This window comes from Marinobacter sp., assembly GCF_040904845.1.
Taxonomy (GTDB): domain Bacteria; phylum Pseudomonadota; class Gammaproteobacteria; order Pseudomonadales; family Oleiphilaceae; genus Marinobacter.
In genome coordinates, this window is the sequence record NZ_JBBDSR010000068.1 from 56,454 (window position 1) to 109,373 (window position 52,920).

General features: G+C 58.9%; 56 protein-coding genes and 1 tRNA gene (1 of these 57 cut by a window edge). 23 read left to right on the plus strand and 34 right to left on the minus strand.

The features are described from left to right. Together WD429_RS08855 and WD429_RS08860 are read right to left on the minus strand one after the other, a co-directional pair. On the minus strand, positions 1-571 hold the 5' portion of the coding sequence (locus WD429_RS08855; RefSeq protein WP_368421812.1) for a DUF3306 domain-containing protein. The gene continues 53 nt to the left of window position 1, outside the view; 571 of the gene's 624 nt are visible here — the first part of the coding sequence; it begins with the start codon at positions 569-571; its stop codon lies off the left edge, out of view. Then, complete coding sequence (locus tag WD429_RS08860) at positions 571-1,149, minus strand: DUF3305 domain-containing protein (RefSeq protein WP_368421813.1); 579 nt, start codon at positions 1,147-1,149, stop codon at positions 571-573. Before WD429_RS08860 ends, WD429_RS08855 begins: the two co-directional genes overlap by 1 nt. A gap of 151 nt (positions 1,150-1,300) precedes the next feature. Here WD429_RS08860 and WD429_RS08865 point away from each other — a divergent pair, with 151 nt between their 5' ends. Genes WD429_RS08865 through WD429_RS08880 form a run of 4 tightly spaced genes read left to right on the plus strand, consistent with a single transcriptional unit; the run spans position 1,301 to position 5,333 of the window. Beyond that, a complete protein-coding gene (locus WD429_RS08865) occupies positions 1,301-3,280 on the plus strand; it encodes a 4Fe-4S binding protein (RefSeq protein WP_368421814.1) in 1,980 nt (659 codons plus the stop codon). Between the two features lie 19 nt (positions 3,281-3,299). Continuing rightward, on the plus strand, positions 3,300-4,145 hold the full coding sequence (locus tag WD429_RS08870) for an Mrp/NBP35 family ATP-binding protein (RefSeq protein WP_368421815.1): 846 nt from the start codon (positions 3,300-3,302) through the stop codon (positions 4,143-4,145). Continuing rightward, positions 4,142-4,846, plus strand: coding sequence for a biotin/lipoate--protein ligase family protein (locus WD429_RS08875; protein ID WP_368421816.1), 705 nt, complete (start codon positions 4,142-4,144; stop codon positions 4,844-4,846). The genes WD429_RS08870 and WD429_RS08875 overlap by 4 nt, the downstream gene beginning before the upstream one ends. Before the next feature lie 10 nt (positions 4,847-4,856). Further along, on the plus strand, positions 4,857-5,333 hold the full coding sequence (locus tag WD429_RS08880; protein WP_368421817.1) for a DUF6505 family protein: 477 nt from the start codon (positions 4,857-4,859) through the stop codon (positions 5,331-5,333). A 15-nt stretch (positions 5,334-5,348) separates the two neighbouring features. On the opposite strand, the gene WD429_RS08885 is transcribed toward WD429_RS08880, so the two are convergent. The 7 genes from WD429_RS08885 to WD429_RS08915 form a co-directional block, all read right to left on the minus strand. Then, complete coding sequence (locus WD429_RS08885) at positions 5,349-6,596, minus strand: molybdopterin-binding protein (protein ID WP_368421818.1); 1,248 nt, start codon at positions 6,594-6,596, stop codon at positions 5,349-5,351. Continuing rightward, entirely contained in the window at positions 6,593-7,099 is a 507-nt protein-coding gene (gene mobB, locus WD429_RS08890) for a molybdopterin-guanine dinucleotide biosynthesis protein B (RefSeq protein WP_368421819.1), read from the minus strand. The genes WD429_RS08885 and mobB overlap by 4 nt, the downstream gene beginning before the upstream one ends. Further along, positions 7,096-7,683 (minus strand): molybdenum cofactor guanylyltransferase MobA, encoded by a 588-nt coding sequence (mobA, locus tag WD429_RS08895; RefSeq protein WP_368421820.1) that lies wholly within the window; start codon positions 7,681-7,683, stop codon positions 7,096-7,098. The genes mobB and mobA overlap by 4 nt, the downstream gene beginning before the upstream one ends. Next, positions 7,676-8,542: a formate dehydrogenase accessory sulfurtransferase FdhD gene (gene fdhD / locus WD429_RS08900; RefSeq protein ID WP_368421821.1), complete on the minus strand. Its 867-nt coding sequence runs from the start codon at positions 8,540-8,542 to the stop codon at positions 7,676-7,678. Before fdhD ends, mobA begins: the two co-directional genes overlap by 8 nt. Further along, the gene (locus tag WD429_RS08905) at positions 8,535-9,368 is read right to left on the minus strand and encodes a substrate-binding domain-containing protein (protein WP_368421822.1); all 834 of its coding nucleotides are present in this window, start codon (positions 9,366-9,368) and stop codon (positions 8,535-8,537) included. The genes fdhD and WD429_RS08905 overlap by 8 nt, the downstream gene beginning before the upstream one ends. Positions 9,369-9,467: 99 nt before the next feature. Next, on the minus strand, positions 9,468-10,178 hold the full coding sequence (locus tag WD429_RS08910) for an ATP-binding cassette domain-containing protein (RefSeq protein ID WP_368421823.1): 711 nt from the start codon (positions 10,176-10,178) through the stop codon (positions 9,468-9,470). Continuing rightward, entirely contained in the window at positions 10,171-10,866 is a 696-nt protein-coding gene (locus WD429_RS08915; RefSeq protein ID WP_368421824.1) for an ABC transporter permease, read from the minus strand. The genes WD429_RS08910 and WD429_RS08915 overlap by 8 nt, the downstream gene beginning before the upstream one ends. Positions 10,867-11,068: 202 nt before the next feature. Here WD429_RS08915 and WD429_RS08920 point away from each other — a divergent pair, with 202 nt between their 5' ends. Then, positions 11,069-11,461 (plus strand): glutathione S-transferase N-terminal domain-containing protein, encoded by a 393-nt coding sequence (locus WD429_RS08920; RefSeq protein ID WP_368421825.1) that lies wholly within the window; start codon positions 11,069-11,071, stop codon positions 11,459-11,461. A gap of 42 nt (positions 11,462-11,503) precedes the next feature. Further along, on the plus strand, positions 11,504-12,286 hold the full coding sequence (locus WD429_RS08925; RefSeq protein WP_368421826.1) for a crotonase/enoyl-CoA hydratase family protein: 783 nt from the start codon (positions 11,504-11,506) through the stop codon (positions 12,284-12,286). A gap of 192 nt (positions 12,287-12,478) precedes the next feature. On the opposite strand, the gene WD429_RS08930 is transcribed toward WD429_RS08925, so the two are convergent. Both WD429_RS08930 and WD429_RS08935 read right to left on the minus strand, forming a co-directional pair. Then, positions 12,479-12,555: transfer RNA gene (locus tag WD429_RS08930), tRNA-Arg, on the minus strand. Between the two features lie 89 nt (positions 12,556-12,644). Continuing rightward, complete coding sequence (locus WD429_RS08935; RefSeq protein ID WP_368421827.1) at positions 12,645-13,187, minus strand: YaeQ family protein; 543 nt, start codon at positions 13,185-13,187, stop codon at positions 12,645-12,647. 92 nt (positions 13,188-13,279) lie between these two features. On the opposite strand from WD429_RS08935, the gene WD429_RS08940 reads away from it, so the two are divergent. The 5 genes from WD429_RS08940 to WD429_RS08960 all read left to right on the plus strand — a co-directional run bounded on the left by WD429_RS08940 (position 13,280) and on the right by WD429_RS08960 (position 16,615). Further along, on the plus strand, positions 13,280-13,645 hold the full coding sequence (locus tag WD429_RS08940) for a CidA/LrgA family protein (RefSeq protein WP_368421828.1): 366 nt from the start codon (positions 13,280-13,282) through the stop codon (positions 13,643-13,645). Beyond that, on the plus strand, positions 13,638-14,366 hold the full coding sequence (locus WD429_RS08945; RefSeq protein ID WP_368421829.1) for an LrgB family protein: 729 nt from the start codon (positions 13,638-13,640) through the stop codon (positions 14,364-14,366). The genes WD429_RS08940 and WD429_RS08945 overlap by 8 nt, the downstream gene beginning before the upstream one ends. Positions 14,367-14,472: 106 nt before the next feature. Next, positions 14,473-14,679 (plus strand): bacterioferritin-associated ferredoxin, encoded by a 207-nt coding sequence (locus WD429_RS08950; protein ID WP_317238060.1) that lies wholly within the window; start codon positions 14,473-14,475, stop codon positions 14,677-14,679. 97 nt (positions 14,680-14,776) lie between these two features. Further along, positions 14,777-15,253 (plus strand): bacterioferritin, encoded by a 477-nt coding sequence (gene bfr, locus WD429_RS08955; RefSeq protein ID WP_368421830.1) that lies wholly within the window; start codon positions 14,777-14,779, stop codon positions 15,251-15,253. Between the two features lie 9 nt (positions 15,254-15,262). Next, positions 15,263-16,615, plus strand: a complete 1,353-nt coding sequence (locus WD429_RS08960; protein WP_368421831.1) for a phosphomannomutase — start codon at positions 15,263-15,265, stop codon at positions 16,613-16,615. 147 nt (positions 16,616-16,762) lie between these two features. On the opposite strand, the gene WD429_RS08965 is transcribed toward WD429_RS08960, so the two are convergent. Continuing rightward, the gene (locus WD429_RS08965) at positions 16,763-17,929 is read right to left on the minus strand and encodes a phospholipase A (protein ID WP_368421832.1); all 1,167 of its coding nucleotides are present in this window, start codon (positions 17,927-17,929) and stop codon (positions 16,763-16,765) included. A gap of 15 nt (positions 17,930-17,944) precedes the next feature. After that, complete coding sequence (locus WD429_RS08970; RefSeq protein WP_368421833.1) at positions 17,945-18,277, minus strand: hypothetical protein; 333 nt, start codon at positions 18,275-18,277, stop codon at positions 17,945-17,947. 194 nt (positions 18,278-18,471) lie between these two features. Between WD429_RS08970 and WD429_RS08975 the strand changes: the two genes are divergently transcribed. After that, entirely contained in the window at positions 18,472-18,885 is a 414-nt protein-coding gene (locus WD429_RS08975; protein WP_368421834.1) for a cytochrome c5 family protein, read from the plus strand. 71 nt (positions 18,886-18,956) lie between these two features. Here WD429_RS08975 and WD429_RS08980 read toward each other — a convergent pair whose 3' ends face one another. The 3 genes from WD429_RS08980 to rep all read right to left on the minus strand — a co-directional run bounded on the left by WD429_RS08980 (position 18,957) and on the right by rep (position 23,926). Next, positions 18,957-19,508: a hypothetical protein gene (locus WD429_RS08980; RefSeq protein ID WP_368421835.1), complete on the minus strand. Its 552-nt coding sequence runs from the start codon at positions 19,506-19,508 to the stop codon at positions 18,957-18,959. Beyond that, complete coding sequence (locus tag WD429_RS08985; protein ID WP_368421836.1) at positions 19,505-21,766, minus strand: galactose oxidase-like domain-containing protein; 2,262 nt, start codon at positions 21,764-21,766, stop codon at positions 19,505-19,507. Before WD429_RS08985 ends, WD429_RS08980 begins: the two co-directional genes overlap by 4 nt. A 141-nt stretch (positions 21,767-21,907) precedes the next feature. Then, positions 21,908-23,926: a DNA helicase Rep gene (rep, locus tag WD429_RS08990; protein ID WP_368421837.1), complete on the minus strand. Its 2,019-nt coding sequence runs from the start codon at positions 23,924-23,926 to the stop codon at positions 21,908-21,910. A 100-nt stretch (positions 23,927-24,026) separates the two neighbouring features. Here rep and WD429_RS08995 point away from each other — a divergent pair, with 100 nt between their 5' ends. The 3 genes from WD429_RS08995 (at position 24,027) to gshA (ending at position 29,780) form a co-directional block, all read left to right on the plus strand. Then, complete coding sequence (locus WD429_RS08995) at positions 24,027-25,763, plus strand: putative bifunctional diguanylate cyclase/phosphodiesterase (RefSeq protein WP_368421869.1); 1,737 nt, start codon at positions 24,027-24,029, stop codon at positions 25,761-25,763. A gap of 47 nt (positions 25,764-25,810) precedes the next feature. Next, positions 25,811-28,156: a Tex family protein gene (locus WD429_RS09000; RefSeq protein ID WP_368421838.1), complete on the plus strand. Its 2,346-nt coding sequence runs from the start codon at positions 25,811-25,813 to the stop codon at positions 28,154-28,156. A 70-nt stretch (positions 28,157-28,226) separates the two neighbouring features. Beyond that, positions 28,227-29,780: a glutamate--cysteine ligase gene (gshA, locus tag WD429_RS09005; protein ID WP_368421839.1), complete on the plus strand. Its 1,554-nt coding sequence runs from the start codon at positions 28,227-28,229 to the stop codon at positions 29,778-29,780. Positions 29,781-29,806: 26 nt separating this feature from the next. On the opposite strand, the gene fliL is transcribed toward gshA, so the two are convergent. Next, positions 29,807-30,253: a flagellar basal body-associated protein FliL gene (gene fliL, locus WD429_RS09010; protein WP_368421840.1), complete on the minus strand. Its 447-nt coding sequence runs from the start codon at positions 30,251-30,253 to the stop codon at positions 29,807-29,809. A 162-nt stretch (positions 30,254-30,415) separates the two neighbouring features. On the opposite strand from fliL, the gene WD429_RS09015 reads away from it, so the two are divergent. Next, complete coding sequence (locus WD429_RS09015) at positions 30,416-30,922, plus strand: disulfide bond formation protein B (protein WP_368421841.1); 507 nt, start codon at positions 30,416-30,418, stop codon at positions 30,920-30,922. Positions 30,923-31,021: 99 nt separating this feature from the next. After that, positions 31,022-31,504 (plus strand): sigma D regulator, encoded by a 483-nt coding sequence (rsd, locus tag WD429_RS09020; RefSeq protein WP_368421842.1) that lies wholly within the window; start codon positions 31,022-31,024, stop codon positions 31,502-31,504. 70 nt (positions 31,505-31,574) lie between these two features. On the opposite strand, the gene WD429_RS09025 is transcribed toward rsd, so the two are convergent. The 3 genes from WD429_RS09025 to WD429_RS09035 form a co-directional block, all read right to left on the minus strand. After that, positions 31,575-32,282, minus strand: a complete 708-nt coding sequence (locus tag WD429_RS09025) for an FKBP-type peptidyl-prolyl cis-trans isomerase (RefSeq protein ID WP_368421843.1) — start codon at positions 32,280-32,282, stop codon at positions 31,575-31,577. A gap of 130 nt (positions 32,283-32,412) precedes the next feature. After that, positions 32,413-32,823: a DUF4124 domain-containing protein gene (locus tag WD429_RS09030; protein WP_368421844.1), complete on the minus strand. Its 411-nt coding sequence runs from the start codon at positions 32,821-32,823 to the stop codon at positions 32,413-32,415. Further along, positions 32,820-33,347 (minus strand): DUF2390 domain-containing protein, encoded by a 528-nt coding sequence (locus WD429_RS09035; RefSeq protein ID WP_368421845.1) that lies wholly within the window; start codon positions 33,345-33,347, stop codon positions 32,820-32,822. Before WD429_RS09035 ends, WD429_RS09030 begins: the two co-directional genes overlap by 4 nt. A 64-nt stretch (positions 33,348-33,411) precedes the next feature. Between WD429_RS09035 and WD429_RS09040 the strand changes: the two genes are divergently transcribed. After that, a complete protein-coding gene (locus WD429_RS09040; RefSeq protein WP_368421846.1) occupies positions 33,412-35,349 on the plus strand; it encodes an ATP-binding cassette domain-containing protein in 1,938 nt (645 codons plus the stop codon). On the opposite strand, the gene ppx is transcribed toward WD429_RS09040, so the two are convergent. Then, on the minus strand, positions 35,346-36,869 hold the full coding sequence (gene ppx, locus WD429_RS09045; RefSeq protein WP_368421847.1) for an exopolyphosphatase: 1,524 nt from the start codon (positions 36,867-36,869) through the stop codon (positions 35,346-35,348). The two genes, WD429_RS09040 and ppx, sit on opposite strands and share 4 nt — an antisense overlap. 287 nt (positions 36,870-37,156) lie before the next feature. Between ppx and trxA the strand changes: the two genes are divergently transcribed. Further along, positions 37,157-37,483: a thioredoxin TrxA gene (trxA, locus tag WD429_RS09050; protein WP_368421848.1), complete on the plus strand. Its 327-nt coding sequence runs from the start codon at positions 37,157-37,159 to the stop codon at positions 37,481-37,483. Between the two features lie 84 nt (positions 37,484-37,567). Here the strand turns inward: trxA and WD429_RS09055 are convergent, their stop codons facing one another. The 5 genes from WD429_RS09055 to WD429_RS09075 form a co-directional block, all read right to left on the minus strand. Continuing rightward, positions 37,568-38,023 carry a molybdenum cofactor biosynthesis protein MoaE gene (locus WD429_RS09055; RefSeq protein ID WP_368421849.1) on the minus strand — a complete coding sequence of 152 codons (456 nt, stop codon included), beginning with the start codon at positions 38,021-38,023 and terminating at the stop codon, positions 37,568-37,570. Between the two features lies 1 nt (position 38,024). Next, a complete protein-coding gene (moaD, locus tag WD429_RS09060; RefSeq protein ID WP_368421850.1) occupies positions 38,025-38,294 on the minus strand; it encodes a molybdopterin converting factor subunit 1 in 270 nt (89 codons plus the stop codon). Between the two features lie 2 nt (positions 38,295-38,296). Continuing rightward, positions 38,297-39,511, minus strand: a complete 1,215-nt coding sequence (gene glp, locus WD429_RS09065; protein WP_368421851.1) for a gephyrin-like molybdotransferase Glp — start codon at positions 39,509-39,511, stop codon at positions 38,297-38,299. 2 nt (positions 39,512-39,513) lie between these two features. After that, positions 39,514-40,086 carry a molybdenum cofactor biosynthesis protein B gene (gene moaB / locus WD429_RS09070; protein WP_368421852.1) on the minus strand — a complete coding sequence of 191 codons (573 nt, stop codon included), beginning with the start codon at positions 40,084-40,086 and terminating at the stop codon, positions 39,514-39,516. Between the two features lie 106 nt (positions 40,087-40,192). Then, entirely contained in the window at positions 40,193-40,378 is a 186-nt protein-coding gene (locus tag WD429_RS09075; protein WP_368421853.1) for a hypothetical protein, read from the minus strand. Between the two features lie 20 nt (positions 40,379-40,398). Between WD429_RS09075 and rho the strand changes: the two genes are divergently transcribed. The 3 genes from rho (at position 40,399) to WD429_RS09090 (ending at position 44,104) form a co-directional block, all read left to right on the plus strand. Beyond that, on the plus strand, positions 40,399-41,661 hold the full coding sequence (rho, locus tag WD429_RS09080; protein WP_368421854.1) for a transcription termination factor Rho: 1,263 nt from the start codon (positions 40,399-40,401) through the stop codon (positions 41,659-41,661). Between the two features lie 176 nt (positions 41,662-41,837). Beyond that, complete coding sequence (gene ubiD / locus WD429_RS09085; protein WP_368421855.1) at positions 41,838-43,325, plus strand: 4-hydroxy-3-polyprenylbenzoate decarboxylase; 1,488 nt, start codon at positions 41,838-41,840, stop codon at positions 43,323-43,325. 44 nt (positions 43,326-43,369) lie between these two features. After that, positions 43,370-44,104, plus strand: a complete 735-nt coding sequence (locus tag WD429_RS09090; RefSeq protein ID WP_368421856.1) for an FAD-binding oxidoreductase — start codon at positions 43,370-43,372, stop codon at positions 44,102-44,104. 50 nt (positions 44,105-44,154) lie between these two features. On the opposite strand, the gene WD429_RS09095 is transcribed toward WD429_RS09090, so the two are convergent. The 7 genes from WD429_RS09095 to WD429_RS09125 form a co-directional block, all read right to left on the minus strand. Beyond that, the gene (locus WD429_RS09095) at positions 44,155-45,393 is read right to left on the minus strand and encodes a heme biosynthesis HemY N-terminal domain-containing protein (protein ID WP_368421857.1); all 1,239 of its coding nucleotides are present in this window, start codon (positions 45,391-45,393) and stop codon (positions 44,155-44,157) included. Further along, a complete protein-coding gene (locus tag WD429_RS09100) occupies positions 45,390-46,523 on the minus strand; it encodes a uroporphyrinogen-III C-methyltransferase (RefSeq protein WP_368421858.1) in 1,134 nt (377 codons plus the stop codon). Before WD429_RS09100 ends, WD429_RS09095 begins: the two co-directional genes overlap by 4 nt. A 2-nt stretch (positions 46,524-46,525) precedes the next feature. After that, positions 46,526-47,338 (minus strand): uroporphyrinogen-III synthase, encoded by an 813-nt coding sequence (locus tag WD429_RS09105; RefSeq protein WP_368421859.1) that lies wholly within the window; start codon positions 47,336-47,338, stop codon positions 46,526-46,528. Beyond that, entirely contained in the window at positions 47,319-48,260 is a 942-nt protein-coding gene (gene hemC, locus WD429_RS09110) for a hydroxymethylbilane synthase (RefSeq protein WP_368421860.1), read from the minus strand. The genes WD429_RS09105 and hemC overlap by 20 nt, the downstream gene beginning before the upstream one ends. Positions 48,261-48,329: 69 nt before the next feature. Further along, positions 48,330-49,088 (minus strand): LytR/AlgR family response regulator transcription factor, encoded by a 759-nt coding sequence (locus WD429_RS09115; RefSeq protein WP_368421861.1) that lies wholly within the window; start codon positions 49,086-49,088, stop codon positions 48,330-48,332. Further along, complete coding sequence (locus WD429_RS09120; RefSeq protein WP_368421862.1) at positions 49,085-50,158, minus strand: sensor histidine kinase; 1,074 nt, start codon at positions 50,156-50,158, stop codon at positions 49,085-49,087. Before WD429_RS09120 ends, WD429_RS09115 begins: the two co-directional genes overlap by 4 nt. Positions 50,159-50,548: 390 nt before the next feature. After that, a complete protein-coding gene (locus WD429_RS09125; RefSeq protein ID WP_368421863.1) occupies positions 50,549-50,836 on the minus strand; it encodes a LysR substrate-binding domain-containing protein in 288 nt (95 codons plus the stop codon). A 140-nt stretch (positions 50,837-50,976) separates the two neighbouring features. Between WD429_RS09125 and WD429_RS09130 the strand changes: the two genes are divergently transcribed. Continuing rightward, complete coding sequence (locus WD429_RS09130; protein ID WP_368421864.1) at positions 50,977-52,035, plus strand: SDR family oxidoreductase; 1,059 nt, start codon at positions 50,977-50,979, stop codon at positions 52,033-52,035. 83 nt (positions 52,036-52,118) lie between these two features. Here the strand turns inward: WD429_RS09130 and WD429_RS09135 are convergent. After that, positions 52,119-52,920 (minus strand): NADH oxidase (locus WD429_RS09135; RefSeq protein WP_368421865.1); only part of this gene is annotated, 802 nt, incomplete at its 5' end.

Genomic DNA, 52,920 nt, shown 5'->3' on the forward strand with positions numbered 1-52,920 from the left:
TGGGCTCCGCGCCGGTCTCGATTGGTTCCGGGGCCTGGGTTCTGTTCAAAAACTCAGGAGCATTGTCAGGCCCGGGCTTTTCTGTAGCTTCGGTCTGTTCCACCGGTTGTGCTTCAGTCGGCTCTGCGTCGGCCGGCTCTTTCTCGGCTTTTGCCGATCTGTCGATCAGACCCTGGCCCACCTTGTACAGAGTCTTGACTCCCGTGGTAGCCGTGGCCGCGCTGGTAAAATCTTCATCGTAATCATTCAGGCCGTCCAGTACGGCGAGAACAGGGTTGGACCTCCACAGGGCCCGCAGAGCTTTCCGGCGCAGGAATTCAGGAATCTCTTTACGCATGAACCCAGTAATGTCGGTGCCCAGTTCGATGCTTTCGGGGGCGGGTAAGTGGTATTTTTCAAGCAGCGCTTCTTCGGGTAGGGCTTCATTGACGGTGAGCTCTTGCTCCTCAATGGCGAGTTGCGGCTCCTCGGGATTTTTCTCGGCTTCGACAGGCGAAGAAACAGCCGGATCGGTTTCCTGACGGACTTCGGTTTTTTTGCGCGCCCAGCGCTGTAAGCGGGATTCAGCCATCAGTGCACCCTCGGTTTTTTGATGCTGGACGGCGAACGGAATACGTCCGCCTGCTGGCGAATGCGGGCATCGCCTTTGCCGTCCTCGACGGCATCGACATGGACGTTGTCACGGCGGCGTTTCTTGAAGGGCTCTGCGATGTAGTGCATGTCGATGAATTCTTTTATCCAGGCGGCCAGAGACTCCGGAATTGGTACGGGTTCGACAATGCTCTCGCCACTGTCCAGAGAGTCCAGCGCTTCGTGGGCATTGGCGGTAATGGCGCTGACGATCCAGCCTGATGGCGATTGGCCCGCCTGGTCCCTGTCCATGATCACCCATACCGAGGGGACTTCCATGTTCAGGGATACCAGATAGCCTTCGACATCGGCGCGAAATAGCTCCATGGTGACCGTACCGGCGTGGTATTCGACCACCTCGCCATTGCGGACCATCTCTTTCCAGAAGGTATCCGGTGCGCCGGGTATCACCGCCACCGGCTTCCAGATATCCCGTGCCCACCGGGTCACGCCGGGGGAACGCTGGACGACGGCACCGATTTGTAATTCGCGTTTCCAACTCTCTGTACGACGGCTCATAGCGTTTCTCTTTTTCTTGTCATTTGACGCTAGCAGGGTTTGGGCTCTTAGCCAATTATCCAATTGTCGAACCGCAAACGGCTGTGGCATGCTCCGTGAGTAATATTGGAAATTCGTACGTATAAATACAATTAAACGAGTAATTTTCCTGATGAGTGCACCCAAGACCCTACTGATATGTTCCTGCGACAGAACCCAGTCGCTCAGCCCCGAAGCTCTGCAGGCTGCGGCGGCAGCGGAGCAGGTGGTCGCGGTTGACCAGCTGTGCGGCAAGGAAATGAAAACCGCCGTGGAGCACCTGAGTGGCAGCGATGATGTGCTGATTGCCTGCGGCCAGCAGGCGGCTTTGTTTGAGCGCCTGGGTGAGGACCTGGTTGCTGAAACCGGGCATGCTGCGCCCCTGAATACCATTGATATTCGCGATCGCGCGGGCTGGAGTGCACCGGATGCCAGGCCCGATGGCCTGCACGCCAAACAGGCCGCTCTGCTTGCTGCATCGCAATTGCCGGGACCCATTACGCCGGCCAAAGTCATTCAGTCCAGCGGTGTGTGTTGCATCGTCGGCCCCACCGATCAAGCCGTCCGGATGGCCGAACTGGTGCAGGACGAACTGGGCGTCACTTGTATTGTCAACGATGCGGGGCCCATACAGCTTCCCTCTGCCAGCTACGATGTGGCGCGGGGACGTTTGACCTCGGCTTACGGCGCGTTGGGCAACTTCAAGCTGGAATTTGCCCAGTTGCAGGCGCTGAATCCCACTGGTCGTGGTGCCCTTGGTTATGGCGAGGTCAAACCCACGGTCAGCAGCGAGTGCGACGTGTTTATCGACCTGCGTGGCGGCGAACCGGCGTTTCCCAGCCACCAGAAACGCAACGGCTATTTCTGGGCCGATCTGTCCAAGCCCGGGGAGTTGGAGCGTATCGCCCTGACCGCCCGGGAACGGGTGGGGGAGTTTGAGAAAACGGTTTATTTTAACCTTGAACCTTCTCTTTGCGCCCACTCCCGGGCCAACAAACCCGGCTGTACCCGTTGCCTGGATGTTTGCCCCACCGAGGCGATTTTCTCGTTCGGGGAACATGTGCAGATCGATTCCGACATCTGCGCCGGCTGCGGTTCCTGCGCGGCGGTTTGCCCGACCTCCGCGGTAACCATGAACGAGAGCCCGTACGAGTCCCTGACCCAGGCGGTAGACGTCATGGCGAAAACCTATCGCGAGCACACCAGCGAATCGCCGCGCCTGGTTTTTCACACCCTGGGAGAGGGTTACGATGCGATCTCCCATTTGGCGCGATACGGCAACGGCCTGGCAGACGACCTGATCCCGATGGGGCTGGATCACGTTGACCGTGTCGGCCACGCCGAGATCATGGCCGCGTTTGGAGCGGGTTACGCCGAAGTATTGATTCTGGCCGATAGCGAGACTGACCGGGAAGCCCTCACCGCCGAAGTAGAGCTGGCGCGGGCCATGCTCGTGGGCACCCACAACGCACCTGACCGGGTGCGGGTGATTTCGGTCGACCAGCTCAGTGCCGCGGGCGACAACACCGGCCGGGTGAGCGAGCCAGTTCTGCTGGTTGGCGGCCGCCGGGACATCACCCGGGTTACGGCCACGGCGATGGCGGACAACGTCGACGCGCCGATTCCCTTACCAGCAGGCGCGCCCTACGGTGCCATTGAGATTGATTCCGACAAATGCACGCTCTGCCTGGCTTGCGTGTCACTGTGCCCCACCGGTGCCCTGGGCGATCACCCGGACCGGCCGGAAGTTCAGTTCACCGAGAACGCCTGTGTGCAGTGTGGCATCTGCGAAAGCACCTGTCCGGAGACCGCCATTACCCTCAAACCCCAGTTGGATCTGTCCAAGGACGCACTGAGTGCACGGGCCCTGCACGGCGAGGAACCGTTCGAATGTGTCCAGTGTGGTACCCCCTTCGGTGTTGCCAGCACCATCAACCGGATCGTTGAAAAGCTGGAAAACCAGCACTGGATGTACACCAACTCTGATAACGTGCAGCTTATCAAGATGTGTGACAACTGCCGGGTCAAAGCCCAGTTTCACGGGGATAACGCGCCCATGGCAGGCGGGCAGCGGCCTCGGGTGCGCACCAGTGACGATTACCTGGACAGCTGAAATCTAAACAGGATAAATCATGGTTGAATATGTAAACGCCGATAAAAGCAATCTGATCGGCACGGATGCGCCCCGGCCGCAGGATAAAAATCCCAAGGGCATTGATCGTATTATTGCCATTGCCTCCGGCAAGGGCGGGGTTGGCAAGTCCACGGTGTCGTCGAACCTGGCGGTCGCGCTGGCCTCGAAAGGCCTCAAGGTGGGTCTGCTGGATGCCGACGTCTACGGCCCCAGCCAGCCCCGTATGATGGGGGTTTCCGGGCGACCGTCCAGCCCCGACGGACACACCATCCTGCCCCTGCGCAATCACGGCGTCACCCTGATGTCGCTGGGGCTGATGGCCCCGGATGGTGAAGCCATTGTCTGGCGCGGGCCCATGCTGATGGGGGCGCTTGAGCAGATGATGAATCAGGTCGACTGGGGCCGGCTGGATGTGTTGCTGGTGGATTTGCCCCCGGGCACCGGTGACGTTCAGATGACCTTGAGCCAGAAGTTTTTTGTGGCCGGTGCCATTGTGGTGTCCACACCCCAGGATATTGCGCTGATGGACGCCCGCAAGGGCATTGATATGTTCAACCGGATGGACGTTCCGTTGATGGGGATTATTGAAAACATGGCGTCGTTTGTTTGCGACGGCTGCGGCAAGCAACACCACCCGTTCGGTTCCGGCGGTGCCAAAGCCGAGGCCGAAAAACTGGGTGCCCCCTTCCTGGGTGAGATTCCACTGGACCTGGATATCCGTGTCGGTTCCGACGGTGGTGTTCCGATTGTGGTGTCAAAGCCGGACAGCCCCCAGTCCCGGTCTTTCCAGCGCATTGCTGATGAAATCGTTGCCTCTGACGCCTACGCCCGGGCCATCCTATGATGCAGTCACCGCAATTTCCGCCGCTGCTGACGGGCGAAGTGGTGCCTAGAAACACGGACCCGTTCAGCAAGGCCGTCAGCCAGGCCATTGCCGGGGTTGATTCCGGTACCATTTTCTACTCTGAGGCTGGAGACACCTTGCGGGCGGCCCTGGTGCTGGCACCGGAAACGCCCTTGGAAGAGGCGATTCTGGCGGTTTATGTGGCGCAGATTGGGCTGGCCGAGAGTCTCGGTGCACTGGCACCACCCGAGGTGCCCGTGCATTTCCAATGGCCTGATCGTATCAAGGTGAATGGCGCAGTCTGCGGCGGCGTTCGTTATGCTGCAGATGTGTCAGACCCCAAGGCGACGCCCAACTGGCTGGTTATTGGTATTGATATTCCCTTTATACCGGAGAGCGACGAGCCGGGAACCAACCCGAATCAGACCTGCCTGCTCGATGAAGGTTGCGGCGAGATAGAACCCATGGCGCTTCTGGAAAGCTGGTCCAAGCACACGCTGCTGTGGCTGACTTATTTTCTGGACAGCGGATTCCAGCGCGTGCACAACGAATGGCGGCCACGCTGTGACACCTTGGGCAAAATGCTCGACTACCCCAGGCCGGGCGTGTTTGTGGGGCTGGACGAAAAAGGCAGAATGCTGTTGCGCCAGGATGTGATGACCGAAACCGTTAGCCTGATCGAATTCGCAGAGCACCTATGAAGGAGCACCTATGAAACTGGCTCGTACCCTGCGACTGGATATATCCGACGAGAACGTATACAACCTGCCGGCACCCAGCGGCGAGTGGGCCATTTCCGGGGGTTTCGAGTTTTCCAACTGGACCGAAGCAAGCCTGAAAGGCAAGGCCCGCCAAGCCTTCACCAACGGTTGGTACAGCATAGAATCCGGCGGCCGCGCCAGTTTTGTGGGCGTCTGCCAGATCACCGACGCCGAACTGGAACAGCTGCGCAAGACACTGGCGCAGACCTTTGTCGAGCATTACGGCGCGCCGGATATGGACGCCGCCTACCCCGTCGCCAGCGAAGAAATCGACCAGATGCGCACCATGTGCGAAGACTTTGACGAGAACACGCTGCTGATGGTCAGCCGCACGCTGAGTGATCTTGGGGTCGAGGAAACCTACCGCTCCCGGGCCCCGCAGGATGCCTCGCTGGAAGCGTTTGCCGTCCATGGCCACGTTGAATAACGTTGCCCGCAGGAATCAGAGGCCGAAACTGGCGTAGGGAATAAACCGCACCGGAGTGCCCGGCTCAATCTGCCGGGCACTTTCATCCAGCTCCACCAGACCCTCGGACCAGGCCAGACCGGTCACCCGCCCCGAGCCTTCGGAGCCGAAGACGTCCACCTTTCCATCACGAACCCGCGCCCGCAACATTTCGCTGCGCCCGGGTTTCTTGTTCTTGGTGAAGTTGGCGGGCACATCATAGCTCTGGGGTTCGAACCATTTGGCCCCGGCTAACAGCGCCATGGCCGGCGCGCCAAAACGCAGGGCGCAGACCCAGGCGGCTACGGGGTTGCCCGGCAGGCCCACGACAGGGGTTCCATGAAACATGGCCAGCGCCAGAGGGCGGCCCGGTTTGATGGCGATACGCCAGTTGCTGATGTCCCCATGGGCTTTCAGGGTTTTCGAGACATGATCTTCGTCGCCGGCAGACACACCGCCGCTGGTCAGGACCAGGTCGCATTGTTCCGCACCGCGCTCCAGCGCTGCCTTGACGTCTTCTGCCCGGTCCAGCGCATGGCCGAGGTCCACCAGTTCATAGTCAAGCTGTGTCACCAGGGCACTGAGCATCGGGCGGTTGGCGTCGTAGATCTGCCAGTCGGTGACGGCAGAGCCGACGGGTTTCACTTCATCGCCGGTTGATAGCACGCCAACTCGTAGCCGCTGGTAAACATCCACCGATGCCACACCCACACTGGCGAGAACCGAAATCTGGGTGGGGGTCAGGCGAGTGGACGCTGTCAGGATTCGATCCTGCGCCTGAATATCCTCACCGGCTTGCCGCGCGTTGGCCCCCGCTTTCAGGGTGCCGTTCAGGTGCAGTTGACCGTCGATGAGGTCACAGTCTTCTTCCAGGACCACTGTATCCGTTCCTGCGGGAATCACCGCGCCGGTCAGAATGCGGATGGCATGGCCGGCTGGCACCTGCCCGACGTAAGGCTCCCCGGCGGCACTGCGGCCATCAACCAGCGGCAGGGTGCAGGGTACGTCAGTCACCGGCCCGGCGAACGCGTAGCCGTCCACTGCCGAATTGCTGCTTGGAGGATGGGCGCGGGGGGCGTAGACATCACGCGCCAGTATCCGGCCATTGGCCTGTGATAAGGGCACGCCCTGGTCCACGCCCACCACCGGATGCAATCGTGACCGCAACCGTTCCAGGGCTTCGTCCACCGGCGTCCAGTTCACGCCGGGGGGCAGGGCAAAGCAGTCGTTGCGAAGCGCCTTCATGATTCGCCTACCAGGAATTCTTCCGGGCTGAGCACAAAGTCAGCTATCCCGGAGACATCGTTCAGGGTAAAAACAGGGCCCGGGAAATCCGCATCGTAGTCAGCCACTACCGCAACGATGCTGGCGTCGTTGGGAAATAACGGTGCTCGCTCGCAAGCCTGCCGGTGCACTTCGATCTTGGGGTGTGAGTGGGCTTTGAAGCCCTCGACCACTACCCAGTCGCAGGGACCCAGCCGGGCCAGTAACTCATCGAGCGCTGGCTCTTCTTCGCTGCGCAGTTCGTGCATGATGGCGAACCGTTGCCCACCCGCCAGAATAACCTCGCGGGCACCGGCTTCACGGTGTTTGAAACTGTCCGTATCAGGCTGGTCGACATCCACCCCATGATGGGCGTGTTTGACGGAATTGACGGTCAGGCCACGGCCGGACAGTTCGCGAATCAGGGCGCTGGCCAGGGTGGTTTTGCCACAGTTTTTCCAGCCGACTATTCCGATTACGTTCATCGTAAATGCTGCTCCGCCCAGGCCAGGTCTTCCGGGGTGTTGATGTTGAAAAAGTCGTCCGGGCCGAATACCACCAGTGACTCGCCTTTGGCCTGGGTCCATTGGCGAATCTTGCGCACGCCGTCGTTCAGGGCGGCTCTCAAATCGTCCCGCAAAGCGACCTGCCAGCGGCCAAAGGTCGGCTGCGGCAGTCGGCCCCGTTCCGGATCGGGTGTGGCCGCCAGCACGACCGGGGTATCGCCCTCGGCCAGTCGCGCGGCCAGATCCAGGGGAAAGGACGGGGTATCGGCTGCCACACTGATCAGCCATTCATGCCCCTGTTCCGCCGCCCAGTCCATGCCCGCGAGCACGCCTGCCAGCGGGCCGGGAAAACCGGCGACCGAATCTGCGACTACGGGCAGACCCAGATCGTCAAAACGGCTCAGGTCGCCGTTGGCGTTCAGTACGATAGAGTCAACCTGCGGCGAAATCCGCTCGATCACCCGATGAATCAACGACTGATCACCCAGCATCAACCGGCCTTTGTCACCACCGCCCATCCGGTTCGCCTGGCCGCCGGCCAGAATCACGGCGCATTCAGTCATGCTGGGCTCCTTTGCGACGCATTTTCTTGTCGTCATCCGGAATCTGCGACAGGTCCTGATCGTACACCAGGCGGTGCTGGCCGCTCAGGCAGGTGAATTTCTTGCCCCGCATCCGCCCGATGAGAGTCAGCCCCACCTGTTGTGCGATATCGACCCCCCAGGCGGTGAAGCCGGACCGGCTGATCAGGGTGGGAATGCCCATCAGCGCGGTTTTGATGACCATTTCGGAAGTCAGGCGGCCGGTGGTGTAAAGCACTTTGTCGGCCGCCGAAACCTCGTTCAGGCGCATCCAGCCCGCGATTTTGTCCACCGCATTGTGGCGCCCGACGTCCTCCATATAGGCCAGAACCTCAAGCCCCTGGCACAGGGCCGTGCCGTGAATGGCACCGGTTTCCATGTACAGGCTGGGGGTGTGGTTAATCTGGTACGACAGATCATAAAAAGTGCTGGTGTGCACCGGGGTGTCTGGCAGCTGCAGCCCATCCAGCCCGGCCATCATGTCGCCGAACACGGTTCCCACGGCGCAGCCGGAGGTGCGGGTTTTTTTCTCCAGTTTGTCCTCGACGTTGGTTGTTCCGGCCGTGCGGACCACCACCACTTCCAGCTCTTCGTCGAAATCAATGCCGGTGACCTGGTCGGCCTTGCCCAGCATGCCCTGGTTCAGCAGGAAGCCGAGCGCCAGGTATTCCGGGTGGTCGCCGATGGTCATGGCGGTGACAATCTCCTGACTGTTCAGGTAGATGGTCAGGGGGCGCTCTTCGATGACGCTGATCGCCTTCGATTGGCCGTTTTCATCCACGCCCTCGACCGTGCGTGACAGCCTGGGGTCGGTCGGGTTGGGTAGCAGAGTGTTAATCATTATTCTGACTCAGCCGTGCCTGTTCCGCCTGGTTGGCGTTGGGAAAAAACAGCTGCTGGCCTTTTACCCGGTAGGCGGCAATCGCAGCCTGCCCGGTTTCAGACAACAACCATTGCGTAAAGGTTTCTGCGGCTTTGTGATTGGTGCTGGGGCACTTGTCCGCATTTACGGGAATGATGCCGTATTGGTTGAAGAGTGCGGGCTTGCCCTCGAATAAAATAGCACTGTCCTGTTTGTTGGCAAAGGCAATCCAGGTGGCCCTGTCGGTCAGCACGTAGGCACCAAGGCCCACGCCGGTGTTAAGGGTTGATCCCATGCCGCTGCCAGTTTCAAGATACCATTGACCGGATCCGGGTTCAGGGTCGATATCTGCCGCCTGCCACAATGAGCGTTCTGTTTTGTGGGTGCCGGAATCATCGCCCCGTGAGGCAAATTTCGCGCCCGCTTGCCGGATGCGCTGCAGGGCTTCAATGGCATCAGGGGCGTCTGCAATCTTTGCCGGATCGGCTTTCGGCCCGATAATAATAAAGTCGTTGTACATCAGGTCCTGACGGTATTTACCATAGCCTTCGGCCACAAAGATTTCTTCGTCCGATTTGGCATGAACCAGTAGCACATCACCATCGCAGCGCATGGTATTTTTAATGGCTTGCCCGGTGCCCACCGCGACGACGTTGACCTGAACACCGGTTTCTTTCTTCAGGATCGGAAACAGGTAGTCATACAGGCCACTGTTCTGGGTGGATGTGGTCGACTGAACAATAATGGTGTCGGCAATCAGGTGAGTACTGAATGTAAGCGTAACCAGAACGATGAGGTACTTCATAGCCGTACTCTTTTTTATAGGTTCTTAGTTTTTATAGATTTTTAGATCGATTCGGCCACCTTGCCTGCAGGAAATCCCTTAATTGCCCCTACTCAAACCTTACAACAGGATTTCGCCGGCCAGATAGGCCTTGGCGGCCGGGGTTCCGGGAGCAGAAAAAAACCGGTTCGCCGGACTCTGCTCGGCGACCTGCCCACCTGACATAAATACGACATCGTCGGCCAGCCGTCGAGCCTGACTTTGGTCGTGGCTGACCAGAATGATTTTGGTGCCGCTGGCGCTCTGGGATTTGACCAGGGATTCAATCAACAGTACCGATGCCGGGTCAAGACTGGCGGTTGCCTCGTCCAATAGCAGAAGATCGGGCTTGGTTAGCAAGGCACGCGCCAGTGCAAGTCTTTGTTGTTCTCCCCCTGATAACATACGCGCCGGTTGGTCCGCCCGATCAGCCAGGTGCACGGACGCCAGCGCGTCAATTAATTGTTGTGGCCTTGATTTGGCAAGCTCAGGGGCTGCAAAAGCCAGATTTTGGAGGGCCGTCCGGCGCAGCAATACCGGATGCTGGAACACCATGGCTTGCCGGTCGCGGCTGCCAGTTACCCCCTGATCAGCCAATGTGATTTGCCCCCGATCCGGTTTGATCAGCCCGTGCAAACAGCGAAGCAGCAAGGTTTTGCCCGCGCCATTGGGACCCATGATCACGGTGATTCCGGGGTCGTCAATGATCAGGCTGACACTCGCCAGCACGGCTCGATCACCTTTGGTCAGGTGCAGGTTGCTGATTTTTATGGGCAGAAGTGAACTAGGCATATTGGCGCTTCGCAGCGTATTCACGGACGGCGATCACCAGTGCATTAACCAGCAAGGAAAGCGCGAGCAGTACTGCGCCCAGGGCTAAAGCAAGGGTCAGGTTGCCCTTGGACGTTTCCAGCGCGATGGCGGTGGTCATCACGCGGGTGAGGTGGTCAATGTTGCCGCCGACGATGATCACGGCACCGACCTCGGCGATGGCCCGGCCAAAGCCTGCCAGGATGCAGGTGGTCAGCGCATAGCGAGCGTCGACCAGATAGGCCACGATTGCACGGCGTCCGGTGATGCCCATTGAATAGAAGGTATCGTGGTATTCCTGATGGAGGTTCTCGATGACCTGATTGGAAAGCGCCGCAATAATCGGCGTGATCAACACCACCTGGGCGATGATCATCGCCGTGGGCGTATACAGCAGGCCCATCCAGCCTAGTGGGCCGGACCGCGACAGCAGCAGATACACCAGCAAACCGACAACCACCGGCGGCATGCCCATCAGGGCATTCAGCACAAGAATGCAGAACTTACGGCCCGGAAACCGGGTGATCGCCAGCCAGGTCCCCAGCGGTAAGCTGATGACTGCGGCAATCGCCAGTGCGATCAGGCTGACGCGCATGGACAGCCAGAGAATTTCGAATAGATCTGCGTCAAGCGTAATAATCAGTCGGAATGCTTCGGCCAAAGCGCTCATTGTTGTTAGTGCGGTCCTGCGATAGTGAAGCGGAGATTGAACGCTGTTTGCCGCAGATTCGCAAGGGCTGGGCGTGGAGTCAAGCCGGCGCGCGCTCGGCCGGATGAAGTGATACCCTTGTGGGCCACTATCCAATGCCTGAATCAAGTCTGAATGCCGACACTTGGCAGGCCACCCTCAATCCGGAGTTTGAACCGTTTCCATGAGAGTTATTATCCGTTATTTTTTCCGCACCCTGCGCCTCGTTCTGACACCCTTCATGTTGCTCAGCGAGAAGCTCAGCACGCCTAAAAGCGTGCCCCGCACCACTGAAGAACAGGCCCTCGCCGACGAGGCCAGCAAACATCTCGCTCTTTACCAGTTCAGCGCCTGCCCGTTCTGCATCAAGGTGCGGAAGGAAATCGCTCGACTTGGCCTGAACATCGAAACCCGCGATGCCCAGCATGACTCGCAGCACCGTGCGGCGCTGGAGGCCGGTGGCGGCCACATCAAAGTGCCTTGCCTGAGGATTCCTCAGGATGATGGCAGTGAGCGCTGGCTGTACGAGTCCGCCGAGATCAAGGCATGGCTGCAGGAACGATTCGAGCCGGCATAGTGACGAGCCGAATCCTGAAAAGTAACAATGGGAGAGCAGCTCGTGGACAGTCGCCCGGTACGAGTAGAGAAAAATGGTCAGGTTTGCACGATTATTCTTGACCGACCCGACAAGAAAAATGCCGTTGACCAACAAACCGCCGAGGCATTGCGTGAGGCGTTTGAACGATTTGAAGCCGACGATCAGATGAGGGTTGCGGTACTTTGGGGAGCAAACGGCACCTTCTGTGCCGGTGCCGACCTCAGCGCGATGAGTGACCCGGAAACTCGTAATGTGGTCGACCCCGAAGGCCACGGACCCGGCCCCATGGGACCGACCCGGATGATGTTGAGCAAACCGGTCATCGCGGCGGTGTCCGGCTATGCCGTCGCGGGTGGGCTGGAGCTGTCATTGCTTTGCGATATGCGGGTCGTCGAGGAGTCTGCTGTGTTCGGGGTGTTCTGTCGCCGTTGGGGCGTGCCTCTGGTGGATGGAGGCACCGTTCGTCTGCCACGAGTTGTCGGGCAGTCTCGCGCTCTGGACATGATCCTCACTGGGCGCCCCGTGTACGCACAGGAAGCCTTGCAGATCGGCCTTGCCAATCGGGTGGTGGCGGATGGATCTTCCCGGGGTGCTGCCGAAGAGCTTGCCTCCAGGATTGCCGGATTTCCCCAGCAGTGCATGAAGGCGGATCGAGCATCCGCTTATCGACAATGGGACCTCCCACTGACTGACGCGCTTCAGAACGAAGGGAAGCGGGGCTACCCCATCGTCTACGAAGAAGCCATCGCTGGTGCAGACCGTTTCGCCAAAGGAGCCGGTCGACATGGCCAATTCGATAACTGAGGCGAGGCGATCGCATAGCATTGCTGCAGGACCATCCGGGCTTCGATAACACGGACGCTTCTTCTTTACGGCAGGTTATCTATGGGGTCTTGCCAATACCGATCGCGGTGATTCGTGCGGTTGGGAATACGGTTGTGATAGAAGCTGGGGAAGGCTTTTAAAAGTCATAACTCATTGATTATTAATCAATAATGGCCCGCCCGAGAGGATTCGAACCTCTGACCTCCGCCTCCGGAGGGCGGCGCTCTATCCAGCTGAGCTACGGGCGGAATGAAATCGAGCATGGGTGCGTCGATTTCGAGTGCGCAATCTTACGTGCGAAGGGGGTGCCTGTCCAGCCCCAGAGGCAGGTTGTTGTTCAGGTCGGGTACAGCGGCTCCGGGGTGATGTTCACCAGGGTTTGTTCGTTGCCTATGCTGATTTCACCGTCCTGGATGGAGCACTGCAGATTCATGCCGCGTTCGGCCATGCCGGCCAGGGCTTCGATCGGGGCCTGGGGCAGATTGATGATGGTCAGGTTGTCGAAACGGGTCAGTTTGTTGCGGCACTTGTCCCACCACAGTGGCACAGCGCGGCCGCCATAGGTATAAAGGATCACCTGCCGTGCGCGGTTGCAGGCTTTGCGTATCCGGCTTTCGTCCGGCAGTCCCAGCTCAATCCATAACTCAATGTTATCGCTCAGGGATTTCTGCCACAGCTCTGGTTCGTCATCGGTGCTCAGGCCCTTGGTGAATTCCAGGTTGTCGGAGGCATTGAGCACGAACGCCAGCAGGCGGATCATCATCCGCTCATCGGTTTCGGACGGGTGGCGGGCCAGGGTGAGCTGGTGGTCCGCGTAGTAGTGGTGGTCCATGTCCGCGATGTTTAGCGTGGCTTTAAAAATAGTGGCCTTAAGCGCCATGAGGCTTCCTGTATTCGTGTGGCTGGTCGGTATCGGGTCGTGCGACAGTTCAACAGTGTAATGCAATTCAGTGTACAGAGAGTAAATCGCCCATGGGAATGTTACGGGGTTTTCTGGTTTTATCGGCTTTTTTTGTGCTGGGAGAAATCCTGCGCTTGCTCCTTTCGCTGCCGATCAGTGGCGGTGTGCTCGGTATGATTCTGCTAACGGCGGTATTGATGCTGCGCGGCACCATCAGTGACAGTCTCGCGGCGGCCAGCCAGGGGCTGATCTCGGTGCTGGTGCTGTTGATCATGCCGGGAGTGGTGGGTGTGTTTTTCCTGGGCGACGCCTTCGCCGGGCAGTGGCTCGCAATCGGGCTGGCGTTGGTGGTCGGTACGTTCCTCAGTGTGCTGACCACATTATGGCTGATGAACCGGTTTGTTCAGCCGTCGGCGGGGGACCAGAACCGTGAATAATGTGCCGGTGCTGCAAACGCTACTGGAATCGCCTGCCAGCAGCCCGGTGCTGGCGATTGCGCTGACACTGGGGGCCTTTTTATCCGGCAGCTGGATTTTTCGCCGTATGGGATCGCCGATATGGGCACCCCCGGTGTTGTTGTCCGCCATGTTATTGAGCGTAACGCTGGCACTGCTGCCGATTGATGTTCGCGACTACCGCACCGGAGCCCAGTGGCTGACGGTCCTGTTGGGTCCGGCTACCGTCGCGTTGGGTGTACCGCTGTATCAGCAGATGCATCACATTCGCGCGTTGTGGCGGCCTATTTTGTGCACGTTACCGCTGGCGGCAACTCTGGCCGCTGTGTACGCGTTGGTGATTGCCGGTTTGTTGGGCGCAACGCCGGAAGTGCTGGCGTCGCTTGCGCCCAAATCGGTGACAGCCCCCATCGCCATTGGCATTACCGAGCAGCTAGGCGGGTCTGTGTCACTGATGATGGGCGGCCTGCTGATTACCGGTGTGGTCGCGACACTGTTCGTCGACTTGCTGGCCCGCTGGTTATCCGTCTCCGATGAGCGTGTGCTCGGGTTTGCGCTGGGGCTGAACGGCCACGCCATTGGCACTGCGCGGGCATTCGAGCTGGGCTCGACCGCCGGGGCCTTCGCCTCTCTTGGCATGGGGCTGACCGGGGTGTTTACGGCGTTGATGTTGCCGCTGGCCTTCCGCTGGATCGGTGCCTGAAACAGGTTGGCGTAAGGAAGTGTTATTTTTTGATCACAGGGCTTGCAATCGGGTATGCAAATAACAATAATTATCACTATCTTTCGATTTGCAGTGAGTGATCCTTATGTACGTGTGCCTTTGCCATGGCGTAACAGACCGCGAAATCCGTGAAGCTGCCGATAACGGCATCAGTTCCATGCGCCAGCTTGGCAAAGAACTTGGCGTGGGCACTCAATGTGGCCGCTGCGCCTGCACCGCTCGTGAAATACTGCGCGAGAGCCGCACGCCGGATTATCTGGCTATGGCAAACCTGCTGGCTCAGCCTGCCTGAGCCGGTTTTACTGCGTTCCATTCCCATTTGTGATTTTTTCTCTCCGAGTGAAGGGCTATCCTTGTGGGGTTAGCTTATCCACGCAAGGAGAACCGTCATGAAAGGCGACAAGAAAGTCATCCAGTTTCTGAACAAGGTGCTCGCCAACGAGCTCACCGCCATCAATCAGTATTTTCTCCATTCCCGCATGTACCGGGACTGGGGCATTACCAAACTGGCCGCCAAGGAATACGAAGAGTCCATTGATGAAATGAAACACGCCGATCAACTGATCGAACGCATTCTGTTTCTCGAGGGCCTGCCGAACCTTCAGGATCTCAACAAGCTGCTGATCGGCGAGAATGTTGAAGAGATGCTGGCCTGCGACCTGAAGCTTGAGCACACCGCTCACACCGACCTCAAAGAAGCCATTATTCACTGTGAGCAAGTCCAGGACTTCACCAGCCGTGAGCTGTTCCGCAGCATTCTGGACAGTGAGGAAGAGCACATCGATTGGCTGGAAACCCAGCTGGATATGGTGTCTAAGATGGGCATTCAGAATTACATTCAACTGCAATCAGCTGCTGCGGAGTAACCAACGACAATGGATCTGTCCTGCTTCAAGGCCTATGACCTGCGAGGTCGCGTACCGGATCAGCTGAACCCTGCACTGGCCGAGCGTATCGGGCGCGCCTACGTGGAAATCACCGGCGCGAAAAAAGTCATTGTCGGCTACGACATCCGCCTGTCTAGCCCGGAAATTACCGAAGCGTTGAGTTCCGGGCTGATGGCCGCCGGAGCCGACGTGCTCGATATCGGCCTGTGTGGCACCGAGCAGGTGTACTTTGCGACCAGCCACTATCAGATGGATGGTGGCATTATGGTGACCGCCAGCCACAACCCCCGCGACCACAACGGCATGAAAATGGTGGGCCCGGATTCCCGCCCGATCAGCTCAGACAACGGGCTGAACGACATCCGTGATCGGGTACTGGAGCCATTTGGCGATGCGCCGGTGCAGGGCCGTCACGAAGCGCTGGAAGTAATGAATGCCTATGTGGACCACCTTCTGGGTTACGTGAATGCCGCAACCCTCAAGCCCATGAAAATCGTCGTCAACGCCGGCAACGGCGGTGCCGGCCTGGTGATCGACCAACTGGAACAGCATCTGCCGTTTGAGTTCGTCAAAGTGCATCACCAGCCGGACGGGCACTTCCCGAATGGCGTGCCCAACCCCATCCTGGAAGAAAACCGCGCCGCAACCGCAGACGCGGTCAGAGCCAGTGGCGCGGCGATGGGCATTGCCTGGGATGGCGACTACGACCGCTGCTTCTTCTTCGACGAAAATGGCCGTTTCATCGAAGGCTATTACATCGTCGGCTTGCTGGCGGACCAGTTCCTGCGCAAAACCGGCGGCGGCAAAGTCATCCACGACCCGCGCCTGACCTGGAACACCCTGGACCTGGTCAAAGCCGCGGGCGGCGAAGCCATCGAAAGCAAAACCGGCCACGCCTTCATCAAACAACGCATGCGCGACGAAGACGCGGTCTACGGCGGCGAAATGAGCGCCCACCACTACTTCCGCGACTTCGCCTACTGCGACAGCGGCATGATCCCCTGGTTGCTGGTGGCCGAACGCCTGTGCCAGTCCGGCCATACCCTGTCCTCGTTGATCGACGCCCGCATCGAAGCCTACCCGGCCAGCGGCGAAATCAACCGCACCATCGCCGACCCCGCCAAAGTCATCGCCGCCATCGAAGCGGCCTACGGCGCAGGTGCCAAAAGCATCAGCTATGTAGACGGCCTGAGCGTGGAATTCGACGACTGGCGCTTCAACCTGCGGATGTCCAACACCGAACCGGTTGTCCGTCTGAACGTCGAGTCACGAGCGGACATCCCGTTGATGAAAGCGAAAACAGCGGAACTGCTAGCGGAAATGGACAGGTTGAATACCTGAGTTGGCAGAAGAGTCTGGGGCCGAGCGGAACGGCATCCTTCTCTGAAACTGTGCGGAGCCATGGATGGCGGAGCCCAAGCGTACATGGACGTATTCACAGCGTGTTTCAGAGAAGGATGCCGTTTCGCTCGGTCTTGTAAAAAAAACTTACAGCCAGTCATTCAGCATAATGCCGATACCCACCCGCTGAATCCTCTCATTGTAATCGACCAGGCTCTCCCCATACCCGTTGTAGTACTGAAAGAACCCCCTGAGGGTATCTCCCATCGGAAAGCTGTAGCCAAATTCCACCGACGTCTTGTTATCCTCCGACCGCAGATTGTTACGCAGATTCAGCGAAAACGTCCGGTCCTCGCTCAGCTTGTAGACCGCAAGATAATCCGCATGGCCCAGATACCGCTCGATGTCGGGGTTGTCATCCTTGCTGTCGCCCTCAGGCAGCCGATACCAAGGCTGCACCATAAACAACCAGCGGTCGTAGCTGTAGCCTGCGGATGCCTTGATGCGGTTCCAGCTTCTGGAGCGTGGTTCTGATTGGCCGTTGGACTGGTGGGTAAAACCCAGGGTGACACCACTTAGCGTACCAGGGCCAATGTCGTAGTCTGCCTGGTACCGCAAAAAAAGCTCTGGTTCGTAGTTGGTCTCCCGGAATGGCGCGGAATCGTCCGTATTATAGACCTGCCAGAACGATTTCTGGGTGTAGCCAAACCACATGGTTGTTCGATCATCGAGCATGCCAGTCAGCAGCGGCACCTTGAAGCTGATCTGGTACTTCGCCTCTTCATTATCCACCGAGTGATCGTATTGGTCGGCTCCCAGCCTTGGGCTGGTGGGTGTGTTGTTGGGGGTGTCCACCCAGGTGACAGGCAGAATGTAGGTAGGTTGGTGACCAACGAAACTGCCGGAAAAAGAAAAGATGGCTTTTTCCGCAGCAGTGTAGCGCTGAACCATTGCCGCCATCACGCCCGTGTCTTCATCCTCAGAGTCCTCCGCGATCTCTTCAACCAGCTTCTCATCCTCGGATGCTGTCTTCAGAGCTTCATATTCCAGTGTGTCGGTCGCGTCCTCTGCCTCGCGGGTGTCGCTCTCGTCCGCGCGCTCCCGGGCTTCGCGCGGGTCATTGATGCTGTCATAGCAGGCCAGTCGCTGAATGCCATCTTCGATCAGCGCGCAGTCCTCCAGAATCAGTTCCTCTGCCACCTTCAGAGCCCCGTCATCTGACTGGCTGTAACCCACAGAAGGAATCAGACAGGCCGCGATAAGCGCGAGTTCAGGCGGCATCAGGCGCAGGGGCTTTGCGCGGAATGTTTCCATGTTCGATGATCCTTGTTACGCGGTGAAGCTGGCCCAGGTGTTAACGATTCCGTACAGCCATACGCCGATCAGAGTTGCGGCGAGCAGTGAAAAAATAATTTTATGGCGGGTTTTCTCACCGGTGTGTGCGGCGGCGACCCAGCGCAGGTACATCAACCCAATGAAACTGCAAAACACGGCGAGGCTGGCTAACGCGGGAATAAGCAGCCAGACTGGGTTGACCGGATCGCCGGATCCAGCGTTCGCAGAAAAATACCCCATGGATATCAGCAATATGGCAAGTGAGCCAAATTCCAGTATCAATAACGGTTTGCGAAGGGAGTGGCGGGTGTTGTCGGATGAGGGCATAGATTTTAAGTCCGGAACAGGTTGGTACTCATGGTACCTGTAAAGTTGATTCAAGGTTTAGAGGTTTACGAAACGGCAATAAAAACGGTTGAAAACAACCGATGATTTTGCTCATTGGTTTTTTTGCCTGCCCGCAGTCGCTATAATGCGTCCACTGATTATTATAACGCCCAGATACGAGGTGCAATGTGAAGATGAAGAGAGTCCTGGCTGCTGTATTGCTTGGCTTCGGCCTGACAGCGGGTGCCGTCACGGCAAGTGTTGAAGACGAAATTCGAGCACGCATTGCGCCGGTGGGCGAAGTCTGTGTTCAGGGTGAGGATTGTGGCTCCGAAGCGGCTCCTGTGGCGAGCGCTAGTTCTGAGCCTCGTGGTGGTAGCGAAGTATATGATGCAGCGTGCGCCGCATGTCATAACACCGGCGCTGCTGGCGCACCCAAGCTGGGTGACGCTGACGCCTGGGGTGACCGGCCCGATAAAGGCCTGGAAACATTGGTGGATCATGCCATTAATGGTTTCAATGCCATGCCGGCCAAAGGTGGTTGCAGCAACTGCTCTGATGAAGAAATTGAAGTGGCCGTAGAGTACATGCTGACAGAGCTCGAGTGATCAGTTTGTTGAACAGCCATTGAAACAAAAAACCCCGCCAGATGGCGGGGTTTTTTGTTAGTACCAAAACGCTATTCTGAGGATTGTGCCACTATTGGCCGCCAAGCTAGCTGACCGGTAATAGCAGAAACCGCCCGTTCGCCCTGTTTGACCGGAATGCGCCATTGGGCAGTTTTACCCGCATGGCCTCCTTCCGGCATGGACAAACGGGGGTCTACCCAGCCGAAATTGCCTGAGCCGGATACCTGCACCCAGCGCTCTTCGCCTTTGTCCCGGTAACTCTTGCTTTGCGGCAGATACTGCCAGTAGCGGCTCTTCGGGCTGGCGTCCACCCGGTTGTCCGTGAAGCGCAGGAACGGCTGGTTGTCGCTGTCATAAACGATCACCGGCTCTTTACCGTGATAACGGACCATCAGGGCCGGTTGCGGTGCGTCCATAACCATGGCGCTCATCGCTCTGACGCCACCTTCATGGACCAAGGTAGCGCGGGCGATACCCTCCGGGGCGTTTTCGGCTCCCGGGGGCTGATGGGCCATCCCTGGCCCCGACATGGTTAACAGTGCACCAAAAATGACCGCAGCCAGCCCCACCAAGGGCGTCGGTTTTTGTTCCATTCCGTTCATGACTGCTCCCGGATCTGTCCCAGCAGGGTGCCGGAATTATGACTGACGTCGGCTGTCTGCGTGTCGGCGCTGCATTCCATCGCTTCGTTTGTCTGCACGTTGATCGGCACGGAAACCGACGGCACACGGCCCTCTTCGGTGTTCTTGCTGGCGAATAGCATGTACTGGCCGGCAGGTACTACACTGCTGGTTTCCGGCATTTTCAGGCGCAGGTTGCGGCCTTCACGGCTCTGCACCGGCAGTTCGATTGCGCGCTGATCCCCGTCAATCAGGTGAGTCATGACCGTGCGACGCATCAGCAGAACCTTGTCGATATCAGCGGTCTGATCCACCCGGATGGTGAATTCATCACCCGGCATGAGAGTTTCCGGCGCGGAGAGAATCTCCGGACGGTCGTTACGCAGGGCGTAAGGCGGACTATAGATCTCGAAGCTGGGGTCGCGGCCATCATTCGGGGACAAACCGAAATCTTCAAGGTTGATGTGGGAGAGGTAGGCGGTGTTGATCGGCGCGTGCCCGCCGACAAGTACCCGGCCATCGGGAAGCAGAATGGCGGTGTTGTGATAGGTCCGTGGGCGTTTGCCCAAGGCCATTTCAGTCCAGGTGCCGGTTTCTGGCTCAAACTTCTCCGCGGTCATGATCGGACCTTCCAATCCGGGCGAGGCCACGCCATCGCGGGTGCCACCGCTGAATACCATGACGGTGCCGTCGGGCAGGACCACATTGGTGCCGTACCAGCGTGGCTGATTCAGCGATCCGGTCAGGCGGGACTCATAGTCAATGTCATTACCGTTAGTACGGACGGTATCAATCCGGCTTTGATCGGTCGGCAGATAACCTCCCGGGTTGGTGAGGAGGGCATAACTGGGTACGCCACCGGCGGTGAGAAACTCCGCGTCAGTGTAGTCGCCGTTTTCGTTGGGCTTCAATGGCAGCATGGTGGACGAGGCGGAACCGCGCATGCCGCCGCCGATGGCGGTTTTCAGGGTTTCCTCATCAACATTCAGCTCGCTGGCGGTGGTCTGCAGGTCCGCACCTGACTCAAGCAAGTCTCCTAGCAGCGAAGAGCTCTGCTCCTCTGTGAGATTGGTGATGTTAAGAGTGCTGCTCAGTTCACCCAAGCCTGCCTCGTCCAGCCGCAGCGGCAGGCCAGCGTAGCCGATATCGGTCCAGCTCTGTTCTGCCGGGTTGAATGTGGCCACTATGTTCCATAGTGCCTGGTCATAGCCCTGGCCGAACGGGTTGAAAGCCTGACCGCCCGCGTTGTAAAGCACATGACCATTAGGCAGCAGGTGCATGCGCGGATAAAGCGGCAGCGAACGGTCTGCAGTAGACGGATTTTGAGTCCAGGTACCGTTGCACGGGTCGTAGGTTTCGGTCTGCACCACGTTACGACCGGAATTCACCGGATCTTCCGGGTAGACCGGCTTGAGCAGCTTGGTTACGCCACTGGCGACAAAGATCTTGCTGCCCGGTAGCGTAACCAGCGACGGGTACCAACGGCCGAAATTCATGTCGCCGCTCTGACTCCAGGTGTTGGTTTCGGCGTTAAAGATACGGGAGTTCCGGATACCCTCCAGCTCCACAATGCCGCCCTCGGTGTAATAGTCGGTGCCGCCGACAGCCATGATACTGCCATCCGCCAGGCCTACGACGTCTGAACAAAAGAGCGCACCGTCGTTCTTGTTGGTGTCATCCGCCGTATCAAGCTCACCATCCAGAAGGGTGTCGTCAAAAATGGTTTCACTGTCATTGCCATCAGGATTGGCACCGGCACGGAGCGGATCTGGCTTGAGCCATGCGGGTTGGTCATTGTTGTCCAGAGACAGCACCCGGGTCTGGTCATTAACTGACACTTCACCGAATTCCGCGACTATGGAAATCTCCACATTTTCGGTGCCTTCCAGTGCATTCATGTAGAGGATGCGGCCGTCGTTAAGTAGTGCCACGGTACCTGCCGAAGGTTTGCACTCTTGCAGCCCCTCGGCATTGGTTACGCATTTCTCGTCGGTTTCAACGGTCTCGCCATCCACAATAATAGTGGGCTCGGCAAAGGGATCGCTGAACACGCCAGTGGGCGAGTAGTTGTCCTGGAAGGTTGGCTCGGCCTCCGCTTGATCCCCGGCAATTGCCGACTCCTGCTGGCTTGACGGTTCGGAGGAGGCGTCATCTTCCGACGGGCCGCCGCAAGCGGACAGGGCCAGGGTGCCCATGGCCAGAACCATGTGGCGGTAAAGAAGGGTCTTGTTCCAGTTCATTCTGTGCTCCTCGGTATTGTTTTTATCAGTAAAGGGAGATGAGGCATTTGTAGCCTGTCCCACTTACCATACGTTTGGGAGGCAGAAAAGGTTTCAGTTGTTCGTCGGTTTTTTGAAATATTGTCAGACAGGATAAGCGGATTAAGCGCCCAGATCCCCCAACAGTGCGCTCAGGGTGGCTTTGCCTTTTTTCTGGTTGGCCTCGACATCCAGGTCGCCCAGACCTTCCCATTTCAGGTCGTCTTCCGGCAGTTCATCGAGGAACCGGCTGGGGATGGTTTCGATTTTCTCGCCGTACTGTTTGCGCTGGGCGGCGTAGGTGAGGGTCAGGGTCTCGCGGGCGCGGGTGATGCCCACGTACATCAGTCGTCGCTCTTCTTCGATATTGCCTTCCTCGATGCTGGCGCGGTGGGGCAATATCTCTTCTTCCAGCCCCAGGATAAAGACGTGGGGGAATTCCAGGCCCTTGGAAGCGTGCAGGGTCAGCAGCTGGACCTTGTCGCTGTCGTCGTCCTCCTCGCGCTGCTCCATCATGTCCCGCAGGATCAGTTTGCTGATGGCGTCTTCGATGCCCAACTCGTCAGCGGTGCCCTTGCCGTCGTCCAGCATGCGCCGGATCGATTCCACCAGGTACCAGATGTTGTCCATGCGGCGTTCCGCCTGCTTGGGCGTGCCGGAGTGCTGGTGCAGCCATTCCTCGTATTCAATGTCGGTAAACAGCTGTTTGATGACGGGCACCGGGTCCTCTTTGTGCACCCGTTCGCAGATGTAGTCGACCCAGTGGGCAAAGCGTCGCAGCCGGTCCAGGCCCTTTTCGGTCACCTGGGTTTCCGCCCCCATGTCACCCAGAGCCTTGAACAGGCTGACATTACGGGCGCGGGCGTAGTGGCTCAGTTGCTCGAGCGTGCGCGGCCCGATCTCCCGGCGTGGCACGTTGACCACCCGCAGGAAGGCGGCGTCGTCATCGGGATTGATCAGCAGCCGCAGGTACGACATGGCGTCCTTGATCTCGTTTTTCGAGAAGAACGACTGTCCGCCGGAGATCCGATAAGGGATCTGGTAGGCCTGCAGCTTCATTTCCAGCAGCCGGGCCTGGTGGTTGCCCCGGTAGAGCACGGCGAAGTCACTGAAGCCGAGCCCTTTTTTTAGCTTCTGGTCGAGAATTTCGGTGGCCACCCGGTCGGCTTCGGCGTCCTCGCTGCGACAACGGACGATGCGGATTTCCTCACCGATGGTGTGGTCGCTCCACAGCGCTTTTTCAAACACGTGGGGGTTGTTGGCGATGACGGTGTTGGCGCTGCGCAGAATGCGCCCGGTGGAGCGGTAGTTCTGTTCCAGTTTGACGATTTTCAGGCTGGGGAAATCGTCCTTGAGCTGGGCAAGATTCTCCGGGCGCGCGCCCCGCCAGGCGTAGATCGACTGGTCGTCGTCGCCTACAACCGTAAAGGCGGCTCGCTCGGCGACCAATAACTTGACCAGTTCGTACTGGCACACGTTGGTGTCCTGGTATTCGTCCACCAGCATGTAGCGGATCTTGCGGCGCCACTTGGCCAGTACGTCCGGATGGCTGCGGAACAATTGCACCGGCAGCAGGATCAGGTCGTCGAAGTCGACCGCGTTGTAGGCTTTGAGGTATTCGTTGTAGCGTTTGTAGATCAGTGCGATACGCTGTTCCCGCTCGTCCGCCGCTTTGCTCCACGCCTCTTCCGGCCCGCGTATGGCGTTTTTCCAGGACGAAATGGTCATCTGCACATCGGACAGCTCATCACCGGCGTCGGCACCGGCCTCCCGCATCATCAGATCCTGTAACAGGGCTTTGGCGTCTTCGGCATCAAAGATCGAGAAACCTGGGTGATAGCCCAGATGCGGGTGCTCCTCGCGGATCATGTTCAGGCCAAGATTGTGAAAGGTGGACACGATCAGCCCGCGGGTCTGCTTGCGATCCACGATGCGGCCGACGCGCTCTTTCATCTCGCGGGCGGCCTTGTTGGTGAAGGTCACCGCAGCAATGTGACGACCGGGAATGCCCAGTTGCTCAATCAGGTAAGCGATTTTGCGGGTGATGACGCTGGTTTTGCCGCTGCCGGCACCGGCCAGAACCAGCAGAGGGCCCTCGGCGTAGCGCACTGCTTCGTTCTGTCTGGGGTTGAGTTTATCCATCCGCGCATTCTACACCAGCAGCCGCTTCTGTACCTTGGCGATCTATCAGCTATCCTTGGGAGACTGCATGCCGTTTTTCACGGATTATCAGGCTCTTTTAATGACACTGCCAATGGAAACAATGAGTTCCAGCCAGGTGCGGTTGCTGGTGCTGACACCGGAATACACCGACTTCCTATGGTTGCAAAATCTGCTCGACGCAGACGGTGAACTGCTGCCTGACATGGTCTGGTGCCCGGACCTGATCGATTGCGACGACCTGATCCGCCACACCCACTTTGATGTCATTCTCTGGAACTGTGTGTTTCATGGCGATTCAGAACCCGCTTTCCTGGATTACCTGAACGTGGCCAGTAACAGCAGACCGGTGCTGGCGTTGAGCGCGGAGCGCTGTGCCGACCGAGCGCCCGCATTGGTGGCCGACGGTGCCGCGGATTACCTGAGCCGGCAGATGCTCGATAGCTGGTCGCTGGTCCGCGCCGTTAAGTGCCTATGGTACCGGGAGCAGTTGTTGGGCTCTGCCCACAGTCACCTTGGCCGTGAAGTCGCCAGTGGGTTTATTAACCGGGACCTGTTTTTTGATCGTCTGCAACAGGCACTGCTGCGGGCGGATCGGGGTGGTTACCGGCTGGCGTTGCTGCATCTGAACCTGGACGATTTTCGCAGTTTCAACGAATCCTTTGGCTACCAGAAAAGTGACCAACTGGTTCTCAACCTGGCGGAGCGACTGCGCCACGGCCTACGCCGCGTGGATTCGCTGATGCGGATTGGCGGGGATGAACTCGCCATTATTGTGGAAAAAGTGGAAGACTCGCTGGATATTACCCATATCATTCGCAAGATTGTCGGTGCCCTGAACGACCCCATCACGGTGGACGGCCAGAGCATTGTTGTCAGTGCCAGCCTGGGTGTGGCGACCTTCCCGGAGGCGGGAGACAGCCCGGAAAATCTGATGCGCCGGGCCAATCGCGCCATGTTCGAGGCCAAGCGCGACCCGGGCACCAGCTACCGGTTCTATGACCGCCAGCTGCACATCACCGCTGGCTACCAACTCCGGCTGGAGGCCGATCTGCGCAACGCCCTGCGAGGCAAGGAACTTGAGCTTTACTACCAGCCGAGAATTGACCTGGCGACCGAAGAGGTGCGCGGCGTTGAGTGTCTGCTGCGCTGGAACCATCCGGAACGGGGCCTGGTCGGCCCGGACGAATTCATCCCGGTGGCGGAGCGCAGCGGGCTGATCGTACCCATTGGTTACTGGGTAATCGAGCAGGCCTGCAAGCGCCTGCAGGACTCCGCTGAACTCGGGTTTCCGGGGCTGGTGTTTGCGGTGAATCTGTCGTTCCGGCAGTTCTACGACCGCAAGATGACCGAAACCATCTTCCGCATCATTTTCAACGCCAATGTGGACACCAGCCTGCTGGAGCTGGAGCTGACGGAAAGTGCCATGATGCACGACCCTGAATACGCCAAGCGCTGTTTGCGGGAGCTTAATCAGTTGGGCATAAGCTTTGCCCTCGACGATTTCGGCACCGGATTTTCCTCATTGAGCAACCTTCAGAACCTGCCGATTTCGCTGGTCAAGATCGACAAGTCGTTTGTGCAGGAACTGGGGCATTCCGCAGATGCGGAGCACATCATTCGCGCTATCATTAGCCTGGCTCACAGCTTGCAGATCAGTGTGGTGGCCGAAGGGGTGGAGACCGAAGGTCAGTTGGAGTTTCTGCGCCAGCAACATTGCGACGAAATCCAGGGTTATTATTACGCCCGCCCCATGCCCTGGCAGGATCTTGTGCGATTCCTGAACAACCGGGGCCAGGCTGCTTGCCTGCAGCAGTAAGCCGCTGTACCTTTGCGCTTTGATCCAGAACGCATCACAGAGGTTGCATGAACAGTATCTCCAGGCGCATCGCCGACGAGCTCGGCGTACGCGAGCAACAGGTTAATGCCACCGTCGCCCTGTTGGATGAGGGTGCCACCGTTCCATTTATTGCCCGTTACCGCAAAGAGGTCACCGGCTCGCTGGATGACATCCAGCTGCGCAGCCTGGAAGAGCGCCTGCGTTACCTGCGGGAGCTGGAAGATCGCCGGTCCACCATCCTTAACAGCATTGAGGAACAGGGCAAGCTGACCGATGAATTGCGCGCCAGCATCAACGCGGCGGACGCCAAAAATCGCCTGGAAGACCTCTACCTGCCGTACAAGCCCAAGCGCCGCACCAAGGCACAGATTGCCAGAGAAGCAGGCCTCGAGCCGCTGGCCGATGCGCTATACGACGACCCGACCCTGGAACCGGAAACCACCGCCGCCAGCTACATCAACGCGGAAACCGGCGTGGCCGATACCAAAGCCGCCCTTGATGGCGCGCGTTACATCCTGATGGAGCGGTTCGCCGAAGACGCCGAGTTGCTGGGCAACTTGCGGAACTTCATCTGGCAGGAAGGTCGGCTCAAGGTGACGGTGATTGAGAGCAAGGAAAACGAAGGCGCTAAATTCCGCGACTACTTTGATCACGTCGAGCCACTGAAAAAAGTCCCGTCGCACCGGGCGCTGGCGATTCTGCGAGGCCGTAACGAGGGTGTGCTTGGCTATACCATCGTGGTGGGGGACGGCGAAGATGACCGGCGTCAGCCGCATCCGGCGGAACATCGTATTGGCGCACGCTGGAACATCCGCGACAACGGTCGCGCGGCGGACAAGTGGCTCTCGGACGTCGTGCGGTGGACCTGGCGGGTAAAGCTGTCCACGCAGATTGAAACCGATCTGATGGCCCAGGTGCGGGAAGCGGCGGAAACCGAAGCCATTAACGTATTCGCCAATAACCTCAAAGACCTGTTGCTGCTGGCACCGGCGGGCCCCCGGCCCACGCTGGGTCTGGACCCGGGCCTGCGTACCGGCGTTAAGGTTGCCGTTATCGATGGTACCGGGCAGGTTGTCGGCCACGGCGGTATTTTCCCCCACGCACCGCGCAACCAGTGGGATCAGTCCATTGCGCAGTTGGCGGCCTGGTGCCGCGAGTACAAAATTGAGTTGATTGCCATTGGCAACGGCACCGCCTCGCGGGAAACCGAGAAGTTGGTGGCAGACCTGTGCAAAAAACACCCCGAGATGAAGCTGGCCAGAATTGTGGTGAGTGAATCCGGTGCGTCGATCTATTCCGCCTCGGAGTTCGCCTCCCGGGAGCTGCCCGACCTGGACGTGACCATCCGCGGGGCTGTGTCCATCGCACGCCGCCTGCAGGACCCGCTGGCAGAAATGGTGAAGATCGAGCCCAAATCCATCGGTGTGGGGCAGTACCAGCATGATGTTTCCCAGGTGCAACTGGCCCGCAGCCTGGATGCGGTGGTTGAAGACTGCGTTAACGGCGTGGGCGTCGATCTCAATACCGCTTCTGTGCCCTTGCTGGCGAGGGTGTCCGGTCTCAGCCAGAGCATTGCCCAGAACATCGTCGAATTCCGCAGCCAGAACGGGGTGTTCAAAAATCGCAAGCAGTTGCTGAAGGTGTCCCGCCTTGGTGATCGAACCTTCGAGCAGGCCGCAGGCTTCTTGCGCATCGCCGGCGGCGAGAACCCGCTGGATCGGTCATCGGTGCATCCGGAGGCCTACGGCGTGGCTGAAGCCATTGCCGCGAAAAACAACCGCAAGCTGGAAAACATCGTCGGTGACGCCGCGTTCCTGCGCACCCTGAATCCGCAGGATTACGTCACCGAACAGTTTGGTCTGCCGACGATTAAGGATATTATTGCCGAACTGGAGAAGCCTGGCCGTGATCCGCGCCCGGAATTCCGCTTTGCCAGCTTCGAGGAAGGGGTGGAAACCCTGAGCGACCTCAAATCGGGCATGGTGCTGGAAGGTTCGGTGACCAACGTCACCAACTTCGGGGCGTTTGTGGACATCGGCGTGCATCAGGATGGCCTGGTGCACATCTCGGCGCTGTCCAACACGTTTGTGAAAGACCCCCGTGAGGTGGTAAAAGCCGGAGACATTGTTAAGGTCAAAGTGATGGATGTGGACATTCCCCGTAAACGGATTGCCCTGTCCATGCGCATGGATGACCAGCCCGGTGAAACGTCGGACCGCCAAACAGGCGGCCCCGCTGGACGTAGCAAGACCGAGAACCGCTCTGGCGGTCGTAATGGTCGCGCTCAGTCTGGCCAGCAGGACCAGCAGAAAGGCGCCATGGCCGGGGCACTGGCCCAGGCATTGGCGTCGGCCCGTAAGGACAGCCGTTAACAGACGGCAGCCCCCATTCCACAGGCGGGCTCTGCTCATAAGGCGGAGCTCCCCGTAGCAGGAGTCATCCATGGCAGAGTCCCGCCATCATATTTTTCACCAGTTTTCAGGCAGCGACTGGGGCGGTTTTCTCAAAGGCGTCGAAAAAGAAGGCCTGCGAGTGGACCGTGACGGATTCATTGCCCAGACGCCCCATCCGCGTGCACTTGGCTCGGCCCTGACGCATCCGGCGATCACTACCGATTACTCCGAATCGTTGTTGGAGCTGATCACGCCGGTGTGCTCGTCAACCGGTGCCATGCTGGACTCCCTGCGCGATATTCACCGCTTCGTACAGCGCCATCTCGGGGACGAAGTGTTCTGGGCCGCCAGCATGCCCTGTGAGCTGGATGGCGACGCCAGTATTCCCATTGCGGAGTATGGCAGCTCGAATATCGGCCGCCTCAAGCACGTTTACCGGCAGGGACTGTCGGTGCGCTATGGCAGGATGATGCAGAGCATTGCCGGAGCGCATTACAACCTGTCGTTACCCGACGGTTTCTGGACGCACTGGCAGTCAGCCCTCGGTGACCGGCAAAGCCTGAAGGATTTCAAATCCGACCAGTATTTCTGGCTGATCCGCAATTTCCGCCGTCGCAGCTGGTTGCTGATGTTGCTCTTTGGTGCCTCGCCCGCGTTGGATGCGAGTTTTGTGGCGGATATGAAGCATGATCTGTCCCGTTTTAACCAGAATACCTGGCACGGCGCTGACGCAACGTCACTGCGAATGGGCGACCTGGGCTATCACAATAACGCTCAGTCCTCCCTGAACATTTGCTTCAACGAGCTGAGCACTTATACCCAAACGCTGGACCGCGCCATCCATACGCCCTGGCCAGCCTACGAAGCCATCGGTACGCGCCGGGATGGCGAATTTATCCAGATCAACACCAGCGTGCTGCAGATTGAGAACGAGTATTACAGCGCAGTGCGGCCCAAACGCACTACTGAACGGGAAGAAAAGCCCATCCAGGCGCTCGAGACGCGGGGTGTGGAGTACATTGAGGTTCGCTGCCTGGACCTGGACCCGTTTTCGCCGGTCGGGGTGAGCGAGAGCCAGGTTGATTTTCTGGACCTGTTTCTACTGGATTGCCTGCTGTCCGACAGCCCCCGTATTGGTGATGCCGAGTGTGAGCGTCTGGATGACAATTACAAAGACGTGGTGGCCCACGGTCGTAACTTGCAACTGGCGTTGTGTCAGGGTGGTCGTGGAACCGCCGTTGGTGAGGCTGCGTCGGCGTTGTTAGATGGGCTGCTGCCCCTGGCCGAGCGCCTGGATGACTGGGCCGGTGACAACACCTACCGCAGCGCGTTGCAGGCGCAGCGCGACAAGCTTACATCCCCGTCGCTGATTCCTTCCGCCCGGGTCACCCAGGCAATGACCGAGACTGGCATGGGTCACCGGGAATGGGTTCAGGCGATGTCCCTCCAGCATCAACAGACCCTTCGCGAGGAAGCCTTTGCCGCCACCTCCATGGCGGACTTCGAGCAGATCAGTGAGCGTTCACTGTCTGATCAGCGAGCAATGGAAGCCGCCGACACCCAGCCTTTCGATGAGTTCCTGGCGCAATATCTGCAGTCCTGACGGCGACACTGTCGTCCTGTCTGTTATTACCGCTGCACCACAAATTCCGTGAACAGAACCCCGGTGATGGTTTCTCCGGTTTGCTGTTCTTCCAGTACGGCATTGATGCGTTTTGCGGCCTCCTCTCTCAGGGCGGCTTGACCGTCCCCTGTTGATAGCTGATCGGTATCGGTTTGCTCGCCAAACAGCATGACCAGCTCATGTCGCAGTCGGGGCATGTGGGCTTCCACTGCCGGTCGTGTGGTTTCCTTTGATGCCCGTATCGTTACCGAGGCTTTGAGGTACGTCAGTTTCTCACCCGGTTCGCCCACATGGGTGACGAAGGGCGAGTCCAGCTCGATGTAATCGGTGATTCGCGCTTCCTCGCTCTCTTCCTGTGGTTCCTCCTCTTCTTCGGCGAAAACGGTGGCCACGGGTAAGATCGACAGCAGGCACAGCAAAATCAGGGAAAAGCGCTTTAGCTGAAATGTCATAGGCTTGAAGTTCACAATCGTTTAGGGTTTAGTGGCGAGGCAGCGGCGATAACCGCCCGACTGTTCGCAGAATAGCAGGCCCCAGGACTGCTTGCAGCATCCCCTGTACGCCGGCGTTGCCCCGGCGGTTTGATGGCAGAATGTCTTTTCCGAGGTGAACTCTTGACGTCCAGACTGGTGTTTTCAGTAATATCCGTTGTGTGTGCTGCCCTTCTGGGTGTGGCGTTTTACATGGAACATGTGATGGGGCTGGAACCCTGCCCGCTGTGCTGGTTACAACGCTTCGGGTTTATCGGCGCGGCATTGGTGAGCCTGCTGGCGGTGATTCACAACCCCAAAGGTCTCGGTGTTCGCCTCTATGGCTTGCTACTGGCTGTCGTGTCTGGAGCGGGCCTGGCGGTAGCCGGCCGGCAGTTGTGGCTGCAAAGCCTGCCGGCGGATCAGGTGCCGGCCTGTGGGCCGTCGGTCGATTACCTGCTGGATGTCCTGCCGCTGATGGACGTGCTGACGACCGCGTTAAAGGGCACCGGTGATTGTGCGGAAGTGGTCTGGCGGTTCCTCGGGCTCAGCATTCCGGGGTGGACGGCGGTGTTTTTCTCCGTGCTGGTGGTGACCGGGTTGGTGCTGCTTTTTCGCAGTGGAAAAAGGTCTGAGTGGGTCGGTGGCTGAAACGGTTGCGGCCAACTGCAGGCTTGGGGTACCTTGAGTTTCGACCTGAAAAATAATGATCTCGATACCGGGCAGGTCAGGTAACTGGAGAAAGGCGTCATGTTGGAAAATTGCCGTAATGCCAGGGAGCGTTGGGGTGGCGTCAGCGAGCTGATTGATCGCTGGCTTAAAGAGCGGCAGGAGCTGCTGGTGCACTATTGCGACCTGTCAGGGGAGAGCGATTACACCGAGACAGAAGCGCTGCGGGAAAAGTTTGTCAGACTGTGTGAGGTTCTGGTGGACTATGTGTCGGCTGGCCACTTTGAAATCTACGAGCAACTGACTCAGGAGGCCCGGGAATTCAACGATGGTGGGTTGGAACTCGCTGCCAGGCTTTATCCGAAAATCACCGAGACGACCGAAACCGCGCTCAACTTCAATGATCGGCTGAATGGTCAAACGCTGACGGAAGAGGAGGTGAGGCAGCTGTTTTCCGAGCTCTCGGAATTGGGGGAGATTCTGGAAAGTCGCTTTGAAATGGAAGACTACCTGATCGAACACCTGCATAACGCCCACGCAGATAAGGTGATGTCCTCGGCCTGATTTGTGTGTTTCCTGGCCCAACCCGTCATTGCAGCAGGCTCCACAGATTGCGGAGCCTGCCACTGGGGTTTTACTCGGGATTGACCTCGATCAGCTCCACATCAAACACCAACGTTTCATTCGGTCCGATACTCCGGTTCCCGCCGGGGCCGTAGGCCAGGTCTGAAGGGATGTACAGCTTTACCCGGCTACCCTCGTTCATCAGCTGAAGCCCTTCGGTCCAGCCCGGGATGACCTGGCCGAGGCCAAATGTCACCGGTTCGCCACGCTCGCGGGAGCTGTCAAACACTTCGCCGGACAGCAGTTCCCCGGTGTAGTGAACCTTCACGCGGTCGCTTTCGTTTGGCTTGTCGCCGTCACCTTCCTCCAGAACCTCGTATTGCAGGCCGGAATCGGTGGTTTCAACGCCATCCCGCTCGGCGTTGTCCGCAAGAAACGCTTCACCCGCTTCGCTGTTCTTTTGAGCCAGGCCATCATTTTGAGAGGTTTCCTGCTCCTGTAGCTGCTGCTGGTAAGCCATCAGCGCTTCCTGGACCTCTTCACGGCTCATGCGGCTGACGTCTTCGTCGCCGCCATGGCCGTGCTCGATGCCCTGAAGAAATTGATCCATTTGCAGGTCGGGGAGGTCGTTCTTCATTCGCTCCCCGAGTGCCAGCCCCATGCCGTAACTGACTTTCTGGTCAGTTGAGTCCAGGCTGGGGTCTTTGGGTGAATCGGATTGAGTGGAGCAGCCGGCGACGATGCCAGTCACTGCCAGTGCGAGCAGTGTTTTTTTCATTGCAGTGTCCTGTGTTGTGGAGCGGGGCCGGTAAGGCCCCGTATTGTGTTGATTTGGCAAAGGGAAAGGTAGCGGGTTCTGTAGCTGGATGCCACTGAATATCCGTTAAGAAACCAGCCATGTGACCGAATTAACTGCCATTATTGGCCGGTTGCATGGGGGCCAGTGAGAATGGCGCGCTGTAGGGCGATTGCCAGTCTGTTTCCGGATTGGGCTCCGCACGTCGGGTGCCGCTTCTGCCCTTGCTTTGGCGCTCAATGGCCAAAGCGTTCCAGGAACCATTCTCCGGTGGCTTGTCAGCGTAGTGCCAGCTACCGTCGTGATCCTGCCATTTGAATACAATGTCCGGGCCATCAATCGCCACGGGAGAAGGAACCAGACCTTCAAATGACGGGATGTCGGCCTTTGCCGGTTTTTCCGGCACTGCCTTGGCAGTGCTGTTGTTCGTACTCGGTTTGGGTTCGTTAATACCGAAAAAAATCAGCATTAACAGGACGCCGAGGGCGGGAAAGGCGAGCCGAATCAGCCATTTCATAATCATGCTCCCGATGTCCCGGATGAGAAGGACGCCAGGCCTTTGGCAAGGGCGTCCAGTAGTTGTCCGGTTTCCATGTCCATTGTTGCCTCCGGGGCTGCCGCTCCAAGGTTGGTGCGGGCCAGGTGTTCCGACCCCTGCCTACTGGCATTGTCGGGTCGGGCGTTGGCAAGGCTTTGATACGTCAAAGCCAGTTCAATTCGTTCTGCTTCCAGTTCGTTACGGGCGATACTGGCCCGCAGCTCGGCTGTATCCGGGTCGTCCCGGGGGATAAATTGTCGGGCCAAACGCAGCGATCCGGTTACATGTGTTCGCCACTCTGTTACCGTATCGCTTTCATTACCGATGTATTTCTGGCCTGAAATGGTAAGCCAGCAAGCGCTTAAAATCTGCGTAACACTCCAGCCTTTGCGTTGTAACTCCAGGCACGTCGATTCGACGCCCGGAAAATTCCAGAATGCCAAGGCAAAATGCCAAAGCGGGTTATCGGCTTGCAGATCCGTTGGCAGCTGTTCCGGGGTGTCCTGCATCGTGCCTGTATATTCCTTGTAACCTATGTATTCCCTGTAAAGCGTACCCTGATAAAATGACAACATGCTAACGATAACCGATCTCAGTTTACAACGGGGTGGCCTCTGGTTGCTAGACGCGGTCAACCTGACCATCCAGCCTGGCCAGAGAGTCGCCATTGTCGGTGCCAATGGCGCGGGCAAATCCAGCCTGTTTCAGCTCTTGCTGGGGCAGCTGTCGCCGGAGCAGGGCAGCGTGGCGCTGCCCGGTGGTTGCCGTATCGCTCATATGGCGCAGGAAGTGGAGGCGTCGGAGCGTAGTGCGCTCGATTTTGTGCTCGACGGTGATCACGATCTGCGCCGTATGGAAAAGGCGCTCGCGAAGGCCGAAGAGCGCGGCGATGATCACGCCATGGCCCACATTCACGGCGAGCTGGATATCCATGAAGCCTGGTCAGCACCGCGCCGCGCGGGCGCTCTTTTACGGGGGCTGGGTTTTACAGACACGGATGCGCAGCGCCCGGTGTCGGCTTTTTCCGGCGGCTGGCGGATTCGCCTGAACCTGGCTCAGGCCCTGATGAGGCCATCGGATCTGCTGTTGCTGGATGAGCCCACCAACCACCTGGATCTCGATGCCTGCCTCTGGCTTGAGAACTGGCTGCACCGGTACTCCGGGACGCTGCTGTTCATCTCTCACGACCGGGATTTCATGGACCGGGTAGCGACCCATCTGGTCCATTTCGATCAGCGCCAGCTCGAGATTTATACGGGTAATTACTCAGCATTCGAAGGTCAGCGTAGCGAGCGGTTGGCCCAGCAGCAGGCTGGGTTTGAACGGCAGCAGACGCAGATCGCCGAAATTCAGCGCTTTATCGATCGCTTCAGGGCTCAGGCCACCAAGGCCCGTCAGGCCCAGAGCCGGGTTAAAGCGCTCGAGCGAATGGAAAAAATTGCGCCGGCGCACATCGACTCACCCTTCAATTTCGAGTTTCCGGTGGCGGAAAAAGTGTCCAATCCGTTGCTGTCTATCCGCAACGGCTCGGGCGGTTATGGCGACACCCTGATTCTGGACGGCATCAATCGTAGCCTGTTGCCCGGCAGCCGTGTGGGGCTCTTGGGCCCTAACGGTGCGGGCAAGTCGACGTTGATGGATGCCCTGCGGGGAGCCTCGACATTGCTGTCCGGGGAGCGCACCACGGGCGAGCATCTGGCCATCGGCTATTTTGCCCAGCATCAGCTCGAATCCCTGGATCTGGATGCCAGCCCGTTCCTGCACCTGCAGCGGTTGTCGCCGAAAGCATCGGAACAGAGCATCCGTAACTTCCTCGGTGGTTTCGCCTTCCACGGGAACGAAGCGTTAAGCGCCATCCGCTCGTTCTCCGGTGGCGAAAAAGCCCGCGTCGCGCTGGCGGTGATCGCCTGGCAAAAGCCAAACCTGTTGCTGCTGGATGAGCCGACCAACCACCTGGATCTGGAAATGCGCCAGGCATTGACCATGGCGCTGCAGAATTTTGCCGGTGCCATTGTGGTGGTCTCCCACGACCGTCACCTGTTGCGCAACACGGTGGATGAGTTCTGGCTGGTCAATGATGGCCGAGTGACCGACTACGAGGGCGATCTTGAAGACTACGAACGCTGGCTCGCGGACCGGCGCAAAGACGATTCCGAAGCGCCAAAACGGGAGTCCCAGGCTGGCAGCCCGCCCGAGCGGCCAGCTCCCGAGGACACTGCGGACGATCGCAAGGCGCGTAAGCGTGCGGAAGCGGCCCTGCGGCAGAAGCTGAGCCCTTACCGCAAACAGCAGGCGGCTCTGGAGAAAGACATGGAGCAACTGCAACAGAAACTCAAAGGGCTGGAAGAGTCACTGTCTGCTCCGGAACTGTATCAGGACAGTGGCAAGACCCTGCTCAAGGAACGTCTTGGTGAGCAGGCGCAACTGAAAGCCAGGCTGGACGATGTCGAGGCGGGCTGGCTGGAGATCAGCGAGACTGTGGAAACGCTCGAGGCCGAACTGACCGCCTAGGCGGTCACTGTCAGGGTGAACCCCTGTTTCGCCAGGTAATCGGCCTCATTCTCCAGATCGGCAAGCGTCAGTGGGCGCTGTTCCAGCCAGCCTTCCGGGAACTCAAGCGTGAGGCGGTTTTTGTCGGCATGAAGGCGGAACGCCGGGGGCTCTTGATGGTTCCTCGGGTGCTGGATCAGCACGCCCAGTCGCACCAGCACGCAGAGGTAAGTCAGGCGCGGAACGTCATCGCTGTCGAGGCCCTCAAAAATCGCAGACGAGAATTTGCGACGGTGCCCACGGACCAGGGTAGCCAGGTCGCGCTGGAACTGTTGGCTGAAACCGGGCAGGTCCGAATAGCGCAGCAAATAGGCACCGTGTTTGTGATACTGGCTGTGGGAAATGGTGAGGCCGATTTCATGCAGCCGGCAGGCCCAGCGCAATACTTCTTCGTCAGGAGCGGTTCGCAGAGACCAGGTGTCCGCGACCTGATCCCAGGCGGCAATGGCGGTGTTTTCAACGGCGCGACCGTGAGCCTGGTCGACATGATAGCGTTCCTGCAGGGCCGCTATCGTGCGCTCGCGGACGTCCTCATGCCGGATGCGCCCGACTATGTCGTAGAGCAGACCTTCCCGCAGGGCACCCTCGGCAAACGTCATTTCCTCGATCTGCAGGGACTGGAACGCGCCCATCAGAATGGCGAACCCCGCGGGGAAAATACTCTGCCGATCCGCCCGAACGCCAAGATCCCCCAGTTTTTCGACCTTACCCATGCTGACCAGGCGTTGACGAAGCTCGTTCATCGCGTCCAGGGTGATGGTGCCATTGGTAATCTTCAGGCTGGCCAGAACGCTGGCGATGGCCTTGATGGAGCCGGAAGAGCCGACGGAACTTTGCCAGCCGACACTGCGAAAGCGCTGGCGAATGTTCAATAGTTCCTGCTGGGCGTGGGTGACGGCCTTGTCCATCTGCCGCCGGGAAATCTTGCCGTCGGCAAAATACCGGTTGCGGAAAGACACACAGCCCATGTGAAGACTTTCAAGTTCCTGGGGCTCAAAACGCTCGCCAATAATGAACTCGGTACTGCCTCCGCCGATATCGATCACCAGGCGACGCCCGCTGTCGTCGGACAGCGTGTGAGATACGCCGAGATAAATCAGCCGTGCTTCTTCACGTCCGGCGATGATTTCAACCGGGTACCCCAACACCTCCTCGGCCCGGGCCATGAACTCTTGGGCATTGCGGGCCACTCTCAGCGCATTGGTGCCGACGATCTGGACCGCCTCCTGAGGCATGCCGTGCAGGCGCTGGGCAAAGCGGCTGAGGCAGGCCAGAGCTCGCTGCTGCGCGTCTTCGGTCAGCCGGTTGGACGCGTCGAGGCCGGCACCGAGCTGGACTTTCTCGCCCATTTTCTCAAGGGTGCGTATTTCACCGTGGACCAGTCGGGCCACCACCATGTGAAAGCTGTTAGAGCCGATGTCGATCGCCGCGAGCAGTTCAGGCGGCGTGGTGTCAGATTCGGCGGGGAGAGTGGCCGTCACGTGTGGAGAATTCCTCTAAGGTGTTACCGGTGTTGCTACTATATGCGAATTCCAGCTGGCCTGTCAGTAAAGCCAGGCATGAGATTTTGCCCCCCTGTCATGTAGTGAGAAACCGAGAGGCCAGCGGAACCGCTTCACATACGGCAGACCAATCGCGTAAAGTATTAGTCACTGAAACACGGGTGAACGGCTGCCGGAACCCCCGGGTCAGCCTTCTCAACGTTCAACAGCACCGAGCTTCTGGCATGGGCCGGGGGCAATTCAGGTGCCTGAATCGGGAATAGGTAATGAGCGAAAATATCGTATACGTAACCGACGCATCCTTTGAGCAGGACGTTCTGCAGTCCGACGTACCAGTACTGGTGGATTACTGGGCAGAGTGGTGCGGTCCGTGCAAAATGATTGCGCCGGTACTGGAAGAAATTGCCGATGAATACGATGGCAAGCTGAAAATCTGCAAGCTCAACATCGACGAAAACGAGCAGACACCGCCCAAGTTCAACATTCGCGGCATCCCCACCCTGATGCTGTTCAAGAATGGCAACGTGGACGCGACCAAAGTCGGCGCGCTGTCCAAATCCCAGCTCGCGGCCTTCCTCGACAGCAATCTCTGATCGCTGACGATCAGACGCCTGAAGCCGCCCCTGAACCAAGGTTCACGGGCGGACGCGATGCTCCCGGCATTAAGACTAGTTCAACTACTCCCACTCTTTGTGGCGCGCCAAGTCCGAATCTTTCTGCTCCACCCAATGCCCCGAGGAGCCAGACAGCTCCTTCTTCCAGAACGGTGCCGACGTCTTCAAAGCATCCATAATGAACGAACAGGCCGCGAACGCATCCCCGCGGTGGGCACTGCACACCCCGACAAACACAATCTGATCTCCCAGCGCCAGCTCACCTACCCGGTGCACCACCCGCGCCTTGCGTACATCCCACCGCGCCGAAGCCTGGGCAATCAGCCCGGTGATAACCTGCTCCGTCATTCCCGGATAATGCTCCAGAAATAACCCGGTCACACCGTGCAGGTCGCCGCTGTCTCGCACCAGCCCGCTGAAGGTCGCAATCGCGCCGGTACCGGCACCGCTATCTCGCAGCGCCTGATATTCGCCCGCGGCGTCGAAATCCTGTTCCTGAACAGACACCGAATAGTTCATCTCAGCCTCCCGTCACCGGTGGGAAAAACGCCACTTCATCTCCACCTCCAAGAGACGTATCCGGCTTGGCCATGGCCTGGTTGACCGCAATCATCACCGGCTGATCGCCAGTCAGTTGAGCCCAGGCACCGCCCTTTTTCGCCAGTTCAGACAGTACCTGGCCGGCGGTGGTGGTCGTGGACGGTGGCAGGGTCAGGGTCAGGCTGTCAGTGCCCAGTTCTTCCCGCAGACGAGCAAAAAAACGAACGGTCAGTGTGGTGTCGTCAGCCATGGTCACCCCAGCAGCTCAGCGAAGGAATAAAACGTCATCATATCACCGGGAGTAACGGTAGTATGTTCCGGTACCACGGCCAGACCGTCCGCCCAACAGGCGGAACTCAGCATGCCGGAACCCTGGTTCGGGTATGCCGCTACGGCCATGTGCTCGTCGTGAATGTCCTTCTTCGCCCGGACATACTCCTTGCGGACGGAGGTGGTATCCACCGTGAACGCCGCAGGCAGCTGTTCACCGAAAACGCGATAATCCGTGACGCCCTGGCATTTGCGAATGTAGGGAGTACAGATCACCAGAAACGTCACCAGCACAGCCGCCGGGTTGCCTGGCAGCCCCAGAATTGGCGTGCCATTGATTGAGCCAAACGCCAGTGGCTTACCCGGTTTGATCGCCAACCGCCACAACGACAGCTCACCGGACTCTTCCAGCGCCGCCCGCACATGGTCCTCCTCGCCCACCGATACACCGCCAGTGGTGATGATCAAGTCCGAGATGCTGGCGGCTCGTTTCAGCGTTTCGTGCGTGGTCTCCCGCGTGTCCCTGAGGGTTTCGCACAGCGTCACTTCGCAACCGGTTCTGGCCAGCAGGCCAAGAAGGGTGAAGCGGTTGGTGTTGTAGATCTGCCCCGGGCTCAGCGCGGTGCCGGGCTCCACCAGTTCATCACCGGTGTTCAGGATCGCCACTTTCAGGCGGCGCAACACCGGTACCCGGGCCATGCCCATCGACGCCAGCAGCCCCATTTCCTGTGGACGGATGCGGGTACCCCGGGCCAGCGCCAGGTCACCTTGGTCCAGGTCCTGGCCACGACGGCGTATGTTCTGGCCGTCATTGACATCGGCCCGGATCACCACACCGGTTTCGGTGACCTCGGTCCACTCCTGCATCACCACGGCGTTCGCCCCTTCGGGAATTTCCGAGCCGGTAAAAATGCGAACGACTGTTCCCGGTTCTATCGGTTCCGGCGCTTGCCCGGCAGGCAAGCGGGCGGAGACAGGAAAGGCTTTGTCGGGAGCAACGTCTTGATATCTCAGGGCGTAACCGTCCACTGCGCTGTTGTCAGCTGGCGGCACATCCGCCGGTACGTGATGGTCTGCTGCCAGAACCCGGCCAAGGCTCTCTGTCAGGTTCACGGTTTCCGATCCGGCGACGGGCGTTGCCTGCGCCAATATTTGGGCAAGGGCTTCCTCTAACGGTGTCAGTTGAGGGACTGCCATGGCTATCGCTGCCCCCGGCTGCCAATCTTTTGGTGTAGCCGTTCATAGGGGCAAGCCGGTTTACTCAGCACCAGCGCGGAAAAATTACAGGGTTCATGACGGCTGTCCAACTGAGTGCTCAGAATGCCGTTCCAACCGGTACGGCAGGCTCCGGTCGATCCGGGCAGGCAGAAAATCACGGTGTGGTTGGCAAGCCCGCCAAAGGCACGGGACTGAACCGTGGAGGTGCCAATCTCAGCCACCGACAGCCGGCGAAACTCCTCACCAAAGCCATCAATGGTTTTGTCCAGCAGCGGTGCCACGGCTTCCGGGGTGCTGTCCCGTTCATAAAAGCCAGTGCCGCCGGTGATGATAATGGTGTGGATGTCCGGATCGGCAATCCAGCCCGCCATCAATGCGCGCACCAGATACACGTCGTCCGGCAAAATGCGCCGGGCGACCAGGGCATGGCCGGCTTCCAAAACACTGTTTTCAAGGAACTGCCCTGAGGTGTCTTCATCGACTCCACGGCTGTCGGATACCGTCAGGAGGGCAATATTCAGGGGCTTGAATTCGCTGCTTTTTGGGCTGTTCATGGCATCACTCCCATAAGTTAACTGACTGATTGTGGTCAGTATCCCCGTAGGCTGGCTGGAATGGAAGAGGGCGATCGGTTCAAAATTGGACAGGATCACTTGACATTCACTGGTCAGGTGGCCGATTATCGCTGTTGTCCGGCGAACGGTTGTTCATCCTGTCTCTGGTTTCAGAACTTTTCCGGCTTTCTTTATCTACCGGTTGCTCCATCTGGCCAGCATCAAGTTCAGCTACTACCTGAATAACTCGTTCAAGGGCATTCCTGTCACCCCAATATTCGTTTACTTCCATTCCTGACTATCTAACAACCTATGAATCTTACTGAACTCAAGCAGAACTCCATGCCCGAATTGCTCAATATTGCGCAAGAGATGGGCCTCGATAACCTGGCCCGCTCGCGCAAGCAGGATGTGATCTTCACCATCCTCAAGAAGCATGCCAAGGGCGGCGAAGACATATACGGCGATGGCGTACTGGAAATTCTGCAGGATGGTTTCGGTTTCCTCCGATCCGCAGACGCGTCATACCTTGCCGGCCCGGATGATATATACGTATCACCCAGCCAGATTCGCCGTTTCAACCTGAGAACCGGTGATACCGTTGCGGGCAAGATCCGCCCACCCAAAGACGGTGAGCGTTACTTCGCCCTGTTGAAGGTTAATGAAATTAACTTCGACAAGCCGGACAACGCCCGTAACAAGATTCTGTTTGAGAATCTCACGCCACTGTTTCCCGATCAACGGCTGTTTCTGGAAGCAGGTAACGGCAGTACCGAAGATCTGTCTTCCCGGGTTCTGGACCTGGTGGCTCCGATCGGCAAGGGCCAGCGCGGCCTGATCGTCTCCCCGCCCAAGGCCGGTAAGACGCTGCTGATGCAGAGCATTGCCCAGTCCATCACCCGTAACAATCCGGAGTGCCATGTCATGGTGCTGCTCATCGATGAGCGCCCGGAAGAAGTGACGGAAATGCAGCGCACCGTGCGCGGCGAAGTCATCGCCTCCACCTTCGACGAGCCACCGGCGCGTCACGTTCAGGTGGCGGAAATGGTGATCGAAAAGGCCAAGCGCCTGGTCGAGCACAAGAAAGACGTGGTGATTCTGCTGGATTCCATCACCCGTCTGGCCCGTGCCTACAACACCGTCATCCCGTCCTCGGGCAAGGTGTTGACCGGTGGCGTTGACGCCCACGCTCTGGAGAAACCCAAGCGGTTCTTCGGCGCGGCCCGTAACGTGGAAGAAGGCGGCAGCCTGACCATCCTCGCCACGGCGCTGGTGAATACCGGTTCCAAGATGGACGAGGTGATCTACGAAGAGTTCAAGGGCACCGGCAACATGGAAGTGCACCTGGATCGCAAGATCGCCGAGAAGCGGGTATACCCGGCGCTCAACATCCGCAGCTCCGGCACCCGCCGCGAAGATCTGTTGATGAGCGAGGCCGATATCCAGCGCATATGGATACTGCGCAAGCTGCTGCACTCCATGGACGACGACACCGCCTCCATCGAGTTCCTGCTCGACAAGCTGAAAGAAACCAAGACCAACGACGAATTCTTCCAGTCCATGAAGCGTCGTTGATCCGGGGCGCAGTTAACCCGACGTCTTGAGAACCGGATACGGGGCAGGGGTCCAAAACAATCAGGGAAGCCACGCTTCCCGTTTTGGACCCCTGCCCCGTATCCGGTTCCGCCCCAAGATAAAGGTCCAGGGAACCACAATCTCCGTAGTACCCTAGGCATAAAACGGAGCATCCCATGAAATATAACGACCTGCGAGACTTCATCGCCCAGTTGGAAAAGCTCGGCGAGCTCAAACGTATTTCCGTTGAAGTCGACCCCCACCTGGAAATGACCGAGATCTGCGACCGCACATTGCGGGCAGGCGGCCCGGCGTTGTTGTTCGAGAACCCGAAAGGTTACGACATGCCGGTACTGGCCAACCTGTTCGGTACGCCGAAACGGGTCGCGATGGGCATGGGGCAGGACGATGTGACCGCGCTGCGGGACATTGGCAAATTGCTGGCTTTCCTGAAGGAGCCGGATCCCCCCAAGGGTTTTCGGGATGCCATCGAGAAGCTGCCGCTGTTCCGCCAGGTCATGCGCATGAGCCCGAAGGTACTGCGCTCGGCACCCTGTCAGGATGTGTTGATCGAGAAAGACCAGGTGGATCTGTATCAGATCCCGGTGCAGCACTGCTGGCCGGGGGATGCCGCTCCATTGGTAACCTGGCCGTTGGTGATCACTCGCGGTCCTCACAAGGAACGCCAGAACCTGGGCATCTACCGCCAGCAGGTCATCGGCCGTAACCGGCTGATCATGCGCTGGCTCAGCCATCGCGGTGGCGCGCTGGATTTTCAGGAATTCCAGAAAGCCAACCCGGGTAAACCCTACCCGGTGGCGGTGGCCCTGGGGGCTGACCCCGCCACCATCCTTGGCGCGGTGACACCGGTACCGGATAGCCTGTCCGAGTACGCCTTTGCCGGCCTGCTTCGTGGCAGCCGTACTGAGCTGGTTCAGTGTGGTCTCAGTGATTTGCAGGTGCCGGCCAGTGCCGAAATTGTGCTGGAAGGGTTTATCTATCCCGACGACATGGCGCCAGAAGGGCCGTTCGGGGATCACACCGGTTACTATAACGAAGTGGATCAGTTCCCGGTCTTCACCGTCGAGCGCATTACCCATCGCAAAGATCCGATTTACCACAGCACCTACACCGGCCGGCCCCCCGATGAACCTGCGATTCTCGGTGTTGCGCTGAACGAAGTGTTTATTCCGATTCTGCAGAAGCAGTTTCCGGAAATCGTGGACTTCTACCTGCCACCAGAGGGGTGTTCCTACCGCCTGGCAGTGGTGACCATGAAGAAACAGTACCCTGGTCATGCCAAACGGGTGATGATGGGCGTATGGTCCTTCCTGCGGCAGTTCATGTACACCAAGTTCGTGATTGTGACCGACGATGACGTGAATGCGCGGGACTGGAAAGACGTGATCTGGGCGATGACCACCCGTATGGACCCGTCACGCGACACCCTGTTGGTGGAAAATACCCCCATTGATTACCTGGACTTTGCCTCGCCTGTGTCGGGCCTTGGCTCCAAAATGGGGATGGACGCCACCAACAAATGGCCCGGCGAAACCAGCCGTGAATGGGGCACCCCGATTACCATGACCGATGAGGTCAAGCAGCGGGTGGATGAGCTCTGGGACAGCTTGGGTATTGAAACATCGCCTACGCGCCCCGAGTAACAGGAACAGCGTTATAAATCCCGCAACTGGAGATAAGCGCCATTATGGCAGCAGGAACCAATCAGCCTCGCGAGTGCAGGGCCAAGGTGGTGGACGTTCGCTCCATCAGCCACGACGTCTATCGGGTCGAGCTTCAGTTGCCGCACCGGGACGAGCTGTCTTTTCACGCCGGTCAGTACCTGTCGGTGAATTTGCCGGATAGCGACCCCTGCTATTTCTCTATCGCCAGCAGCCCGTCCGAATCGAATATTGAGCTGCATATTCAGGCCGCGCCCGATTGGCTATCGGCCCAGAAAGTGATTGACGCGCTGACCTCCGGCGATGAGGTGACGGTAGAGCTGCCCCATGGCAAGGCCTGCCTGGCCTCAGAACCGGAGAAGCCGCTGCTGTTAGTGGCCGCGGGGACCGGGTTTGCCCAGATGAAAAGCCTGGTGGACTACTTAAGAACCACCCGTTACGAGCAACCGGTCAAGCTCTACTGGGGCGTGCGCCGCCACGAGGATATGTACCTGCGGTCGCTGGCGCAGCAATGGGACCAGGACTGGCCGCCCTTTACGTTTATGCCGGTGGTGGGTGATGACGAAGATAACGACTGGGCTGGTCATCACGACCAGTTGGTGCGGACGGTTCTGGCTTCCGGGATGGACTGGGCGAATGTGGAAGTACACGCCAGCGGATCGCCGGCCATGGTGTACACGCTGATGGATGCCCTGATCGCCGCTGGCCTGCCGGCATCCGCATTTTTCTCCGATGTGCTGGAATATGCGCCCAGGGGCTGAGTTCTGGTTTGTCGGATCAGCCCAGCGTAATCCGACAGCATTGATTGATCTTACGCCTTCGGCATTGGCAGGTCCGGCAATTCGCTGTCTTTGACAAAGCCCTGCATGAGCAGTTTAACGCTGTTGTCGCCTTCGCCCATATGGGCGTTCAGCCGGCTCAGTTCCGCCAGTGTTTCGCGGCTGCGGCGCAGTCGCAAACTGGTCTCGAAATATTCCCGGGCCTTGCCCCACAGTTCGTTTCTCAGGCTCAGTCGGCCCAGTGCCAGTAACAGCTCGGCGTTGTTGGGGCGATCTTTCAGCCACTGTTCGGCAATGAGCAGCTGTTCGTCCGGTTTGTGGCCTTTGACTCGGCCAAACAGGTTGATCAGCTCGTCGCTCCAGTGATTGCGCAGCACCTTCCGCAGCAAAGTTTCCGACTGGGCTTCGTCACCCAGGGCGGCGAGCAGACGGGCGTATTCGCGGATGGTGTGCTCGTCCCGGCGCAGTACGCCAGGTAGCTCGTCCCATAACCGGGTCAGCGGCTCCAGTGAGGCGGAATCGCCGCCGGTCTGGCGGCGGCAGTCTTCCGCAGCCCGCTGCAGCAGGTTCAGCCACACCGTCCGCTCCAGGTTCTCCAACTCGTCGGCCGCCAGCAGGTTGCGCTTGCGCATTTCCGGCAGTAACCGGGACAGTTCGCGCCAGTCTTCCAGCCGCAGGTAGGTGCTTTTTAGCAGCTTCAGTACGAACGGATGGTGAGGGGCCTGTTTGCGCAGACGAATCAGCGTGGCCAGTGCCTGTTCCAGGCGGTTTCCAGCCAGTTGCAGTTGTGCCTGGGTGATGCCCACCGCCATGTCCGAACCGGGTGTGCTCTCAAAAGCTTTGCGCAGCAATTCGTCTACTGCCTCGTGATCGCCGGATTCAAACGCCGCTTGTGCCGCCGCCAGATAATTGATCAATGGCGTGTCGGCATGGCTGGCCGATGAGGTCAGCAGCTTACGGGCGCGGGGCCAGTTACCCTCGGCCAGGGCAAGAAGGCCCTTGGTGGTCCGGCGGCGGGCGCGACGTTCGTTGCCGCGGGCAAGCCAGCCGGTCATCAGCCCGGTTCCCCGGCGTAGCCGGCGCACCAGGTTGATGGCCAGAACCGACAGCACCACCAGGGTGAGCAGGGCGGCCAGCCCAACCCAGAAGTTGGTTTCAATCAGATAGTGCCCCAGGCTGATGCGGATGTAGCCAAGATCGTACTGCAGGCCCAGTGATAATCCGGTACCGATCAGTAATGCGACGAGTAGGATCAGAAGCAGGCGAATCATGAATCGTTCTCCCCGCTCCCGTTTTCACTATTTTGCTGGTCGTTGTCGGGCTCTGCCGCCTGCTGGCGGCCTTCGAGGCGAGCCTTCAGCAGTTCCAGGGACCGGCTGATGTCGGGCAGGCTCGGGTCGATATTACGGTCCTGAAGATCACTCAGGGTTTCGGTCAGTGCCGCCACCTGTGGGTTGCTGTTGTCATACCAGTCACTGATGGCGTTGCCGGCTTTGATCAGCGCGCGCTGATACAGCTCCTGGTGACCGCGAAGTACCGCCATTTCTGCCTCTTCGAGCATCAGTTGCAGGTTTAGGCGGGCGTAAGCGCTCTGGTCGGGGGAGAGCAGGGGTTTTACTGGTTCATCCAGGCGACGTACCACAATGACATCCGCCAGCGTGCTTTTTACCCGGGACCAGCCCTGGCTGAGCATGCCGGCTTCACCGCCGGGCTCGTCTCCCAGGGCTTCGTCGGCGCGGGTGACAAACCCGGGTGCCTGTTCGTTTACAAGCGCGTCGTCGGTGAGCTGGTTAACGCTGTCGATGGCCGCTTCCAGTGTCAGGTAAAGGCCGGTGCGGTCCACATCGGCGATGCCTTTTAAGGCCAGAATCTCTTTTGCGAGCCGTTCCCGCACTGGGTAGACACCGATGTCGTCGGATTCATTGAGAACGTCATCGCCGGCTTTCAGGGCCGCAAGTGCACCGCGAATGTCTTTTTCAATCAACAGCCGCTGGTTGGCGACCCGTAACAGGTATTCAGCCTCTGCCAACAACCAGTCGGTACGGGTGCGGTTGCCGGCTTCCAGCAGTTCACGGGCGTTGTGGTCAATCTGCCGTTGCTGGGTGGCGATCAGGTCTCGCTGAGCGGTCAGCTTGTTCTCAAGGGCCCGGATTCTCTCACTTTGCTCACTGCCGCTCTCGCCGTAGAGGCGTTCAAGACGAGACACATCGTCGCCGGTGTCGGTGAGGATTTGCTGCTGATTCTGCTGGTTGTTCCATTGTTGCCAATTCCAGAGTGCGAGGGCAATGACCAGAGCGATGGCAACAAGGGACAGCAGCCACAATGGCCAGAGCTTCTGGCGAGCGGGCTGATCTTTGGCGATAGGTGCGGGCAGTTGCGTGTTTGAGTCAGTCACGGGCATCCTTACTTGGTGTTTCCGGCGCTACCGGTCCGGCGGTCCAGCTCCTGGGCGACGGCAGCCACAATGTCGGTGTCGGCAAGGCTCTGCGGGACACAGGTTTGTGTCAGCCCCACCTGATGAGCCCGTTGGGCAATCCGGCTGGCAGGAACCACCAGCAATGTTGTCTCCGGATTATGGCCGCTATTCTTACTCAGTGCGATGAAATTGTTCAAAGTTTCTCCCGACAGGGTGATCACGGCGTCGGGGTGAAAGTGTAGCAGAGCGCTGTCCAGTGAGGCTTTATCGGGGGTTGGCGACAGGCGCCGGTAAAGCGGCAGCAGGGTCACATCGGCCCCACGCTCGGTCAGCGTCTGCTGTATCAGCTCGCGGCCGTCTTCGCCTCTGACCAGCAGGACCTTTTCATGGTGAAAAGTCTGCAGCGAAGGAAGCGCAAGTAATGCTTCGCTGGTCCAGCCCTTGGCGGGTTTGCAGGGGTCCAGGCCGCTTTGGGCGAATATCGATGCGGTTCCGCCCCCCACACCGTACCAGCGAATACCCATGGGAAGCTGCGGCCACCAGTTGTCCGCCAGCGCCAAAAACAGGCCGGCGGCATAGGGGCTGACGGCAATCACGTGGGTGTACAGGTCAAGATTCTGGATCAGGGTGCGGGTGGCCGGCGTTTCCGGGAGCGGTTCCCGCCGAATCAGCGGCAGTACCCGTGCCTCGGCTCCGGCCTCGCGGAACGCATCGGCCAGCCGGGAGGCTTCGGGCTCGGGCCGGCATATCAGTATCCGCCGCGCGACGAGCAGCTTGTGGTCAGGTAGGGGTGTGGCCATAGATTTCCGCCAATACCTTGTCAGCCCCCATGGCCAGTAGGTCTTCGGCCAGCTCCCGGCCCAGACGCTCGCCTTCGGTTCTCGGCGCGCGACCCTCCACGCGGAAAATCTGGGTGCCGTCGACAGCACCAACCAGCCCGCGAAGCCACACCGTATGGTCATCCTCAAGCAGGGCGTATGCGGCAATCGGGACCTGGCAGCCGCCCTGCAAGCGCCGGTTGAGCGCACGTTCCGCGCTGACCCGATCCCAGGTGTCGTGGTGGTTCAGGGGTGCCAGCATGGCCAGCAAGTCGGAGTCGTCCAGGCGGCACTCAATGCCCAGCGCACCCTGTCCGACTGCAGGCAGGGACAGCGAATCGGGCAGGCAGTAACGGATGCGGTCGTGGAATCCCAGCCGCTTCAGCCCTGAACTGGCCAACACGATGGCATCGTAATCGCCGGCATCCAGCTTGGCCAGGCGGGTGTTGACGTTGCCTCGCAGCATGCGAATTTGCAGGTCCGGGCGATAGGCGCGCAGCTGAGACTCGCGGCGCAGGCTGGCGGTGCCGACCACCGCGCCCTGAGGCAAGGCATCCACAGTATCGTAGTGGTTGCTGACAAACGCATCGGTCGGGTCTTCCCGTTCGCAGATGGCCACCAGCCCGAGCCCCTCGGGGAACTCCATAGGGACGTCTTTCATGGAATGCACCGCCAGGTCAGCCCGGCCGTCGAGCATGGCTTCCTCGAGTTCTTTCACGAACAACCCCTTACCGCCGATCTTGGCGAGAGGAACGTCGAGAATCTTGTCGCCCTGAGTCTTGATCTTGACCAGCTCCACGGTGATGTTGTTGTGGAGCCGTTCCAGTTCGGATTTGATGAATTCGGCCTGCCACAGCGCCAGAGCACTGCTGCGGGTCGCAATACGAAGAGTTCGTTCTGACATAATGTGCTGTGCCAATGTAAAAAATGTCCGTCAAGGTTACCTTGACGCCGTCCAAATGTCCCGTGGTGCTCAGCCTGCCCGATGCTCCTGAAGCCACTGCCTGACCGCGCTGGCGTGGCGGCGGCTGACCGGAAGATCCCCCAGCCCGTCACGCAGCACAACCGAAGCCTGACCGCTGGAACTGCGGCTCAGGGCCTGGATAAAGTCCGCGCCGACCAGAGTGTGGCGGTGGATGCGCAGAAGCGACTGTGGGAAGGCGTTTTCCAGCTCTTTCAGGGTGTAATCCGACACCGTTTCACCCCGGGTGTGATGAATGGTGACGTATTTCTGATCGGCCTCGCAGTAGAGGATTGCCCCGATATCAATCAGTTCGGTACCGCGGTGTGAGCGAATGGCCAGCTGCCCGCCAGCCGCCGCCTCGCGGGAGGTCAGGGCCTGTTGCTGCACCCGGTTCACCTGTCCGGTGCGACTCAGGGCTTCTGCCAGCGCTTCGCGACGTACGGGTTTTAGCAGGTAGGCCGCAGCTCGAACCTCGAATGCTTTGATGGCGTGCTGATCATAGGCGGTGCAAAAAATGACAGCGGGCGGGCGGTCGAGCCGGCTGATGGCGGCAGCGGCCTCCATGCCATCGATGCCCGGCATGCGAATGTCCAGCAGCAGAATGTCGGGGTCGAGCTCTGCCACCTGGCGCAGGGTATTGCCACCGTCGCCCGCTTCACCGCACACCTGGTAACCCGGGATATCCTCGACGAGGCGGCGCAGGCGGTCCCGCGCGAGGGGCTCGTCATCGGCGATCAGAATTTTACGGTTGTCGTGTATAGGTGTCATTGCCTGTTGGCCGCTGAAGCTGTGTTCATTTCCGGCTTTTGCCCGGCCTTATGGACCGGTAGCCGCAGGGTGACAGTGTACACGTCGTTCTGGTGGCTGTGTTTGAGGACCGCCTGTTCATCGAACAGCGCCTGCAACCGGGACTGGATATTCGCCAGCGCCATGCGGTTGCCATCATGACCGCTGAAAGACGGGTCCGGCCTGGGGTTCTGCACCATGACGTAGACAAAATTGCCACGCCGGGACACCTCGAGTTTGACAGTGCCCCCCTCCGGGCGGGGCTGTATGCCGTGGTAGATGGCGTTTTCCAGCAGCGGTTGCAGAGTCAGTGGCGGGATCGCCTGTGTGTCCAGATCCGGGGCAATATGCCACTCCAGGGTTAGCCGCTCACCGAGGCGCAGTGCCTCGATGTCGAGGTAGCGCCGGCACAGGTCCAGCTCATCCTGCAGTGGAATGAGCCGGTCATCGGCGCGCAGGCTGGCGCGGAACAGCTCCGACAGATCCAGTACAGCGTCTTCGGCCCGTTCCGGATTGACCGCGATCAGGCTGGCGATGGTGTTCATGCTGTTGAACAAAAAGTGCGGATGGATGCGAGCCTGCAAGGCCGTCAGGCGCGCTTGCATTTCCGCTTCACGTTGCTGGCGCCACTGGTGCTGCAGGTAGAAATAACGCAGTACCATCAGCGTAATCAGCAGGGCCAGCAGCAGTTTTTTGGCAATGGCCTGCCAGTCGATCACGCCCGGTTGGGGGTGCAGTACGCTGTCGGCGAACAGGCTGAAGGCGAGAACATCAACCAGCACGATGGCGATCATCACCAGGGTCGCGCGCGGGGTTGTCAGCCGTGACAGCCAGCCGCGCAACAGGCAGATGAGCGCCGCGCTGGTGAGTACCGTCCACTGCACAAACAGCGACAGCAAGCCAAAATAGTTCCAGTCGATCCAGCCGCCTTCGGCCTGCACGATGGACAGCGCCAGCACCATCAGTTCGCTGGTGACCAGTAGCAGGAACACGGAGCGCACCCGGCACAGATCCGGCACGTAAAAGTCACTGATTTTCGGGGCTACTGCCATGACATCTCAATCCTGAACCGGGAGCGCAACGGGAGGCGCGGCAATGCTATAATCCTGCGACTAACCATTTACTCATTCCCTCAAAAGCGTAACCCTTCGATGAATATCCTCTGGGTGATATCGGAGGTGGCTATGCGCTAGTCGGTATGAGTCAAAAAAGTCAATATACTGCAGCATACCGTTTAGATACAAAGCGGACCTGACGGTGCCCTCAAGGTTGTGCCGTTTCGACAGGGATTTCGGCAACTCGACTCGATTGAAACGATCCGTGATCCGGCAGCGACGTATCGTAAGCCGATGCCGGAGAGATGAATATACCCCTGGGCCTCGGGGGACACCGGCGTTCCTTCGCTGACGATGAGGCCGCACCCACCAGGCCGTTTAATATGACTAGCGCTGAAGCCTTTCCCGCCAGCGATCCCAGGGGGGAAGAGGCGATACCGCCTCGAACAGATAATCCATGAAGGCACGCACCTTGAGCGTTCTGATTCGGCGTTCGGGGGTCAGCACATAAAGCTCGCGGTGGCCAGGCATGACCTCGCTGCGCCACGTTTCAAGTAGTGGAACCAGAGCACCCTCGGCAAGCTCCTCGGCGATCAGCCAGGTGGGAAAAATGACCAGCCCCTGACCGAGCAGTGCCGCGTTCGAAGAAACGCAGGGCGTTAAGATCCATCGCATTCAAGTTCATCGTGTTGCGTCTCATGCAATAAAGATTTTCGATACTTTCGATTGTAGCAACGATTTCTCTTGGCCAGACTGTATTTATTGATCTGGCGTGACGCCAGCTCTTTTTGAATTTTCAAGAGGGACAATTGATCATGCGTAAAGGCACAGCACTTGTTGTGGGCGCCACTGGCATTACCGGTGGCAATCTGGCAGCTTATCTGGTGGCCAGCGGTTGGACCGTCTATGGTCTGTCGCGCCGCGCCACCGAACAGAACGGCGTGATTCCCGTTGCCGCCGATCTGTTGGACAAACCGGCCACCAAGAGGGCGCTTGCCGCGCTGCCGATTACTCACGTCTTCTACTGCACCTGGATTCGTCGAGACAACGAAAACGCCAACGTCGAAGCTAATAGCGCGATGATGCGTCATTTGTTCGAGGCGGTTGATAGCGACAACTTAGAACATGCCTCGCTGGTTACGGGCACCAAGCAGTATCTGGGCTCGTTCGAGGCCTACGGGAGCGGGCGAATCGAAACCCCGTTCCGCGAATCCGAGCCGCGGGTACCGGGGAACAATTTCTACTACGCGCTGGAAGATGTGCTGTTCGAGGCCGCCAATCGTCACGGCTTTGCCTGGAACGTGCACCGCCCGCACACCGTGATTGGCTATGCACTCGGCAACGCCATGAACATGGGCACAACAATCGCCGTTTACGCCTCGATCTGCAAGGCGACCGACCAGCCGTTCGTGTTCCCGGGCTCGCAGACCCAGTGGAATGCGCTGACCGACATGACGGATGCCCTCGTTCTTGCGCGCCAAATGGAGTGGGCGGCGACTGCGCCGGGCGCGGCGAATCAGGCCTTTAATACGGTCAATGGCGATGTCTTCCGCTGGCGTCGCATGTGGCGCGAGATCGGCGAGTATTTCGGCCTTGAAGTTGCGGATTGTCCCGAGACGCCGCACCCGCTGAAGGAGCAGATGGCCGACGCGGAATCGACCTGGCGCGAGATTGCAGAAAAGCACAACCTGGTGGAGCCGGACGTCGGCAAGCTGGCTTCCTGGTGGCACACCGACGCCGATCTCGGTCGCGATCAGGAGTGCGTCAACGATACCACCAAGTGCCGCGACTTTGGTTTCGACCATTTCCGCGAGACACGCGGTGCCTTTTTAGACCTGTTCGATCGCCTGCGCGCCGAGAAAATCATTCCCTGAACTGCGATCTGACCGATCTCAAGCAGCCCTGGGACGCTCCTGACGTTACGCCCCAGGATGGCCTTGCGGCCAGACGCTAAAGGTTAGCTCTGTGGTTTGATCAGGAACTTCTCTCCGGTAGCTTGCTTGCCGTAAACCGAGATCGCATCCAGCTGTAACGCGCCGGCCAGGGATACTTCGTGAGTGTAGTGACTGGCGAAGGTCGTTCTGATCTCGGCGGCTATGCGTTTACGCATGGCGGCGGTGATTTCATTACCCAGCTTTCCTAATACATTGAACAACAAAAAGCCGTTTACACCCCAGGCAAAACCAAAGCTGCGGTTCAGTGTGATGGGGCCGCGATCAAGGCCGCCATAGATATAAACCTGTTTGTAAATGTCAGATCCATACACGCTGTATTCAGTCATGTTGCGAGAGACGGCGGCTTCCATGCAGGTAAGAATATCGCTAGCCAGGCGACCGCCACCGATTGGATCGAAAGCGATGGTAGCGCCGGTGTCGATCAGTGCTTGGATCAGGTCGGCCATGAAGCTGTCGCGACTGGAGTTGACCACGTACTTGGCACCCAGATCGCGCAGCAACGCTTCCTGTTCAGGCTTACGGACGATATTGACCAGGTCGATGCCATCGGCGATGCAGATGCGGTTAAGCATTTGCCCGAGGTTAGAGGCGGCGGCAGCGTGAACGATAGCCTTGTGGCCTTCAGCGCGCATGGTTTCCACCATGGCTAATGCAGTCAGCGGATTAACAAAGCTGGAAGCACCTTCGACTGCAGTCGTACCCGGCTCCAGTTCCAGACAGCTTTGCACATTGGCACAGAGGTATTTGCGGTAGCTACCGCCGCCAATGAACGCAACGGTTTTGCCCATCAGGCTTTGCGCTGCG

Bases quoted from the DNA above. Each gene is read 5' to 3' on its own strand.
- WD429_RS08860 (WP_368421813.1), bottom strand. From the start codon at position 1,149: ATGAGCCGTCGTACAGAGAGTTGGAAACGCGAATTACAAATCGGTGCC.
- WD429_RS08865 (WP_368421814.1), top strand. From the start codon at position 1,301: ATGAGTGCACCCAAGACCCTACTGATATGTTCCTGCGACAGAACCCAG.
- WD429_RS08870 (WP_368421815.1), top strand. From the start codon at position 3,300: ATGGTTGAATATGTAAACGCCGATAAAAGCAATCTGATCGGCACGGAT.
- WD429_RS08875 (WP_368421816.1), top strand. From the start codon at position 4,142: ATGATGCAGTCACCGCAATTTCCGCCGCTGCTGACGGGCGAAGTGGTG.
- WD429_RS08880 (WP_368421817.1), top strand. From the start codon at position 4,857: ATGAAACTGGCTCGTACCCTGCGACTGGATATATCCGACGAGAACGTA.
- WD429_RS08885 (WP_368421818.1), bottom strand. From the start codon at position 6,596: ATGAAGGCGCTTCGCAACGACTGCTTTGCCCTGCCCCCCGGCGTGAAC.
- mobB (WP_368421819.1), bottom strand. From the start codon at position 7,099: ATGAACGTAATCGGAATAGTCGGCTGGAAAAACTGTGGCAAAACCACC.
- mobA (WP_368421820.1), bottom strand. From the start codon at position 7,683: ATGACTGAATGCGCCGTGATTCTGGCCGGCGGCCAGGCGAACCGGATG.
- fdhD (WP_368421821.1), bottom strand. From the start codon at position 8,542: ATGATTAACACTCTGCTACCCAACCCGACCGACCCCAGGCTGTCACGC.
- WD429_RS08905 (WP_368421822.1), bottom strand. From the start codon at position 9,368: ATGAAGTACCTCATCGTTCTGGTTACGCTTACATTCAGTACTCACCTG.
- WD429_RS08910 (WP_368421823.1), bottom strand. From the start codon at position 10,178: ATGCCTAGTTCACTTCTGCCCATAAAAATCAGCAACCTGCACCTGACC.
- WD429_RS08915 (WP_368421824.1), bottom strand. From the start codon at position 10,866: ATGAGCGCTTTGGCCGAAGCATTCCGACTGATTATTACGCTTGACGCA.
- WD429_RS08920 (WP_368421825.1), top strand. From the start codon at position 11,069: ATGAGAGTTATTATCCGTTATTTTTTCCGCACCCTGCGCCTCGTTCTG.
- WD429_RS08935 (WP_368421827.1), bottom strand. From the start codon at position 13,187: ATGGCGCTTAAGGCCACTATTTTTAAAGCCACGCTAAACATCGCGGAC.
- WD429_RS08940 (WP_368421828.1), top strand. From the start codon at position 13,280: ATGGGAATGTTACGGGGTTTTCTGGTTTTATCGGCTTTTTTTGTGCTG.
- WD429_RS08950 (WP_317238060.1), top strand. From the start codon at position 14,473: ATGTACGTGTGCCTTTGCCATGGCGTAACAGACCGCGAAATCCGTGAA.
- bfr (WP_368421830.1), top strand. From the start codon at position 14,777: ATGAAAGGCGACAAGAAAGTCATCCAGTTTCTGAACAAGGTGCTCGCC.
- WD429_RS08960 (WP_368421831.1), top strand. From the start codon at position 15,263: ATGGATCTGTCCTGCTTCAAGGCCTATGACCTGCGAGGTCGCGTACCG.
- WD429_RS08965 (WP_368421832.1), bottom strand. From the start codon at position 17,929: ATGGAAACATTCCGCGCAAAGCCCCTGCGCCTGATGCCGCCTGAACTC.
- WD429_RS08970 (WP_368421833.1), bottom strand. From the start codon at position 18,277: ATGCCCTCATCCGACAACACCCGCCACTCCCTTCGCAAACCGTTATTG.
- WD429_RS08975 (WP_368421834.1), top strand. From the start codon at position 18,472: ATGAAGAGAGTCCTGGCTGCTGTATTGCTTGGCTTCGGCCTGACAGCG.
- WD429_RS08980 (WP_368421835.1), bottom strand. From the start codon at position 19,508: ATGAACGGAATGGAACAAAAACCGACGCCCTTGGTGGGGCTGGCTGCG.
- WD429_RS08985 (WP_368421836.1), bottom strand. From the start codon at position 21,766: ATGAACTGGAACAAGACCCTTCTTTACCGCCACATGGTTCTGGCCATG.
- rep (WP_368421837.1), bottom strand. From the start codon at position 23,926: ATGGATAAACTCAACCCCAGACAGAACGAAGCAGTGCGCTACGCCGAG.
- WD429_RS08995 (WP_368421869.1), top strand. From the start codon at position 24,027: ATGACACTGCCAATGGAAACAATGAGTTCCAGCCAGGTGCGGTTGCTG.
- WD429_RS09000 (WP_368421838.1), top strand. From the start codon at position 25,811: ATGAACAGTATCTCCAGGCGCATCGCCGACGAGCTCGGCGTACGCGAG.
- gshA (WP_368421839.1), top strand. From the start codon at position 28,227: ATGGCAGAGTCCCGCCATCATATTTTTCACCAGTTTTCAGGCAGCGAC.
- fliL (WP_368421840.1), bottom strand. From the start codon at position 30,253: ATGACATTTCAGCTAAAGCGCTTTTCCCTGATTTTGCTGTGCCTGCTG.
- rsd (WP_368421842.1), top strand. From the start codon at position 31,022: ATGTTGGAAAATTGCCGTAATGCCAGGGAGCGTTGGGGTGGCGTCAGC.
- WD429_RS09025 (WP_368421843.1), bottom strand. From the start codon at position 32,282: ATGAAAAAAACACTGCTCGCACTGGCAGTGACTGGCATCGTCGCCGGC.
- WD429_RS09030 (WP_368421844.1), bottom strand. From the start codon at position 32,823: ATGATTATGAAATGGCTGATTCGGCTCGCCTTTCCCGCCCTCGGCGTC.
- WD429_RS09035 (WP_368421845.1), bottom strand. From the start codon at position 33,347: ATGCAGGACACCCCGGAACAGCTGCCAACGGATCTGCAAGCCGATAAC.
- WD429_RS09040 (WP_368421846.1), top strand. From the start codon at position 33,412: ATGCTAACGATAACCGATCTCAGTTTACAACGGGGTGGCCTCTGGTTG.
- trxA (WP_368421848.1), top strand. From the start codon at position 37,157: ATGAGCGAAAATATCGTATACGTAACCGACGCATCCTTTGAGCAGGAC.
- WD429_RS09055 (WP_368421849.1), bottom strand. From the start codon at position 38,023: ATGAACTATTCGGTGTCTGTTCAGGAACAGGATTTCGACGCCGCGGGC.
- moaD (WP_368421850.1), bottom strand. From the start codon at position 38,294: ATGGCTGACGACACCACACTGACCGTTCGTTTTTTTGCTCGTCTGCGG.
- glp (WP_368421851.1), bottom strand. From the start codon at position 39,511: ATGGCAGTCCCTCAACTGACACCGTTAGAGGAAGCCCTTGCCCAAATA.
- moaB (WP_368421852.1), bottom strand. From the start codon at position 40,086: ATGAACAGCCCAAAAAGCAGCGAATTCAAGCCCCTGAATATTGCCCTC.
- WD429_RS09075 (WP_368421853.1), bottom strand. From the start codon at position 40,378: ATGGAAGTAAACGAATATTGGGGTGACAGGAATGCCCTTGAACGAGTT.
- rho (WP_368421854.1), top strand. From the start codon at position 40,399: ATGAATCTTACTGAACTCAAGCAGAACTCCATGCCCGAATTGCTCAAT.
- ubiD (WP_368421855.1), top strand. From the start codon at position 41,838: ATGAAATATAACGACCTGCGAGACTTCATCGCCCAGTTGGAAAAGCTC.
- WD429_RS09090 (WP_368421856.1), top strand. From the start codon at position 43,370: ATGGCAGCAGGAACCAATCAGCCTCGCGAGTGCAGGGCCAAGGTGGTG.
- WD429_RS09095 (WP_368421857.1), bottom strand. From the start codon at position 45,393: ATGATTCGCCTGCTTCTGATCCTACTCGTCGCATTACTGATCGGTACC.
- WD429_RS09100 (WP_368421858.1), bottom strand. From the start codon at position 46,523: ATGCCCGTGACTGACTCAAACACGCAACTGCCCGCACCTATCGCCAAA.
- WD429_RS09105 (WP_368421859.1), bottom strand. From the start codon at position 47,338: ATGGCCACACCCCTACCTGACCACAAGCTGCTCGTCGCGCGGCGGATA.
- hemC (WP_368421860.1), bottom strand. From the start codon at position 48,260: ATGTCAGAACGAACTCTTCGTATTGCGACCCGCAGCAGTGCTCTGGCG.
- WD429_RS09115 (WP_368421861.1), bottom strand. From the start codon at position 49,088: ATGACACCTATACACGACAACCGTAAAATTCTGATCGCCGATGACGAG.
- WD429_RS09120 (WP_368421862.1), bottom strand. From the start codon at position 50,158: ATGGCAGTAGCCCCGAAAATCAGTGACTTTTACGTGCCGGATCTGTGC.
- WD429_RS09125 (WP_368421863.1), bottom strand. From the start codon at position 50,836: ATGCGATGGATCTTAACGCCCTGCGTTTCTTCGAACGCGGCACTGCTC.
- WD429_RS09130 (WP_368421864.1), top strand. From the start codon at position 50,977: ATGCGTAAAGGCACAGCACTTGTTGTGGGCGCCACTGGCATTACCGGT.